The sequence below is a fragment of the Sporofaciens musculi genome, from assembly GCF_009830285.1.
In the GTDB taxonomy this organism is placed as follows: domain Bacteria; phylum Bacillota; class Clostridia; order Lachnospirales; family Lachnospiraceae; genus Sporofaciens; species Sporofaciens musculi.
Map to the genome: position 1 here is coordinate 57,672 of NZ_WUQX01000001.1, position 57,671 is coordinate 115,342.

Genomic DNA, 57,671 nt, shown 5'->3' on the forward strand with positions numbered 1-57,671 from the left:
AGGTAATGGGATTCACGGTGAGCCGTGAGATTATCTCCCAGATGGAATTAGGTCGTCACAACATCCGGGTAAGCGTTCTTTTAGCTCTTAAGGAACTTTATCACGCTACCTTTGATGAAATCTTTGCTGATTTATCTTTCCGATAAATGCTTTTAATATCTCCGACCATCATAAGCTCCGTGAAATCTCCGACGCCGTATATTTGGAACATGGGAAAAGTATCTAGAACGATGCAAAGTTTTACGGTGGGAAGAAAAAGAATACCGGATGAAACAAAACGGAGGGCTGTCACATCGGGAGCTACTGAAAACAGATATTAATACCGCACTTGCACAGTCCGCCAATTTCAAAGTCTTTGAAATCCGCTTAAAAGATATGAGTTATGAAATATACCGTGACAATAATTTCCCCCCATTATTCCGTAAAAGGGACAGACCGGCAGAGGGCAGTCTGCTTAGACAGGCTAGGGAAAGAATACACGCCCGAAGCAATCAGGGCAAAACTTCTTAATAACCAGCGGCATATTGGCTATATCCCGTTCCACAAGTCGAAATATACGCCACTCCTTACGCTTGAAATCGAGTACCGTAAAAATACAGCACATGGACGGCATACAGATAATTTTCGCCTTTGTAATTGAACTGTGCAGGCTAATCACGGGAAACAATATTGCTCCCGAAACTCCCCGCCCCCTATCCCCCGCTATGATGCAGGAAATTGTAAACTTAAATAAAACGCTGAAAGAATACAAGTTCCTATGTGAGAACAACATTGATTCTCCGCAGGATCTTGTTTCTTTAATCGGCGAAAAGCGTGAGCAGATTTCCGATTTGAAGCGACAAATCCGGCTGGCACAGCCATGTGAAGGTGGACATTTACTTCACGGTAGTAGGGATGATAGATATTCCCACCGGAAGATAAATCCTTGCCACGATGGAAGAAATACGGAACACCCCGCAGGACTTCAAATTTGTGGCGTAACAAAGAGATACGGTGTAACCAATTTTAGTTGCACCGCATCCTACATAAAAACATCCTTATCTGGCGACAATAAATAGTATCCTACCTTTTTCGCACACTATTAATCCAGTACCAAATTCGCCGCAAACACTCATATCCCAATAAACAAAAGAACTGCCAACTCGCATAACTTTCCCTAACTCCAATTGCAAAAAATATAATATCTTATTTCTCTTTCATTATTTACCATTAAACCATCCTCAGTTTTATAAATCCTCATTTGTCGCCCCAAAAATCTCTAAAAAATAAGTAATAAAAGGTGGCATAATTGCTGCAACTACAGAAATAAAAATATTCATATCATTACTTCCGATATTCGAGTTATATGTATAAGCTACTATAATAATAGCCATGCCATACACTACCCATATTTTCCAATGTTTTAACAAAAACCCTAACAATCGCCGCATTTTATGATACCCCCATACGTGTGGCACCTGCTGTTGAATTAATAAATGTATTTGATTTATCTTCTCACACAAAAGCTGATAATCGTATTCTCGATATATGGATTCAATTTTATTTTTTATTTCATTTACATCTTTAGAGATATCAGTTGTTTTACAAACAGTATCATCAAGATTCTTCACCTTACATTGTACTTCCTCAAAAGCACCATAGTCGATTCGCTTTAATTCAACTAAATATGCCTGAATATCTTCAATTGACTTGTAAGATGCTATCTCCATTTCAATGTTTGTAAGATGTGCTTTTATATCCGTAAGTCTTTTCATTTTACTATTTTCAATGGTTTCAAAATGCTCTAAATCATAAATTAACTTCTTAAGGTTTTGATATTGTCTATCTGCCCAAAAACGTTTGGGTTCAGACACAAGCTTTTTAAGTACATCCAAACGCATAGCTGGATTATCTAAACTGGGATCCACACCTTTTGTTTCTTCATCTTCTATTCTAACAGGTGTCAAAACCATAGTCGCAATTCCTTTAAAAACCACACCTCTATCTGTTGACCTACTGATATTCAATCTCAATTTTCTTTTTGTTGGGTTATTAATCGAAAAAAGTAACATCCCTCTCCACCCAGGATCAAGAGTGGTTGAAATATGCCCAAACCCGCTAGATACCATCTGTACTCGTGAATAAAATGCACCTGCCATATTTCCACTTAGTTTAATATATTCACGAGTCAATATTAAAACCGTATCATTAGGATATATTTTAACATAGGTATCACCTTGCTTTGATTTATGTATAGTGAGCAACCTTCGTTTTGTAATCGAATAAATAAATTCTGTGGCAGTCAAATTGTAGCCGCATCCTGTCGCATTTTCTTTCTGATAAGGAGCAATCATAAAATTAGAATCCAGCTCAGTACGCATGTTGCGAATATTAGTTCCTGTTAATTGAAAAACTCCTTCTTTTTTTTTCCATTTTAATCTATGACTCCTCTCTTGTTTACTCACTTTTGTCTTATTGACTTCTTTTTTTTTTTTTAGGTTCATTATTTTTCTGAATATCTTTTTTTAATTTCATGGTGTTTGATGCATATTTATTCTCTTTTGCATCTTTCTTTTCGACACTTTTAGATATCTTTCCATTTAGTTTATAGCCAAGCCATAATTCTAATTCATCTTTTTGAGATATAATCGGTGTATAGAGATAAGTATATGCACGTCCCAAAGCACCTGTAAAAAGTTCCTGTATCGGTCTTCGTCCTTCTATTCCATCACACATAATATGTTTAGAAGAAATACCTGAATACGGTTCCACATAGTAAACTTTAGATACACCCATAAAACACAACTTTTTTGTACATAACTCACAAGGACTAGATGTGGTAAAAAGATATCCACCTTCAATACTAACTCCGCCTTGGTCAGCTAAGCTTAAAAATGCTCTTTCTTCGGCATGTAGTGCTCTGGGATGAACCTGATTTTTACTACCAGTTTTCGCATTATATACATCTTTAAAACAGAACGGAATCCTTTTCCCTTTTCTTCGCATAACTTCTCCAGCTTGCTCTATCCTACTATCTTGACTAATATACTTTTGAAATTCATCTGTATCATCATTTTCAAAATCGCTGTATGCTTCAAGATTCCAATGCTGTTTAACCTCTTGCATATCACGGTATATACATGGAACTCGACCAAACGGCACATCATTCCATCCAATAGATCGAATTCGATATTGACTATCCGTAAGTACTGCCCCAACCTGTCGTGAAATACAACCAGAACAAACTTTAGCAGCTTGCGCAATTTGCATACATCTTTCTATAGGTGTCGGCAGAACTAATCCCGGATTCATAATCAGGGAAATATACCTAACTAGTTTTTTCTTCAAGCTCAAATTCTGTTGATTATCATTATGATTGTTGATAAAAATATCTGCCGACTCTATACACTGTTCTACATTTTGTGTAATAAAAGGTAAAATTTTTACTAAATCATCACGTTTAAGTTTGTCTGTAAGTTGTTCTAACACCGCTTTAGACAGCATACTGTTTTCATCATCTAATTCTTTATCTCTTTTATATTTATTAAATAATTTTTTAAACTCTTTTAATTGTTCAATTGTATCAATCGTTTGAATTTCTTGCAATGTAAGGCTTTTATCCGACTTTTCTAACCGATTATACCGTTCTGTTTCATCAGTATAGATAGCCGTTAAATAGTAACTTGAATATCGCGCTTTTAAATATGTTGACTCAAAAGGATTTTTAATGGAATCAATAACTACAACCACCTGTTTCGTCCCTTGATCTAAAAGCCTAAGACATTCCTCATACTTAGAAGAACCGGAAATACTGTCCCTATATTCCTTTTGGTTTTGTAAATAATCTCGCAAAATTTTCAGATATAAATTAACACGTCTTATAATTGTTAAAAACCCTTCGTCTTTAAAAAAGAGATTTTGTTGTTCTATATCATAAACAAATGGTTTTCCCCATATACGCAAATTAATTCCTATATCTTGTAGAATCATAATAGGCAAACCATGCTGAATTCTTCCAATTTTTTTTAACAGCTCATTTGCAGCTTGAGGCAAAGCATTATATGCATATTCATAAAGCATCCAATATAATAAATTATTCCATTGTTTCCTTTTGCTTTTACGAAAAATTGAATATTCCTTCATTATACTCTGCATATCGTGAAGTTTGATATGAAAAATACATCTTTGGCTTTCTTTTTCATATTCGTATTTAAACTCATATTTTCCGAGATGATATATCTCAAAAGGAGGTTCCTTACCAATTTGTGCACTAATCTTATTAACATTAGGCCAATTCATATCTTTTGTCTGTGGAAACAAGAGGTTCCATGAATCCGCTTCCGTCATAAATCCTCCTAAATTCTCCAATATTTGTTCCCAATTTAGAGAAGAATTTTTATCTTTAAGAGGGAAATCCATCATTATTTTTTTAGTAAAATACTCAGGCAAAACAAAGCTCATTTCTGAATCATAAAAAGTCTCTAATGCATTTTTATTCTTTCTCTATTTTCTACCGATAGTCTATCAAACATTTTTTCTAAGTATTCTGTAAATATATTTTTTTGACATTCCTCCAATAAAAAACCTATCATAAGTCTACTAACCTTAATCTGATAGAACGGCATCCAATTCTCTTTGGCATAATTGTAAAGAATCAGTTCCTCTGTAGCTTGGACAGAACCTTTAAGTTCTTCAGATGGCATTGGGATATTTAACTGTGTAAAATCCTGCGTTAAAATCTCTGAAACAGTGGAACATCCAGATCCAGTTCTCCCACATAACCCTAAAACAATAAAGCCTTTCAGTGAAGTAAAAAGGCTATCTGCTATTTTATAATTAAATTTGTCTTTCATAATCTCTATCTCCCTGCCTTCTTTTAGGAATATATAATATTAAATTAGACAAAAAAAGTAAGATAACAAAGCAGACCTCACCTACTTTATCACCTTACTATTGATTAACCTTTTTAATAATAACATAATTCGACATTTTCAGTCAACTACCCAGCAGCTTCTAATCCCTCATAGCCCCCGACAATATTCTTCACTTCCAAACATCTCATATTATCTCCACATTCTGTATCATAATTGGTTTCCCTGCCTTCTGACACAACTGCACCAGACTGCTTCCATCTCCGTAATACGCATCGCATAGCGCAATCGCCCGATTCAGCTCGGCAGAATCGTCATAAATCCCCCATCCTTCAGCCTTATACTGTTCCTCAAGCTGCACATATTGAAGCCATAACTGGGGCCGCATAGATTCTATGGTTGCCTTTATCAACGGATGCGGCCTCCATAATAACGCCACATCCTCAATATTCTCTTTAAATATATCAAATACGGACTGCATCTTCTGAAGCATCTTCTCCCCTTCCTGCAGTAACGCCGTAACGCTGGTATTATATAAGATTACTTTTTTTCTGCTCCCATCTGGTTTCTCAAGGATCTGCCTCCATCTTTCCGGAAGCGTATACTCCTCCTCCGATGTTTTCGCCACCTTATCCAACTTCGGGGAGCCAAGCCCCAGAATCTTCTTCTCCCAGTGGGATCTTGTATTCTCTCCCGCGGCATCCGTCAGCGCCTCTATATATGCCTTCCGCATATTCTCCGACTGCACAATTACTACATCCGCATTGAATACCCCCGGCACCGTACAAAAATGCGCAATTCCCTTCACTGCCTCCTCATTTTCTGGATCAATCTCACCTAGAACAAAGTAGGGAATATAGACCAGTTTGTCCGTATACTGCTTCAAGTTCTTAGAATAAAACTCCGGCAAAACGCTGGTCACATAATTGCAGTCATCATAAGGATTGTGAATGTAAATCATGTCCGGTCTGCGCTTTTCAAAATCATACTCCTTATAACTCATGACGGGAACATACTCAGGATACAGGTCCCCTTCATAATGTACCTCTCTGAAGCTTCCGTCAATATTTTTGTCATAGTATGGAATAGGCACAACATAAGCGTCACAATTCGGATCCTCATCCGCCGCCTTCCACACACTTTCCAGCGAATCCCACATGGAAGCTTTGTACGGCAGGAACACAGCCTCCATACGCTCAGGTATATCATGCTTCACGCTGTTCTCCATCTTAATCAGCGAGCGGCGCAACGCCTTACACACTTGACTCACATTAACTGGATTATTCTGAGAAACATCTTCATATATCTGATATGCCAGTTCACAGTAATCCTCAATCATAGGAATCGTGACAAAGTCCTCACCTTCTACCTTCTCGATAATTTCTCCCAACTGGATGGCACATTCCTGACACTGTGACAGCAGATCCAGCGCCGCCTCAGTATTCCTCGTCTCTATCGTCTTCTTAATCCCGCCATGCGCCCGGTCAAGCAATTTTATAAAATTCTCAGCCTGCTTTTTCTGCGCTTTCGTCATATATTCTTCCTCTTCCCGCTTTTGATTTCGTATCTACTCTTAATATATCGGCCATTTCTGTTATTTCTTTACCTCTCCGGCTGTATCACGCCGTCCTCCAAGGCAATACCGCCATATATTCTGAGCTAAAAAAAGAAAACCAATACCACTTCACAGATATCGGCTTCCCCTTCCACTCCTATTATTCTTCCCTTTCTCCGCTATCTTCTTCATCCTCCGTCGCCGCCTTGGCTCTCTCCTTTGCCTCTGCGGCCTCTCTTGCTTTCTCCGGATTATATTTCAGAAAATACGCGTAAATATCCACAATCGCCTGATACAACTCCTCCGGAATCGCCGTCCCAAGGTCCAACTGCGTCAGCACCGTTGCCAATGAATTGTCCTCATACACAGGCACACCGTTCTCGTTCGCCATCTCCACAATACGCTCAGCCATATATCCAAGCCCCGAAGCAACAATCACCGGCGCCACATCTTTATTCTCATCATATCTCAGTGCAACTGCTTTTTTGTTCATCACGTCCTCATATTGTGACATTGATTGAATTTCTCCTTTCAAATATCTTCGGGAATGCGGTATGTACCGGAATTGGCACCTTCCCCTGTTCAACGCCGAGATACTCCAGCTCCAGATTATTCTTGCGCATGATCTTACGAATATTCTCGCGGATATCGCTCTCATGTCCCAACAATTCCTCCGGATAATGGATCAGCATATCAATCTTCCCCTTCTCATAATACAACATCATATCGAAAAAGCCAACATCTTTCATGTCGAACTTGATCAGGAGCTTCACTCCTCGCTCCTTTGAGCCGGGATTGCCAGATTCCTCGTCCGGATCAACCCACATCTCTGAAAACATCGGCACACCGTCCAGAATCACCGGCAGCATCACATGCATAACCGGCATATAGACGCTCTCGTTCACCAAGACGCTTCGCATAATATTAACAAACTGTTCTTTATTCTCAATTCCGGCTTCTCCCTTCACGCCGGCCTCCATAATATTCAGAAGCTTATCCGTCAGCTCATTCTTCCCCGCCGCCCGGTCATAATCCACATTCAACAGCATATTCCGCATATCCTTGCCTGTCATACCAGGAAAATGCTTATTGAAGGTAGGGAATTCCATCAATCTCTGGAATGCCTCCACCACTTTGTCAAGGCTGCCGCTCTCATACCGCGCCGTATTGAAGGCAACCAATGTAACCAGGTCACGCAGCTTACCCAGCTCTCGGTTGTCTGCAACATATTTGCCCATATAAGGAATAATCTGTTCCTTTAACATCCGCACATTCGCGGCATTACTGTCTGTAGAATGAGGCTTTAACCGCATAGCAAGCCTTTCAAGCCCTTCACGGTCGTTGCGGAACATACGAGCCTCAATATCCTCCAGCGTACCCTTAATATTCTCAAGAATATGTTTCCCAGAGGACATATCATTATATTTTTTCCAAAAATCCAGCACGCCGGCTTTCAACTCCACTGTCGTCGCCTCGCCCATAATCTGGCGCATTACGTCAAACAATGGTCCCTGCAGACGGTTTGCCCCTGCCATCTGGCTTTTCATAAATTCATTCAGCTTCTCCGGCGACATCTCAAGCATCTGAAAAAACGCCTGAATCTCCTCCGCCGTCCCCTTGCCGATGCCGGATTCTACCAAATTCGCCATTCCGCCGAAAATCATCTTGGTCATAATCTCGCCAAGCCTGGGCACATCCCTTAGCGACGCTACAAAGCTTCCGAAATTCGACTCATAGGAAATACCTTTTTGTCCCCCGTCGTCTCCGCCCGCTTCAGTACGGCCGTCCGCCCTTCCTACACGGTTCGCCTCGACAGGGTTTTTAATACTTAGATCCTCCGCCTGTTGGGAAGGCGTCTGCTTATTCACCGTATTATTATTCTCATATGCCACGGTTGGATTCGTTACTTTTAAAATATTTGACATTTTTTCACCTACTCTATAATTTACTCTTATCCTTTTCCGCCATCATGACGATATACATAAAAATAATACTTTTTAACATATTATAATTAACATTATTAGATAAGGCGGTACTAAGATTATGGATAACATGCTTGAAATGTATCTTTATGAGACAAACACTCTTATGGAACAGCTTGATGAACTCTTAATAGAAGCGGAAAAGAATGCAACGTTCACAACGAATGATGTTAATGAGATTTTCCGTATCATGCATACGATTAAAGGATCGTCTGCAATGATGGAATTCTCTACGTTGATGGAGATTGCACATCATATAGAAGACTTATTCTTCTATATCCGTGAAAACGGTATGGATGCTCTTGACGAATCACACAAAAATGATCTGTTCAATCTGATGTTCCAATCAACGGATGCTCTTCGTATAGAGGTTGAAAAAATCGAAAACGATGAGCCCCTTAGCACTAATATCGACCACATCATTGCAAATATTAATAGTTTTTTGGAAAAAATCAGTTCTTCCGGAGACAAGTCATCCACTGATTCTTCCAAGGATGAGAAGGTCGAAACAGAGATGCCGGTTGCAGATGGGGAAGCAATCGCTCTTATCAATCAAGAGCTTGCCGGATGTCCGGAGAGCAGCTTACGTTACTTCATACGAATCCATTTTGAAGAAGGCTCTGGTATGGAGAATCTTCGTGCGTTTATGGTAATTACTTCCCTTAGAGAGATTGATCTGCACTTTGAACACTATCCGAATGATGTGGAGACGAATTCTGACACAAGCGAAACCATCGTGGAGAAGGGCTTCTTCATCGCAGTAGCGAACGAGGAAGACTTAGAACGTGCACTCCAGGCGATTAAGCTGCAGAACAGCATTCATTCTTATGAAGTAATTGAGAACGCAGCAGCAAAGCCAGCGGAAAAGGCATCATCTTCACAATCCGGCCCGATGACAGCGGCAGAGTCAACCAACAGCGCACCGGCAGTAAGCAGCGCTCCAACGGCCAACAATGCTCCGGCAGCCAACAGCGCTCCGGCAGCCAACAATGCTCCGGCAGCATCGGCGTCTGCCCACAACGGCGCACCTGTAAAGCAGAGCTTGATCAGCGTGAACCTGTCCAAACTGGACAGTCTGGTGGCAATCGTCGGGGAGATCGTTATTACGGAGTCCATGGTAACATCATCTCCGGATCTGCAGAACTTAAAGCTCGATAACTTTACGAAGTCAGCGCGTCAGTTACGCAAATTAACAGACGACCTTCAGGATATTGCCATGTCGCTGCGAATGGTTCCACTGTCTGGAACATTCCAGAAGATGAACCGTATTGTCCGTGACATGAAGAAAAAGCTCAATAAGGATGTTCGCCTTACCCTGGTAGGCGAGAATACAGAAGTAGATAAGACAGTTGTAGACAGCATCGGCGACCCGATTATGCATATTGTCCGTAACTCCATGGACCATGGTGTAGAGGCGACAGCCGAGGAACGTATTGCAGCCGGCAAGAACCCTCAGGCAGAGATTGTACTTTCCGCGGCTCATACAGGAAGCGAAGTTATTATTTCCATTTCCGATGACGGCCAGGGAATGAATCCCGATAAGATTCTTGCCAAAGCAGAGCGCAACGGAATCCTGACCAAGCCAGCAAGCGATTATTCCAAGAAAGAGATTCTTTCTCTCCTCCTGCTTCCAGGCTTCTCTACCAACGAAGAAGTTACCGAATTCTCCGGACGTGGTGTAGGTATGGATGTAGTAAAAAAGAACGTAGAAGCCGTAGGCGGAACGATTTCTATTACCAGTGAGACAGGAAAGGGAAGCTGTACGACCCTCAAGATTCCGCTAACTATGGCAATCACAGACGGTATGGAGGTTTCTGTAGGCAAGTCCTTGTTTACAATACCGATTGCCAATATCCGCCAGTCATTTAAGCCACAGAAGGAAGAAGTCATCCTGGATGCTAATGGCAATGAGATTATTAAGTGCCTGGATGCTTTCTACCCGATCATAAGAATACATGAGTTATATAATATTGAGACAGAAGTTACCAACATTGAAGATGGTATCTTAATATGGGTTGAGACTGCCGACAAATCCTACTGTCTGTTCGTAGATGAGCTGCTCGGAGAACAGCAGGTAGTGGTAAAGCCACTCTCACCATTCCTTGGCAACTTCAACATCAAGAGTTCCGGAATCGGCGGCTGTACCATTCTGGGAGACGGCAATATCAGTCTGATCCTGGATATCAGCAACTTATACGCGGCGACTCAGCAATATTAAAGTGTACAGAAAACTGGAGGAATAATTATGTCAGCAGATACAGCAGTAAATACAGCAGCGAACGAAGTTATGGAGGATGGTACACCAATCTCTACAGAACGTTTCTTAACATTCAGTTCTGACGGGTTAAACATTGGCGTCAGCACGAACTACGTTATTGAGATCATTACGAATCATGCAATTACCATGGTTCCCCTTGTTCCGGATTATGTCAAAGGGATCATTAACTTACGTGGGCAGATTATCCCGATTATTGATATCCGCCTGCGTATGGGAAAACCTGCAATCGAATATACATCTTCAACATGCATTATCGTGTTGAACATTAATTCCGTTTACATTGGTATTATCGTAGATGCAGTTCAGCAGGTAATGGATATTGATCAGGACAGAATTGCACCTGTCCCTGTCGAGAACCAACAGGAATTAATTAGCGGAATGATTTCTTCATCCGAGCGTTCAGTCATTCTCTTCCTGGATTGCGAACAGCTTGTTCAGTCATACTAACTAATACAAAGGAGCCAGAACTATGTTAACTCTTAATGACCGTGATTTTCAGACATTGATAACGTTTATTCATCAAAACTATGGAATAGACTTGTCAAAAAAACGCCAGTTGATCGTCGGCCGTCTATCAAATACGATTGTCTCCCTGGGATTTTCTTCCTTTGGAGAATATATTGATAATCTGGTTACGAATAAGAGACCGGAAGACCTTGAACTGATGCTGAATAAACTAACAACTAACTACACCTTTTTTATGCGCGAGGGCGCTCATTTTGAATTATTCAAGGATACCATTCTTCCCTATCTTGTAGAGACTAAAAGGGATAAGGTACTTAGTATATGGAGCGCCGCCTGTTCTTCTGGAGAAGAACCTTACACAATCTCTATGATCCTGAAAGAGTTCTTCGGCTCCAAGGCGGCTGCATGGGATACCAGGGTTCTGGCAACCGACATTTCCCAGAATGCCCTTAAGGCTGCGAAGAATGCGGTCTATGATGAAGAATCGTTAAAAGAGCTCTCTCCCGACTGGAAGTCCAAATACTTCCGACCTACCGGCGAGCCGGGTACCTTTACCGTGGCGCCAGAGATTAAGTCCAACGTAATCTTCCGGACCTTTAATCTGATGGATCCGATTCGCTTCAAACTGAAGTTCGATGTAATATTTTGCAGGAATGTAATGATTTATTTTGATCAGCCAACCAAAGATGCGTTGGTACAGCGTTTTTTCAACGCAACTAACCCTGGCGGTTACCTTCTGATCGGCCATTCAGAGAGCCTGAATAAAACCACAACGCCCTACAAATATCTGAAACCTGCTACTTATCGGAAAATTTGATAATTTTGAAAACTATAGAGGAATGGGCTGCTTTTGATGTTTCAGAAGCGGCTTTTCCATGGTTATACTACAACAAAAATGGATACGCAGTATTGGCGTAAGAAAGGAACCTTTTATGAATAACAAAGTTAAAGTATTAGTCGTTGACGATTCTTCTCTATTTCGGCAGGCGCTTATTCAACATTTGTCTTCACAACCCGGCATAGAAGTAATCGGCTATGCTATCAATGCCTATGATGCCAAACAGAAGATTCCTCAGCTAAAACCAGATGTGCTTACCCTGGATGTGGAGATGCCAGGTTTGAATGGAATAGAATTTTTGAAGCAGTTACTTCCTACGAATCCTCTTCCGGTGGTTCTTGTATCATCTCTGAACTTAAGTGTATTTGACGCGCTTTCAGCCGGTGCAGTTGATTTCGTGCGCAAGCCGGATATGACTGTCCGTAATTCAAAGGAAACCTTCTTTGAATCGCTCACAGTGAAGGTTATGACAGCCGCCAAGGCAAAAGTCCGCATCAGCCAGCCTGGAGCAGCAACGCCCAATTCTCCGGCACCTGCTCCCGCTCCTGTCCCAACTCCGGCAATGGCTGGAGGCGCAGTTCGTCCACTTGCACCACAGGGTACGGCAAGACCTATGCCATTTCCAGCGCTGTCACGCAACGTTCTTGATTCTACTATTATCGGACTGGGTGCGTCTACAGGGGGAACAGAGGCAACCCTGGAAGTATTAAAAAGGCTTCCTGGAAATATTCCTGGTATCGTTATCACTCAGCATATGCCGGAAGGCTTTACAGAGATGTATGCACAACGTCTGAACCGCATCTGTAATATGGAGGTACGTGAGGCGAAGAACGGTGATGTCATTCATCCGGGGCTTGCCCTAATCGCCCCAGGCGCAAAGCAAATGGAGGTTGTTCGTTCCGGACGTAATTACATCGTTCAGTGTCGTCCTGGCGCTAAGGTAAGCGGCCACTGTCCTTCTGTAGACGTCCTGTTTAACTCCATTGCTGCAAATGTAGCCATTAACAAGGTCGGTATCATTATGACTGGTATGGGACGCGATGGAGCAGACGGACTTCTAAAGATGCGTCAAAACGGTGCATTTACCATCGGACAAGACAAGGATTCCTGCGTCGTATATGGTATGCCTATGGTGGCTTATAATATCGGAGCAGTATGCACACAGGCTTCCTGTGAAAATATTTCCAATGTCCTCATGAATCATCTTAAGGGTGTTAAGTAACTTTGTTTTTAGTGTTATGAATCCCGAAGTTGTGCCGATATTCATAATATAACAAGATAATAACGTCACAAAATTTTATAAAAAGGAGTCCAGTATGAAAATTTCAACTAACAATAATGTGATCAACAATTTCACAGACATGCGTATTCATACCAAGGAAAATTCTGCTCCTTCTGTAGTTTCTAACGACGAACACAACTTCGATGCTATTATTATAAAGTCTGACCCCAGACAGATAGAAGAGCATACGTTTGCCAAGTCACTTGCCCGGCAGTTGTCTTCTGAGATTAAGAATATGGCATCTGCAGATAAGGTTCACAATCTGCAGAATCAGGTTACCTCGAACACGTATCATGTCGATGCCCATGCCATAGCAGCCCGAATGCTGTTGCTGTAGGAGGATAGACAAGGGATGAATGATTTTACAGATTTTAAGAAGATTATAGAAGAGTTGATTGCTCTTTTTGATCATTTAATTCCAATAGAACAGGAGAAGCTTGATGCAGCAATTAAGAACCGAGTTACGTTTGTTGAGGATTGTATGCATAAGGAGCAGGCTGCTGTTCTTCAATTACGCGGATTGGAGCAGAAGCGGGAGGCGGAACAGATACGTCTCGGTATGAAAGGATATACATTCCGGCAGATTTTGGAGCAGGCGCCGGAAGAAGCGACTGCTGTTTTGGATCCTTTATTCAAACAGCTAGGAGAGCGGGTTCGTACTTTTCAGTCCATAAGTGAAAGTGCACGGAACATTATTGAGGTGAATCTCCATGTAATCCAGTCAGCTCTTGCCGCGGAAGGTCCTGGAAAGACTACTTATTCTGCTACAGGTCAAAAAAAAGATGATAATAACAAGCGGAACCACTTTACTAGTCGTTCCATTTAATACTCTCGCAAAACTTATACCGTATATCTCTGAATTTATACTTTGCTGGACGTAGTCCACCCACCCGAAGGGTATGCTTTACGGTGTGCCCTTGGGTATACATTAATGGACGAAGTCCACGTATAATTATTGGGATAGAGTAAACGTTATAAGGCTTGCGGATATAGATCAGAAGGAGGAATTGTTATGATACGCTCTACATTTGCCGGATTCACCACCGCACAGCTCGGTATGGCTGCCAGCCAGCGTGCTCTGGATGTTGTCGGTCAGAATATTACCAATATTAATACCCCTGGATATACCAAGCAGCGTCTTGACCTTGCCAGTCTGAATACCCAGAAGGGTGACTTTTACAACGCCAAATCCAACATCAAGGTTGGTTTTGGTGTCGAAATAACAGGGATTTCCCAGTTACGCGATCCCTTTCTGGACGCACAGTACCGTTCACAGATCAGTAAGCTTGGGACTACGGATGCACATGCAGCCGGTTTTGAGCAACTGACTCCTATCTTTGATGAAGCTACAATGGATGGCGTTCGTGCCGCTTTCATCTCCCTCACCAGTTCACTGAGTACACTTTCTACTCAGGTAGGTAATCAGGAGCATGATACAATGGTACGTTCCAATATGCAGATTCTTTTGAATCTGTTCCGTGAGAATTCGGTCAAACTTCAGGATGTTCGGGAAGATATGCAGATGGGTTTTGAAGTTACTGATATTGCAGATCTGAACAGTATGCTTAAGAATATTTCCGAATTGAATACTAGCATCAAGAACAGTCAGGTGCTTGGCAATCCGGCTCTTGAGTTACAGGATCAGCGGAACCAGTTGTTGGATGAACTTGGAAGTTATCTTCCGATTTCCGTTAAATATAAGAATCAGGAGGTAGGTCCAGGACAATATGTAGAAATCCTGAACGTAGACTTTACAGATACGGAAGGCGTAAAACACTCCCTGATTTCAGATGGCTTGTACGGTCAGTTTGACGCGGATGTATTGAACCAGCCTGTACAGTTGACTCTTTTTGAGGCAAAGGGCGCAACCTCAGACGTTACTGAAGTCCTTGGTTCCGGTACTTTGAAGGGAACTCTTGATTTTCTGAATAAGTCAGGAGATTTTGACGGAACGGATTTTAAGGGACTTGGTTACTATGAGAAGGTTCTGGATTCTCTGGTTAATACCCTTGCCACAAAATTTAACGAGGCAAACGTCGTGTTGGATGAAAACGGGAAGCCAACGAATCTTCTTAACGAAGATGGTTCTGTTGTAGAATCTTTTGATAAAGACGGTAAGCCAATTTATGCCATAGACCCAAAGACAGGCGATCTCCTTGATGGAACTAATGGTAATGCCAAAGTCTATGCTTATCCATTATTTGAAACCAGCGACGGTTCTACGGAATTTACCGCAGCTAATATTAAGATTGCGACTGGATGGTCGAATGGTTCTTACGGTATCCGACCGTCTAACAATTACGTCACAGTTGACAAAGACACGGGTTCCACAGCCAATGAGAATATCCTTAACATGGTCAAATTGCTGGAAAAAGATATCTCATTTTCCGCTAAGAACTCTGCCGGAAAAGATATTACTTTCTATAAGGGAAGTTTCCATGATTGTTTTGCTAATATTGAGGCAACCCTTGGTATTGATTATAAATCAGCTAACACTATGCTGGCCAATCAGATTTCCGTTCTCAATGAGACGGCGAATTCCAGAGATGCCGTATCCGGTGTGCAGTTGGATGAAGAAGGTATGGATTTGCTCCACTATAACCAGTCTTACAGCGCAGCAGCCAGATTTTTAACGACGTTGGATGAAGCTCTTGACAAATTGATTAACGGTACCGGCGTAGTCGGAAGGTAACAGGAGGTATAATATGAGAATTACTACGAATCAGATATTAAGAAATTACAAATCGAATCTTGCAACTTCCCTTACAAATCTGGACAGCGCAAGAGTGAAGGTAATGACAAGACGTAAATTTACCGCTACTGCTGAAGATCCAGCCAGTGCGTTGCGTGCCTCTGTTCTGGAAAGAAAATATGCGAGAAATGAAGACTATCTGAGCCTGGTAAAAGACGTACAGTCTTTCCAAGATTCACAGGAAGATGCCGCAATGCAGATTAATACGATTGCGAAGCAGTTAAGCAAGCAGTACGGACTTGAGGCGTTAAACGGAACCAACGGTTCTCTTGACACCAGAGAGACTTATGCTGACGCTTGGCGCGGTTCACAGGAAAGTATATTGCTGAGCCTGAATGCAAGTTATGAAGGAAAATACGTTTTCGCAGGAAGCGATGGACAGAAAGCTCCGTTTAAGCTTGGCAAAGATACTGCCGGAAATCAGGCTTTGTTTTATAGAAACGTTGATGTTACAACCGGTTTTCTCTATAATGACGACGGCACGCTTAAGGATAACGATCCGGCTGCATCAAAGGAACGTTTGGAAAATCTGTCTAAGGACTCTGTTTTCGTAGACTTGGGTTTTGGCTTAAATATTAACGACGATTCTACTATAGATTCATCCAGCGCTTTTAATACCAGCCTTCCAGGTATTAATATGGTAGGGTACGGTGAGTTTGACAATGGAGACCCTAAGAATATGATTCTTCTGATGGGGAAGATTGCAGACGAGTTAGAAAAGCCGGATTTTAACTACGAAAGATACCGTGAACTTGTGAATGAATTTGACGAAGGACGCGACGATGTTCTTGAGGTTGTAACGACCCTTGGTACACAGACTGAATTCCTGACTACTACCAGAGATAGATTGGAGACCAACGAGATTAGTCTTGCCACACAGATTGATAATGTTGTCAATGTTGATATGGCAGAAGCAATTATGAATTTCTCATGGGCTCAATACGCTTACAATGCATCACTAAAGGTAGGAAACAATATATTGACACCGTCATTTATCGATTTCATGAGATAATAAAAAAAATATAGGAATGAGAAAGGAGGAAGTCTTATATGAATCAACTCATCAGAATTACAACAGTTCCCATTCAATATGAGCTGAAGGTCAACAATGCCCGTCTGGAATATTCCAGAGCAAAGGCTGAGTTGGAAATCAGTCGTAACGATGGGGGGCTATCGATCAAGAGTCGCCCTGTGAAGCTGAATCTGGATGCTACTGAGGCAAGAAATTCTGTTGTACCTACTACAGCCAGAAGCGTTGCACAGACAGCCCAGGCAGGAAAAGAAGCCGCTTACAGCGCAACGGCACAGCTTGTACAGGAAGGAAAGCTTCTGTTAAAAGCAGATATCGGTCAAGATGTAATCGGACAGATCATGCAGCAGAGAACAGCTCCTGCTACCGGAGAATTCCAGCTTGGATTCACCCCTTCTGCCCCTGTAGATATCAACTATGAAGCTGCTGATTTGACGATCAATTATGAGATGGATAAATTGAATTTTGACCTTAAAGTGGCAAACGGCAATTTTGAATTTATCCCAGGCAATATTGAGATGTCTATTACGCAACATCCTGATGTTGTCATCGAATATGTTGGCGGACCACTCTATGTACCGCCGAGCGCTGATCCTAATTATGAACCAATAGACGTAAGGGCTTAACAAAGCCCTTACTTTTTCACATATAAGTATATCCCGTAATGTAAACCCAAAGGGTACACTGTAATTCATACCCTTCGTGCTGGTGGATTTCGTCCATTAAGGTCCACCCTCTGGATATACTTAATCCTTAGGAGGTATCGCACGTTGAATATAAACGCAAAATATTTTGGTTCTGTCTCTTATGAAGATTCAGACTCTATCCACATTATCAATGGACTGATTGGCTTTGAATCCCATACGGATTATCTTCCTATTCCATTCCAGGATGAGGATGATTCCCTGATTTCCCTGCAATGCCTGGATGACGAGAAACTTTCTTTTATACTGATGAATCCTTTCGGAATCTTCCCAGACTATGCCCCAACCCTGTCGATACAGGATCTTCGCGAATTGGGCGCAGACTCTGCCGAAGATATTTCCTATTACGTAATCAGCGTAATTCGTGATTCTGTTGCGGAATCCACAGTGAATTTAAAAGCTCCCCTCGTTGTCAACGCATTGAATCGTAAGGCAAAGCAGGTCATTTTAGACCAGCCGGAATACACCTTCCGACATACGCTCGGTGATATGACCCAAAAGGAGGATTAATGTTATGCTTATACTGCAACGCCGGAAAGGACAAGCCCTCTCCATTAATCACAATATCACACTGACTGTTGTTGACGCCGGAACTGATTGGGTGAAGCTTGCCATTGATGCGCCTAAGGAAATTCCCATTCTCCGAACGGAATTAAAGGAAGCCGCCGCAGAAAACCAGAAAGCTTCTGCAACTGCCTCCCGTCAAGTTTTGGAGGAGATTCTAAAGAAAAGGTAAAAAACAGGACTTGGAAGAAAAATAAAGTATTTTCCTCCAAGTCCTGTCTTTAATTCCATACCATGTATCTTCTAATGATTCTATCCCAGAAGATCACTTATACAATCCTGTGTCTATGCCGAACAATCAATAAATTCCACTGACGTTACGGGCGCCGACATCACTTCTACACTCACTCCGCCTGCAGCCCCACTTCCCAGCAATGACGCTACCTCGGAAGACAAAGCTGTTGATGAAAGTGAATCTACATACTGTTCTGCCATCTGCCTAAATTGCTCATCACTCATGGCAGAATTCGGCATTACATCATCCATATGCGCTGTCGATGTCTGGCATTGTTCTAACCCCATCCTTGCCCTCTGCTTGCGCTTCAATTCCTGTGCCAACTGGAGTGCCAACTTCTCCTTCATCTTCCTCTCTGCTGATTTCTGCCGGAGCTGAAGATTCTCCTCCTTGTGAAGTCTTGCAATCTTGATATTGCCGCTCTGGATTACAGACTTAATCTTCCGCACAATTCTCGCCGCCTCCGCCGAATCTGATACTTGTGTCTTCACTCGCTGTATCTCCCCATACTTCGCGGCAATCAACCCCTTCACAGACGTTACATTCCTTGCACTTGCAAGCCGCATCATACTCGATGTATGGGAATAACTGTAAGAGCTGACCTTCGGACTCTTCTTATTGGCATAGAAGGAAGTAGACTTCTGCTCTCGCCACCAGGTAGGCTGAGTGCTTTCATCCTTCTTCTTCATTGCCGTCCACTTCGACACCTGCCCATCCTCACCGATTACGAGCCCCATGCCCACCAATTCCTTGTTCTTAAGCAGGGCTTCCACATTGGCAGACTTCTGGTATTGATCCAGATGATTCAAAATATTCTCTACATGCTGACGCAGGTTCTCGTCAGTGCTCATCTTCTCAAGCAGCTTTTCAGAGATGGCTACATTGTTCATTCCTGTCTGTCCCGCCCCATACTGCGAAATCTGCTGATGGTTCTCAAATGATATCACGCTAAAATAAATATTCTTATATGTCTGCTTCAAATACTTCATCATAGATGCTGCATCTGACTGGCTAGCTGACGTATTATTTTCAACATCCTTCTGGGAATCCATCTTAAGAAGTGCAATCTGGGAATCTGAATAAACGCTTCTGTTCCTTACTTTCATTGATATCCCTCTTTTCTTTTTCCAAATACTCTCATGCTATATTTATAATATCGGATGAAAACCTTGCTTTCATAATAGGCTAAAAACTCTGTTTTTATGTTGACAAACCGTCTCAAATCCGCTATGTTTGAGAAAGCATATAAGTAAGGAGTTTTCAAGAAAATGAAATCATTAATATTAGCCGAAAAGCCTTCTGTTGCCCGTGATATTGCCCGCGTTCTGAACTGCCGCAAGAATCTCTCCGGCGCAATCGAAGGAAATCAATACGTTGTCACATGGGCATTAGGCCATCTCGTCACATTGGCAGACCCAGAAGAATACGATAAAAAATTCAAAGAATGGAATATGTCCTACCTGCCCATGATTCCAAAGAAATGGGAGCTTATTGTAATCAAACAGACGTCAAAGCAATACTACAACGTCAAGTCCCAACTGTTCCGCAAGGATATCAGCGACATCATCATTGCCACAGACGCCGGAAGGGAAGGAGAACTGGTTGCCCGCTGGATTTTAGAAAAGTCCAACTGCCAGAAGCCTGTTAAAAGACTCTGGATTTCTTCTGTCACTGACAAGGCAATCCGAGAAGGCTTCTCCCATCTAAAGGACGGGCGGGAATACCTTGACCTATACCACGCAGCAAGAAGCCGCGCCGAGGCAGACTGGCTGGTGGGAATCAACGCTACCCGCGCCCTGACCTGCAAATATAATGCACAGCTCTCCTGTGGACGTGTTCAGACCCCTACCCTTGCCATAATCGCAAGGCGTGAGGAGGAAATCCGAGCCTTTCAGCCACAGGAATATTACGGGCTTACCTGCACCGCCGGAAACGTAAAATGGTCATGGCAACAGGCGAAAAACGGAAGTACCCGTTCCTTCCAGAAGTCCTTTATTGCAGATTTGCAAACAGCCCTCAAGGGGCAAACCCTTACCGTTACAGAGGTTCAGAAAACTGCGAAAAAAACCTTTTCTCCCGCACTATATGACCTGACAGAATTACAGAGAGACGCAAACCGGCGTTTCGGCTTCTCTGCCAAAGAAACCTTGAACATTATGCAGCGCTTATATGAAAACCACAAGGTACTCACCTACCCACGTACAGATTCCCGCTATATCGGAACAGACATCGTCCCAACAATAAAGGAGCGTCTGAAAGCCTGCAACACCGGACCCTATAAGAAATTCATTCCACAGCTTTTGAAAATGCCAATCAAAGCAAGCAAATCATTCGTAGATGATAAGAAGGTCAGCGACCATCACGCCATTATTCCAACCGAGGAGTCTGCCCTTCTTGAGCATCTCAGCAACGAAGAACGCAAAATCTACGACCTGGTGGTGCGCCGTTTCATCAGCGTCCTCTATCCTGCATTTGAATATGAGCAGACCACACTGAAGGGAGCTGCCTCCGGTCAATGCTTTATTGCAAGAGGAAAACGAGTTCTCATCCCTGGATGGAAGACGGTTTACGAGGCAGACAATTTTGAGGACAACGAGGACGAGGAGGAAACCACATTTCAGACGGCAGACCAATCCCTCCCGTCTCTGAAAAAAGGCGAAATCTTGCCGATTTCCACCAGTTCCATTCAGACCGGCAAGACGAAGCCTCCGGCAAGATTTACCGAGGCAACCCTGCTGACAGCTATGGAGAATCCTGTACGCTATATGGAATCTGATGACGCGAAGGCAAGAAAGACACTTGGAGAAACCGGCGGCTTGGGGACGGTTGCTACACGGGCCGATATCATTGAGAAGCTATTTCATTCATTTCTCATTGAGAAGAAGGGCAATGAGATTCTCATTACCTCTAAAGGGAAACAGCTTCTTACGTTAGTTCCCGAAGATTTGAAAAAGCCAGAGCTTACTGCAAAATGGGAGATGCAGCTTGCCGATATCGCAAAAGGCAAACATAAAGAGGCTGAATTTCTTAAAGAGCTTCAAGGATACACCAATGCATTAATAGATGAGATTCGTTCAGCAGAAGGCTCATTCCGGCACGATAACCTGACCAACACTAAATGTCCCCGCTGCGGCAAGCGGATGCTATCTGTCAATGGGAAGAACGCGCGCCTTCTGGTATGTCAGGATCGGGAATGTGGATACCGAGAAACCGTGGCTCGTCTGAGCAATGCCCGCTGCCCGAATTGCCATAAAAAGATGGAGTTAATCAAGAAGGGGGACTCTGAAACCTTTGTCTGTGCCTGCGGTTACAAGGAAAAGCTGTCGGCCTTCAAGGCACGAAGGGAAAAAGAAGGGGCGGGAGTCACCAAGAAGGATGTACAGAAATATATGAAAAATCAGAAGCAAGAAGCCGTTAATACAGCGTTTGCCGACGCGTTGTCGGGAATCAAGTTACAATAGCAAGACTTTTGGGCCTGTGGGGGAAATGAGGTCATTACATCTCCCCGCAGACCTGTTATTGTGTATCCAGGGGCACATCTCTATATGCCACCACAACCTCATATATCTCACAGCCTTTATAATTCAGCCGACGACTCTCGCGGGGTGATTTTTTATTATCACAAAAGCTCAAAAGATATCCTTTCTTTATACCTCGCGCTCTCAGATATCCTGCTAATTGTTCATATCCATCCTTTTCGTATTTCTCTCCCCGCCAGATTTTTAACTCAATTATAAATTCCTGCGTCCCATAAAACACAACAATATCCATTCTTGTATTGCATCGAGTTTCAGCTTCAACAACGTAATGTCCCGTCCCATTAATAATTGAGCGGAGAAAACTTAGGAATAGCAATCTTCCATGCTGTTCGATAAATCCGCCGTCCTCATCTCTGTATTCTGCCTTCATAAACGCAGAAAATCTCTGCAGAACAGTTTCCATACACAGCCGTCCATCCACAATATACAATGATTTATCCGAATATTGGGAAATCATAAGGTTCTTTATACTATGGATAGATACAAAATATTCATAGATATATGACTCGAATATCTGATTAGCCACTTTCGCATGTCCGTGTTCATTTTTTAGAATTCCATACATCTCGCCTCTGGCAACGTCTGGATTAGAAGCGACAAAAGATACATCCGCGCCCTTAAGAAGGATACCTTCCACTACATCTTTAAAGCCCTGATATCTTTCCAAATTTTTGATAATATCATCAAACAGAGTATTTTGTCTCCCAAGCAAAATCTTTACTGCCATCCCAAGTCCGTCTTCTGTCCATGGCAGGGGAGTCTCATCAATATACTTACACAGACAGCTAACCAAAAATGGATACCCCTTCGTATATGCATATAATAATTCCGACATACTGGAAATGTCCATTCCAGTATGACAGTCTTTCTCATATTGCAAAAGCATAGTTTCTATTTCCTCTGGTGAAAAGCTCATATCCACCGAGAAATTTGCCGAAATATTCCATGGGCTGTTATAACTTGTATCCTCCTCTGGACGTATTTTTATTTTAAGATTTTTGATATCATGCACTCCCGCCAGAATAACACTACTGAAAGCTTCTTCTCTCCCCTTTTGGTACATCATATATTTATCCCTGAGTAATCCAAGAAACGACAGAAACATCTGATAATCAGCCGCCTTATCCACTTCATCTACCATTAAAATTACTTTCTTTTCTGCCCGTTCACAAAGTAGGGAAATACGTTCTCCGAGATTACGCAGCGGAAGAATATCTTTACCGGATTCTTCAAAAATCTGCGCCAAATCGGGATGCGCCGCCCTTTTCAAAGATTTTTGAAATTCAAAGAAAAGCCCTTGCGTTAAAGTGTCTAATGTTCTGAAATAATCCTCCTTACCTTCAAAGCTTATATCTATTACAATGTAATCCTCTTTCAGACGTTGATACAGAAGTTCAAGGAGTGTCGTTTTTCCATATTGTCTTGCTCTGTTTATTGTAAAATATTCCTCATTTTTAATGTATTGTTCAATAATCTGATCAAGCTTCGTACTGATATCAACCATATAATGCTTACGCGGAACACAAAGCCCTGTTATATTAAATTTCCTTCTCCCTCCCATATTGTTATCACCGCCTGTCGAAAAATTCTTACTCCATAAGCTTCTTATAATATGAATCCGCCGTATACAATGCTGCTGCCGGATTATGCCCAAGTACCCGATCCTTCGTCACAGCCGTCGTGGTCAAAGCCTCTGAATACTTATAGAACAAACTGTCATGTCCTACACACAGACCGACTACCACGTTAAGGTCTGTTTTCGCATGGTTCAGCATCTTTGCCTGCAGGATTGGATTGCACATATTAAGCCCGATTCCGTTACATTCTTCCGGAATCCCGACAGAACTCTTAGGCGTAGCGCCTGCCTTACACGCAATCCCAAACACCTCGAACCCATGGGCCCTCATTATAGCTGCCAGTGTGCGGCTCTCCTTTAAAAGTCCGACACAGGTTGCGATTCCAATCTTCTTCGCCCCAATCTCACGGGCAAATGCCATAATCTCCTCCACTCTCGTATACTGGCAATAATGCTCATACTCCACCTTTGCCGCGGCAACCATCGTCTTATGGTTTTCCTCCTCGTCATAACACGCCATTGCCTCACGGTACACCTCTTGATTCAGATTCGTAGTCAGGCAAAACTCCGGATAAGACTTATCCATCTTATCGCAGTTCTTCACAGCGCAGTCAATACATGACCTCTCTTTTACTAATGCTTCATTACTCATTTTTTCCTCCTTCTGCCTGTTTGGCCGTCACTTTAACATCTCACTATTATAATAAGAGACAATCAAATCCACCATACGATTATAGCTCTTGACCCCCTCCTTCTGTCCATTCGCCTTCAAATATGTATCATTGACCTTATTGGAAACTTCCGCGATCGTGCCGTCGTATTTGGCCCAAAACTCTCGGTTAAGCTTAAGGTCAGCCTCCGCCTCCTCCGGCAAAAGGCTTCGCACCTCACTCCATACGTCGTAGTCCGTCTTATACAGCACATTCATGCACTGTATCCACCCAGACAGATAGCCGCTGTACGCAAACGCATCCTCCCCCGACCTGCTGCACGCCAGAAATGCGATAAAATTTGCCTCCTGCTCTTGCATAAATCCCCGCAGATGGGACAATTCATGGCAGGCTGTGAAGGGAATCACATAGTCCTGAACATCACCGTTAAAATTTGCCTCAATCGTAAACGGAGAATAGACTCCTGTTAAATTCTGAACCGAAAGAATACATGAATTCACCAGTTCTTTCGGCCTGGGGAAATATCCCGTAAGCTCTGGATACTCCAAGGCCAGCTTCTTCATCGCCTTCACCGCATACTCCTCTGCCGGAAATTCCAGAGCCATTCCTCCCTTCTCATCCCGTTCGACTCTGCCGCTTAATTCGGATAGCTCACTGGTAAGCCAGATACACACATCCTCCAATTCTTCTGAGGAATATTCTGCTATCTGGATTCCTGAGCTGTCCGAAAACGACTGCCGATGATAATTAATGCCGCAATTTACCACATAGAGAAAACACAAGCCTCCCGCCAGCAGAAACAGATTCATAAATCTGCTGTACAGGCCGCCTCCTGCGATTTTTCCTATAACCCTTCCCACAATCCATACGACAGTGCCTATAAGCAGGAGATACAATAGCATTTCCGACATGGAAAATGGAATATACCCCATCATACGCCCCACGCTTCCCACCCACAGAGGGTAGATATGCGTGCTGTACCATTGGGCAAATCCATTTAAAAATCTGGCCGCAATACTTAAAACCAAGGCAATACTCCAGAGAACTACGCTTATAAACAATTTTATATGATTTTTTTTAGAAACTCTACCTTCTTCCGCCATATCACATTCTGCTATCCTTCTTGATTCTTCCTACTGCGATTACGTCTGCCGAATCATGTTCTATGATATTAGTCTAACAATCCCCCTCCTTCTTGTCAAGAAAGAGGGGGATTCCAATCACTGCCTTTTATTTCCTACTTATTATTCAAATATTAAGCCCGACCCGACAAAACCATCCTTCTGCTCACCAGATACCCGCCAGGCGCCTTTGTCATCTGTGCAATCTGATTCATAAAAAAGTCAAGCTGAAGATTCCTGTTGGCCTCAAGCTTCTCCTTGATTGACGTCAGAAACTTCTCTTTACTGCTGGTATCTGAACCGGAAAATGTACGGTCCAGCTTTACCTGATACAATTTCTCATACTGCTCATCTTTATACTTCTGATACCCTGGTCTGCCTGCGGCAACCAGTTCAAAATTCTTAAGCCCCCACCGAATTGAAAACATGGCCGACTCCATCGTGTCCTCACCGGAGGAATTAAGCAGCTTCTTGTACTCGGCATAAGTCTCAGGAGAATACTTTTCCATAGCATAATTAATCTCACCCCTGCTGTCCTCATGCACGTAACCATTCCCATCCAGACCGATTACATGCTTTACCTGGTATTCCATCTTACAGGAGCCCACCCTCTTGCCTTCCATACCAATTCTGGCGATAGATTTCATTGCCTCCATGAAGGAGTCTCTCGAAGCTTCATCTATGAATTGGTTTGCAAGATACTCTGCTTTCTCAACTCCTAAACTAATTCGCGCCAAGCGGTCTGTCTCCTCAACACCATGGACATTATTCGGCAGGAAATCACTCCTGATAATATCATAGACACTGTCTTTCAATTCCTGGCTCTTACCTCTTAAAGCATCTGTAATCGCATTATCTATTCTGGCATACCCTGTGCGAAATGGTGCCACATTTCCTAATTCTATCACCACAGGAGACGGCTTTACGGGCGCCGCAGGGATACCTTCTGGGAGTGCGAAAGGTTTATCATTCATCGGCTTCATAGATGAAAAATTCTTTCTAATCTGTTCCATCTGTGCGGAAGTAATCTTATCCATCCAGGGAGTTATCGGCTGACACCCCGTAGAGTATGAACAGGTACATTGACTCATAGTTACGACCTCCTTTTTGTATCGCCCCCTATCCTTCGTTCGGCGGCATATAGTCGGAAGGATTCTTTAAATGCTTCGCATTTGCCTTCTTCCTCTAAATCAAACATAGTATATCATGCATATATAATATATCGACGGGCAGACACAGCATGATAACGCAATTTAAAATTTTTAACGAATTATAGCTGCCTTAAAGGATAAAAGAAATACAGCCGGCTAACCAAACCAACTGCATTTCTCAAGAACCTATTTTTTCCCCTCCTTCCACACCTTCGCCAAAATATCCTTTAATACCAGAAACGCATCCATTTCCGAATACCCGTACTCTGCTCTTAATTCGTCTATCATTGCGCCCAAACGTACCGCATAGTTAGGGGTATTGACCTCCTTCTGGTAGGTGAGCAGGATTGGATACTTCTTCCCCCATGCGCTGGTCCAGTCGATTTTTTCCTCCACCTCCTCGCTCGTCCGTTCGATTGCCTGCTGTATCTCCCTTACGTCAAGATCAAAATCAATCAGTTCGTCCAGAGACAGGTTATACAATACCGCCATCTTTTTGGACTGGCGTATGTCAGGAAGCGTCTCGTCTGTCTCCCATTTAGAAACGGTCTGACGGCTCACGCCTAACCTCTCTGCCACTTCCTCCTGTGAAAGTCCGCATTTTTTCCGCGCATGAAATAAACTGTTTCCTAAGCTCATGTGGTTCTCCCTCCTTTTTGTTGTAAGACAAGTATAAAATGTAGTTGGGGAAAATACCACCGCTTTTATTTTGCAGTTTTGCGCGTTTTCTTAACTTTTATCTGATTCTACAAACTAAACAGCCACAGAATTAAATAGATTAGCATAGATGTAATCCGAAAATATTGACTTTTTCCTCTCTTTCTCTATAATATACTTGTCGAACACACATAAAAGGAGAAAACCAGAACAATGGACACACAAACGCATTTTAACAAAAATATCTTATACTTACATATCGCCGTCATGCTTTTCGGGTTGGCAGGCGTTGTCGCACAGTTTGTAGAAGTATCCGCCGTCATGGTCGCTCTGGGTCGGGTCATCTGTTCTTCCGCGCTTCTGCTCATAATCGCGCTCGTAAAAAAGGACAGGCTGAGGCTTGACTCAAAAAGAGATGTATTACTGATTATCCTCACAGGCGCAGTCATGGCTGCCCACTGGACCACATTTTTCCAGTCAATTCAGGTGTCAACGGTAGCAATCGGGACGATTACCTTCTCCACGTTTCCCCTGTTCCTGACATTTTTAGAGCCAATTATATTTCATGAAAAGATACGCCGGCAGAGTATTTTCAGCGCAATCATCCTGTTTATCGGAGTGTTGATTACCATACCGGAATTCTCTATGGCAAACGACACTACAATCGGTATTATCTGGGGTATGATTTGCAGCCTTACTTATGCGATTCTGACACTGGCAAACCGTTATTTTTCAGCCCGATACGCCGCCCGAACCATCTGCCTTTACGAACAGGGGTCTGCTGCCGTGGTACTTCTTCCGGCCCTGTTTCTGGTGGAAACCACATGGAGAGCGCAGGACATTGCCGGAGTTGCCTTTGTTGGCTTCATATGTACGGCATTTGCACATTCCCTGTATGTGTCCGCCCAGAAAAGCGTGAAAGCTCAGACCGCAGGAATCGTATCAGGAATGGAAACCGTCTATGGAATTGTCTATGCGCTGCTGTTCCTTGGGGAGATTCCGACCATACGTGAGCTGGTAGGAGGGGCTGTTATCTTGGGTGTTGCGATGTATTCATCGCTGAAAGCGAAATAATTCCAATAGGCATATACAAAAAAGTTGTAGAATATCAAGCCGTCGTCCCAATCATCCTTCCCAACTGCTCCACAATGCCCCTATTTCCGTTCACAGATATCTCCCCCACCTTCTCGCAGATTCTCTCCAGATACTCAAGCTCTTTCAGCTTATACAGAGTCTTGTTCTCATCCATCAGCTTCGCTGTGTTAAGCAGCGAACGGGTAGAGGCAACCTCCTCCCTACGAGAGATTACATTTGCCTGGGCAGACTTCTCCGCCACAAGGACAGAATTCATAATCTGCCGTATCTCCCCTGGCAGTATAATATCCTTGATTCCCGAAGTCAGGAAATTCACACAGAACATCGTCTCCCGCGCCTTTAACGCAGTATAGATTTCCTTAGAAATCTGCTCTTTTGCCTCCAATATCTCATCCAGTTTATACTTCCCCACAATCTCACGAATCACCAACTGTACCGCCGAGTAAAGTGGTCTTTTAAGCTCTGAAATCGTTGCGGCAAACTCTACGGCGTCCCGAAGCTTGTACATACAGGACACATTCATCCGAATGCCAATCTTATCTCTGGTAAGTATCTCCTGCCCCACAATATCCAACTCCTGCTGTCTCATGTCGAATACGCGGTATGTCACGCTTCGGGAATAATTCCAGAAACGGTACACTCCCCTCCCAACCGACTTTTGGAGTACGTTATTGTAATACACAAGCCCTGTCTCCCCTTCTCCTACTGACATCTCTGTATAAAGCTTCTTCGGAATCAGGGAAAGCATCTGCTTTGTGACGTCTCCTCCAATCTCCGTCTCCTCCATGGACACAATCTTTATCTCATACTTGTCAAATACATTCCAGAACGTATACTCTTTCCGGTTGGCAAATGACGTTAATTTCCCATTTATGTAAATAAAGCCCACAGAGTCGTCGGGAATCTCCCCATGCAGGGTCGCGTTTAAAAACGCAGTATCCCCCGACAATACCTGGTACGGAACTTCCATATAATCAACCTCACCGGACATTTCTTCTATCTCAACACTGTAACCCATCATTTTAGAAAAATGATATGTACCGGATGTAATCATTTTCTGAAACACTCCATCCTTTAACACAAATCCTGCCTGATTATCCTTAAGCATATACTTCATATCACATTCCTCCTTCATGCTAAATTGTAATACGCCGTAATTCATATAATGTATACATTAATGGACGAAGTCCACCCACCCGAAGGGTATGCTTTACGGTGTGCCCTTGGGTATACTTCTATCCCTCGTTCATCAGTCTGCCGCGGAAGCCTGGGTCAGCCAGGCGGTCCGAGAGAAGGACAAGCCGGCGAGTAAATATCCTTTTTCCTGCAAGGTGGTAACAGGCTTTTTGCCCGTCTCCTTACTGGAGGAAAATATCCTTCGCAGGCTGTTGTTCTCTCTTTCCGGCTGCATATTCCGATCCCTGGGGCATGCGCCTTACCAAGTGCCCCTGGAGCACTTCAGCGATGCCGCAGTTATCCCATTTACAATATATGGCAGGCTTACAGGCTGCAGGCCGATTTGCTCATAAGCATGAACTTGGGATAAAAGTATTTTTGTTGAGCGCGGAGTCGAACCGCAGACTTAAAAAGTCTTTACCATTTTCAATGTGTGCTCTACCTCTGAGCTACCGTTTATCACGGGAGGGGTTTGAACCCTCGACAGCACATTCTCCTTAACCTTAAGTTAAGTTTATATGAAATATTTATAGTATACCTGACAGCACGCTGCAGGCACCGTCGGGCAGAGAGTGACTCCCAATACCCTGACATCATAAATTATTTCCCTATCCCTTCACGACGCCCACCGTCTTTAATTTTCTAACCGGTGTAACCAAATCTATTTGCTGCGCCATGACCTGGTCAATATCCTTATAGGCAAACCTACATTCTTCTGCCACATCATTTTTCTTGCGCTTCCCAAGGACAACCCCCTTCTCCTTTAAGTCCACCATGACATTTTCCACACTGAACTCTTTTCTTGCCCCTGACCTTGAGTAGTTTCTTCCTGCCCCATGTGAGGAGGTACAAAAAGATAAGGGATTGCCTTTTCCTTCCACTACATAACTGTATGAGCCCATTGCCCCAGGAATCACCGCCAGCTCTCCCTTACGTGCTCTGGTAGCGCCTTTTCTGTGCACCCAGACATTTTCGCCGTAATGCTTCTCCAGAGCCGCATAATTGTGATGACAGTTGATTTCTTCTCCGAATTCTACCGTCTGCCCTGTATGCTTTTCAATCGTTTCTTTCACAATAGCGCAGGTCTTATGAAGCATACGCGCCCGATTCTCAAACGCATAGTCCATTGCCAGTTTCATCCAGTTGATATACTGCTGCCCCTCCTCTGACTGAACCGGCAGAAAAGACAGATGGTATTCCTCTTTTACTTCACTGTACCACCTCTGGTTCAGTTCCCTTGCCTTCTTGTGGAAATAATCGCAGATTTCCTTTCCAAGATGGCGGCTGCCGGAATGAAGCATAATGCTAAGCGTCCCTTCTTCATCCTCCTGCAGTTCTATGAAATGATTCCCGCCTCCTAAGCTTCCCACCTGGAAATATCCGTCCTCAAGCAACGGCAGAAGTTCTGCGTTTTTCTCATACTTCTCCATCTCCTGTTTTGTACGGTCAAGCACCTGTGACTCCTGAGGTTCTCTGTAACGTTCTGTATTCAGCGGAATCGAACGCATAATATTTCCAATCATTGCCTGTATTATCGTACCGTTTCCGGTCTGAACCTCACGAATATCCTCCACACGAATATTGGTCGGGATATAAGCCATCCCGCAGCCAATGTCTACGCCTACTGCATTCGGAATAATCACATCCTTCGCCGCGATTACCCCGCCTATTGGCATCCCTTTTCCTGTATGGGTATCCGGCATCAGGCAGACCCACTTATGTAAAAACGGAAGCATTGCAAGGTGATATGCCTGCTTAAGACAGGATTCCTCCAACTGACTCTCCTGCTCCAACCATATTTTTATAGGAAATCTTGTATTTTCATTACAGATTACAAACATATCGTTCCCTCCCTTTCTGATGACTGTATTATATCCAACATTTACCAAAATATCATTTAAAAAAAGTTGCGAACTGTGAAAAGCATTTGCCAACGTATTCCACAATCTAAATATATATGGTATACTTGCCACTAAGGTAAACCCAAGGAGGATTAAAGTCATGTCCGAGTTTCAGGAATTGGTAAAAAGCTTCCCCAAGACAAGAGAATATGTCCGTGACTTTTTTGTCTATGGATTCAAGACCCGCAATGAATTCAAGAATAAAAGTCCCCGCACCTATGACAATGAGCGAAGACGTCTTGAGAGCTGGCTTAGTCCCTATGTCCGTAAAGACCATGTGTCAGGCGGTTCAAACATTTCCCTGGCCATCGACAGCAGCCTTCTGGATACGAATCCCCTGTTTCGGGTATGGAAGACAAAGAGCTTTACCGACAATGATATTGTACTGCATTTTCTGATTCTGGACCTTTTGCAAGAAGGACTCCCACTGACAGCGGAGGCAATCACAGACCTCCTTCTCACAAAATACGAGGCTCTGTTTGATATCCAGACCGTTCGCCGAAAATGTAATGCTTATGCAAAAGAGGGCTTACTGGAAAAGCGAAAGGATGGAAAGGCGGTAGTATTCTCTCTCTCGCTTACACTGGTTCAGTGGCTTAAATCCAACGAAAATATGCTGGACGCCCTTTCCTTCTACCAGATGTCGGAGGTTTTTGGAATCATCGGGAATGAACTGACAGAGCAACTGGATTGCGAGAATCAGACCTTTCGTGTAAAACATAGCTTCTGCGTACATACACTGGAGGATGAAATCCTTTTAAAGCTTCTTGACGCCATGAACCAAAGGCTGCGGATACGGCTTGAATTAAAGAGCTCTAAAAATGGGAATAGCGCTGCTTCTGCCTGTGTGCCTTTGCAGATCTTGATAAGCGCCAGAACCGGCCGCCGTTATCTGTGCGGTTATATGCACAGAAGGCAAAGATTTTCCTGTTTCCGCCTGGATTCCATCAAAAGTATTACGCCTTTGGATTCCTCTTTAGAATATGACGATTTACTTAACAAACTGAAGCAGAACCGGTCAAAGCTATGGGGCGTCTCTTTTCAGGGGGAAAATGGACGCCGTCTGGACAAGCTGACCATGACCGTTCAGGTTTTTGAGCCAACTGAAAATTATATTGTTGAACGCCTGAAGCGGGAAGGCAGAGGCGGCTCTGTGATTAGAATTGCGCGGAATGTCTATCAGTATGAGATTGAAGTCTTTGACTGCAACGAGATGCTTCCCTGGGTTCGCACATTTATCGGAAGAATCCTAAGTCTTACCTGTACCTCGAAATCCGTAGAACAACGATTTTATCGGGACTTGCAGGCTATGTATGAAATGTATGAGATACCCCAGGACATAAGTAAGCTTTGATATATCAGAGAAGGAGTTCGTATATGGAATTATTTTCGGAAATATACAGTTGCTATTATCAAGTATTACGGCATCTCCTGTGCTGCCAAAATACCATGACCATACAGGAAATCTGTAACCGGATTGGCAGCGAAGGCTTCGCAGAAAGCATGATTTCTATCATTCCTAAGCTGGAAAGCGGCGCATGGAATCTGTTTGACAGGGAGGGCGAGCTCTATCTCTCCAAGCTTTCCTCCTCCTTTGACGTCCCGCTTTCTGCCCTAGAAAAATCTTACCTTAAGGCATTGTTATCCGACCCTCGTATTGGGCTGTTTCTTGAGCAGGAGCAGCTTGATACACTTGATGAAATGCTTTCTGACGTGAAACCACTCTGGCGTCAGGAGCAATTCTGGTACTACGATCGTTTTACAGACGGCGACCCTTATCCTGCATTATCACCGCGGGATGCGGCGGCTGATACATCAATGCATCTAAGCCAAACAATATCGGCAAATACAGCAATGCCTCCAGACCAGGCTGCGGCGGCTGAGAAATACCGCCGTAATTTCCGCACTCTGCTTAAGGCGCAAAAGCAACGTCAGTATGTTGACCTAGATTATACCTCCCCTGCAGGTACGCGGGTTCACCATCACTATGTTCCTGCCAGGCTTGAGTATTCTGTAAAAAACGATAAGTTCCGCCTTCTTGCCCTCAAAAATACTGGAAACGGCCGCATGAGGCTGGATATACTGAATATTGCCCGCATCCAGAGTGTACAACTTACGGATAAAACCCTCTCCTCCAATATTGATTTGAATTCACTGATTCGGAATTCTTATTACAAGGAGCCTCTCATACTGCATATTGTCAACAAGAGAAATGCCCTTGAACGGGCCATGCTGCATTTCGCTAATTACGAGAAAAACACTACAAAAATAGATGAGAACACTTATGAATGTCTCATCTATTATAACCAGAGTATGGAAACGGAACTGCTGATTGAAGTCATATCCTTTGGGCCTATGCTTACGGTGATTGGGAGTGAGAAGTTCCTGGAGAGCCTTAGATCACGGCTAAAAAAACAGCGGCTTCTGAATTGCCGCAGCCTATTGTAAAACCATCTCCCAAAGGCTATAATAAACAATAATCATATTGAAAAAATTTCTAAAGGTAGTGTAAAGTAGCCTATGAAAAACTGGAGTCAAAAAAATAGGCTCCATTAGAACTTTGATAATTGTAGATACGATAGATTTTGGCAGTGTCCGCCACCCTTGACGGCACACCAAAACAATGCTCTGAACGTCTTACCGACGGCGAAGAACTCAAGAACAGATACCAGTTTCTCCGTCTGATTCACAGCATTGTAGCATTGTTTTGGCGTGCCATCAAGGGCAGGTCCCTTCGGGATGGCTAGGTAATTACCTCTGGCTCGGAATCTAAGAACAGATGTGGGCTTAGCCCTGTTGCTGCTTTAAGAGTTCCTGTTGGCCCAGATAGATCAGGAGTTGCCATTTGCCGGGCATATTCCCAGCGCCTTCCAGCAGTTCCACTTTATTCAGCGGTTCCCTGCCGCCGGATTTCTCATGAGGACGCAGGAAGTTATAGTAAGCGACCCAGAGAGAAACGCTGTGTATTGCACCGCCATCCGTACCGTAACCGCAGGTGACACGATAAGATTCCCTGAATGTACGGTTCAAGCGTTCGATCACCTGTTTGAATGGCCGGAATTTTTTGGATACTTCGTCGTCATTGGTAAGGCCGATCACCTGCGTGATGAATACGTCCCAGCCTTTTTCAATCTTGAACTGCTGGGCGGCAAGCGGATACGCGCTGTATCCGTCAGCAATGAATTTCAGGGTTCTGTCAGGGAATTCCTTAAATTTATCAAATGCCATGCGCATGGTAAGAATACAGGGGCCGACATCTCTTGAAGTTGAGACCTGATAGCCGAGGATGGAGCGAGTTACTTTGTCCATGATGAGCCAGACATATGCTTTTATACCTTTGATTTTGATGTAGGTTTCATCAGCAGCAAGTTCGTTGGAAGGATTGTAGTCATAGGAATCTACAAAGGGACGGATGATGACAGCGGCTGTTTTGGCATAATTGTTGACCATGGTATGTGAAATGTCAATACCATGGATTTCTTTAAGGGCCTGTACGGTCTGCCGGAGAGAGAGTTTTAAGTTTACCCGGTAGGTAAGGCACAGCCCCATGATATAGGCGTTGTTTTTCTTATATCTGAAGGAGGTTGCCCACTTTGGGAGCTGGTTTAGTTCCATATCAAAAAAGTTTACAGAAAACTCGCGGTAAAGATAACGTAGTTTATATTTCCAGTATTCGGATTGCGGAAGCCCTTTAGGAAGCTTTGTGAGATTCCGCCGGTAGTAAGGACAGCTGTCGTTGACACACTTATGGATACGGAAATGTTTCCGGTCTTTGACAGGCTTTAGGGCATGCCCGCAATAAGGGCACTGTAGTTTGAACGGGGATGTTACTTTTTCACCGTTGACAAAGGTTTGCCCGCAGATCTTGCACTTAAACTGTCCGCGGCCGCCAGAGTTGTCATAGATATAGTCATGAGGGGCGCCGCAGAGAGGGCAGGCGGTATCAGTCGGAACGTTACGGGGTTTGCCTTTCTGGGGTTTGACAGGTTTTACGGCTTTGCCATAGCGGAGGAGGTAGTATCCGTTCCAGAGTTGCCAGTCCTGTTTGATGAATGGTTTGATGACAGGAAGTTTATCCGTGAGGAACTTTTGGTATTTAGGGCTGTGGAGTTCATCGTGAGCCCACTGCTTAAGAGGAATGTATCTGCAAATAAAAAGAATGAGCCAGCAAATTTGCTGATATTGTTCTTGAATGATTTTAAGTAAATATAGTATAATGTTATCCATAAAGCAATGATTTACCTTTCGTATTTTGTTGAGTGTGGTGCTTACATTATACACGAAAATAGGGGATCATTGCTTTTTTAGTTGTAAAAAGCTAAAAATTCCCTGAAAACATGAGGTTTTTAAGAAAAATAGGATTGTAATACTTTACAATACCTTTCTAAACAAGAGGTGTACAAAATGAAAAAGTATCTCAATATTTCTCTCATCTACGCAATCGCAGCCATGGCAGGCGGCGTGTTTTACAGAGAATTCACGAAGTTCAACAATTACACAGAGGCTACTGCTCTTGGCAAGGTACATACTCATCTGTTCCTGCTAGGGATGGTCATCTTTCTTCTAACCGCCCTGTTTGCGGCCCGTTATCACCTTGAGGAAATCAAAACCTTCCGGACATTCATGTGGGTCTACAATATGGGAGTGCCTCTTACCGCCCTTATGCTGGCCGTACGAGGAGTCACACAAGTACTCGGCCTTTCACTGTCTGCCGGTGCTTCTGCTTCCATCTCCGGAATTGCAGGTATTGGACATATTCTGACCGGCGTTGGTATGATACTGTTGATTCTCTCTCTTAAAAAAGTGGAACCGGAGGCAAAATCATGAACAAAGCATCTATTTTCCATGTTAAAAAGCGCACCCTCCTTGCTACTGCAGGGTGCGTTTGGCTAATTGCGGGGTTCAATGTGGCCCGATTGGGCATCCTGTCTTATCTGGGGCTTCATCAGATTACAGCCATAAATATTCTGCTATCTGCTGTGGTTTTCTGTGCCTTTGGATTCATGTTTTTCAAGATGGCCCTCAAGCATACCCGACGAATCCGCAATTATTCAGAAATCTACCGCCCAATATGGTATTTTTTTGATCTAAAATCTTATATAATCATGGCGGTTATGATGAGTGGCGGTATCTGGCTTCGCTACTCTGGTCTGGTTCCGGATATATTCATTGCTGTGTTTTACACTGGCCTTGGCTGTGCGCTGACGCTTGCAGGTATATTGTTCTGGATTATGTTTATCCGCACCCCTTCATAATATTGCCCTGAAAACCTGTTCTACAGATAAGGCCATATTCTCCCTTGCATTTTCCGGCTCCATCGCTTCTGCCAGCGTAGTGACGCCTCTCACAATGGGGAAAAATGCATCAATACCTGCCTCATTACATTCTCCGGCATCCTTCGTTACACCTCCGGCAAATGCAAGCACCTTTGCCCCGTACTTCTTTGCAAGACGGGCCACACCCACAGGAGCCTTTCCCATAGCTGTCTGGGAATCCAGCCTCCCCTCGCCGGTAATGACAATATCCGCATCCCTTATCTCCTGCTCAAGTCCGACTGCCTCAAGGACAATATCAATTCCTGACTTCAATTCCACATTCGGAAGGTAGCTTAAGAAGGCAAAACCCAGACCGCCCGCCGCGCCTGCTCCTTCTGCCATCCGATAATCCACGCCCTTGTATTCCTGGGTCTTATCCGCATAATGCGCCATCATCCCATCAAAGATTGGCTTTTCCTCCTCTTTGACGCCCTTCTGGGGACCATACACATAGACAGCCCCATTCTCACCGCATAAAGGATTTGTCACGTCACAAGCTACCCTAAAGTGACACTCCTTTAACACTTTTGGTACATTTTCTTTGGAAATAGCCATAATGCAGTCCAAATCCTGAAGCCCCCTTCTAATAGGATTGCCGTCCTGCGTCTTGAACTCATACCCCAATGCCTGAAGCATCCCCACTCCGCCCTCGCTTGTGGCGCTTCCGCCAATGCCGATAATGAACTCACGGCATCCACGTTTAACGGCATCCATAATCATCTCACCGACACCATAAGTCGTTGCCCTTGATGGGTTCAATTCTTCTGGTTTCAGTAAAATAATTCCCGCCGCCTCCGCCATCTCCATCACAGCCGTCCTTCCATCTCCGAGAATTCCATATCTTGCCCTTCTCTTCGTTCCCAGAGGCCCCGTAACCTCCACGAAAACGTACTCGCCGCCCATTCCCTCCACCAAAGCCTCCGTGGTCCCTTCTCCGCCGTCTGCCAAAGGCTTTACACTTATCTGCGCATCACAGACTTTAAGAATTCCGGCTTTCGCCGCATTTCCGGCCTCCATGGAATTCATGCATCCTTTAAATGAATCTATTGCAATAACCACCTTCATATGCTGCTGCCTCCATGTAATTAAATACTATATTTTTAATCATACATTCATGTACTTTCGTTTTTCTGTCATAATGAATCCCAACTAACAGAATATCCCCTGTATACCCTTCAATCCATGACGCATATTCCTTATCCTTAATCTGCCTGCTCAAGAAGTCTGGCAGAACCATTCAGCGATTGGATGATTCCCTCCCATCCCCCAACTTTCATTGCGCGCATGAACTCCTGCTCTATCTCCTGATTCGGGATAAAGACCTCACTTGTTTTCCTGTCATAAGTAAGATAACCCAGGTGTACCAGAAGGGTAAGTACATCATCCCTTGTTTTAAATGTTGTCATATCATTCTGGAATGTTGTAGAATCAATAAGACATCTTCCATTTCCAATCATGATAGCAATCGCTTCCTTTAGCCCATCAAAATTCAAATCAATATAGATTTTCAGCGCTTCATAAGTCTCTGTCCCTGTCCAGTAACTCTACAATTCCTTCCATGTCAGCGCATCAACCACAGACTTAGGATTGTAAATATGAAGATTGCCGATAAGATAACCGTCATACCATCTCTTTACCTCTGCATACTCCATATCCTGCTGCTCACATTGCAGACATACCTCTTCTTCTGTAAATCCAAAATATTCACCCAGATTCTTTGGCGAAATCAAGGAATACTCATCAAAAATATTCACCGCCGAGTGCTCCCCATACTTCTTGATTGGCAAAATACCAGTCATGTACGCTAACTCTACGTATTCAGAATCTTTAAAAAGCCCTCTTAAAAAATCCAGATACGCCTTCTGCGCTTCTTTCCCAATCTTTAATCCTGCAAACACTTCTGCCGAATCACATCCACGGCTATAATAAGCCGCCAGCATATTTGCCGCCATAGACTTCCCGAACCGCCGCGGACGGCTTACACAGATAAACCTTCTCTCTTTCCTATACAATGCATTCGTCCTTGCAATCAGCATACTTTTATCAACATATATATCCGAAAAACGAGCTATCTCAAACAAAACATTACCTGGATTCACATAGATTCCCATACTGCCTTCCTCCTCGTATTTGTCCTCCTTCTTTTGGTATCGTCCTCTCCTTTAATTATACTGAATCTCGTTTTCTATCTCAAGGTACAATAGGCAATCTCTCCAAAAACAAAAAATTATCTATTAGGAAATGCAATGGAAAAATCTGCCCGAAGCTTATCCTTCATCTCTACTCCCTGAGTTCAACAACCGGCTGCTTTCTTTATATATGTACCTGCAAACTCCGTAAATTTATCCGTAAGAAGCGGCTGCTTCTGGTTTTTGCGCACTGATATCCCCACCACTCTCACATAACGCTCCTGAAACCGCCGGCACACAACACCGTCAGATATCGGAAGCCCGCCGATCCCCAGGCCGGAGAGCACCCCGATCCCCAATCCATTCTCAATCATCTTAAGCATACTAATCTCATCCCTCCCCCTCAGATAAATATTAGGCGTAAAATGATTCCGGATGAAAATATCTTCAAGGCTGGAATCAAGTCTCGAATCTGGCAAAATCAACGGCTCTCCTGCTATCTCACTAAGTCCAATCTCCTCTCTGTCCGCCAGAAAATGCCCTGCTGGAAGCAGGACAATGAATTCATCTTCATAAAGAGGCGTAAACTTAAGCTCATGGCTCACAGGGAAGGCCGTCGTCAGCCCACAGTCAATCCTTCCCCCACATAGTTCCTTCTGTATCTCCTCCGCCACACCATGCACCAAATCATAAGATACTTTCGGATAATTTACAGAAAACCCTTTAATAATATCAGGAAGCCACTGTCTGCCGACTCCTGGAATCGCTCCGATACTAATCCTCCCCTCACATATACCGGTAATTGACAGCGCCATCTGCCGGATGTTGCTTTTAATAGTCCCCTGGAATCTCTTGAAGTCCAGATATAAACAGTACCATATTGTAACCAATGATAGACCAGACACCAATCACACCGATAGCATACACTGCAATCTTTGGGTCAGAAATCCAGTTAATCTTTGTCCCGAAAATATGGTTCAGCAGACCGAACTCTGAGTTAAACAGCCACCTCCATACCATGGCAATGGCCGCCGGGGCCGCCACCATAGTGGGAAGGATAAACAGCCATCCCCATATAAACTCATTTCTCTCTTGAGTCGTCCCTTTCTTCGGCATTGCCATGGGTCTCACTCCTTCCTGCTTTCACTATTCTTCTGCAATCGTCTCATTCATCATGTCGGCAATTTTCTCGCAAGTTTCTGCCATGTCAGCCTCTCCGTTCCAGGGCGCTTTTAGTTCTTCCACCATCGGATTCCACCATGCCAGCGTAGAATTTGTGTGGGGTCGGAACACAAGGTCGCCTTCCAAAGCGTCTAGGTATGGCTGAAGGTTAAATGCATCTGTACAGTTCACCCAATTATCGGATACCCCCTCATACGCAGACATTGTTACTCCCAAATCTGCCTGCTTCTGCTGCATATCCTTTGAACCAAACCATTCGATTAACTGATACGCCTCATCCGGCATACTAGTGTTGGCAGACGCAGCCCATCCAAGGCCGTTGTACATGGAAACACTCTTGCCTGTCCCCTCATCCTTCGGAAGCCTTGCAACATCACCGTGGGCTACAATGTCCTCGTTATCCTTGAATGCAGACACCATCCAGGAGCCTTGAGAAATCATCGCCACTTTCTGGGAACTGAATAACACATCTGTACCGGTCTCTGACATGGTAGCCGCAGGCGGCATCACGTTCTTTATACATTTGTCAACAAACTCCATGGCTTTAATCGTATTCGGGTCGTCGAATCCAGACTTCCAGTCATCCGTCAGCACACATCCACCCATGGAATAGATGATATTCATCCATGTATCCTGTTCGTTTACGGTACTTGCCGCAAACCCAAATTGGCTTCCATCATCCTTGGTGAGCTTCTCGGCAATCTCATAGAACTCGTCCCAGCTCCAGTTTCCGTCTGGATAAGGAATCTGGGCTTCGTCAAACATATCCTTGTTGTACCAGATTGCAACTGTATCCATATCCTTCGGTACGGCATATGTCTTGTCCTCAAACTGATACATTTCCCTTAAATCCTCCGGAAACTTATCCATCTCAAGAACCTCACTCTTTTCGATTTTATCCGTCAAATCGAGCAGAATGTCGTTAGACATGTACCGGTAAGCCTCATTGGAATGCATCCAGAATACGTCTGGCATCTCTCCACCTGACGCTCCCGCCTCCAAAAGCGTCCAATAGCTGTCCCACTCGATAACCTGGAGGCTCGTCTTAATTCCAGTTTTTTCCGTAAAATCAGCCATAATCTCCTCTAATCCTGGCTGCTGCCCTACATCCCAGATCGCAACCGTAAGAGTTCCGTCGCCTTTTGACTCTCCCTTTGACTCTCCTTCTGCGCTGCCGCCGCAGGCAGACAGAGCCATTGTCATTGCAGATACAAGAAGTACCGCAATGAGCCTGTTCCTTTTTCTCATAGCTTAACTTCCTCCTTTTCGTCATAATGACCTTTTATTTTCTGTATCATTATACTTTTTAAGATTTTCATAAGGAATGAAATAATGGGAACAGTTTATGGTATTTTGAACATAGAAAAATGAATATTATTATGGAAAAATGAGAACCGTTTACACCAAACTGGTATGGTTATATTTACAATTATTGGCTCTTTCTTTCAATCCAGATATGGTATAAAGTATCTACATAATATTTATAAGAAAATAAGAAAAGAGGTAATGAACGTGAACATGAATACGAATCTAAAGAAAATTGTCATGACAGCATTATTCGCCGCAATGGCATGTGCAGCGACCATGTCCATCCGGATTCCCACGCCGGGAACCGGCGGATATATACATCCCGGAGACGCCCTCGTCATTCTCTCCGGCGTCATCCTTGGCCCAATCTGGGGGCTTCTGGCGGCAGGAATCGGCTCAGCTATGGCAGATTTGCTGGGCGGATACTTTATCTACGTGCCGATTACATTTGCGGTCAAGGGAATCATTGCATGGATTGCCGGTATGCTCTACATGAAGGTTGGAAAGACGTCTAAGAGTCAATGTACGGCTGTCATCCTTGGAGGAATCGCAGATATCGTCCTTGTAGCCGGAGGGTATTTTCTCTGCGAGATACCTCTCTATGGAGTGACCACGGCAATGGCAAGTATTCCCGCCAATCTGATTCAGGGGCTTAGCGGACTTATCATTGCATTTGTACTGTACCCGATTCTAATGGCAGTACCGGATATCAGGCAGATTACCCATAGCTCTCACGCATAGTATTGCTTCTGATTATAAAATGAGGCTGTCAGGAAATGTTGTGTTTTCTTCAACATTTCCTGACAGCTCCTTTCTTACATTATAAATGTCTTAAAGATACAGATTCTTATATACCTTTCGGTCTTTCACCACCAGCACAACACACAGCAACACAAACACTCCTCCAAAGGCCAGAACCGTCATCCATGCCGCAAACGACGCCCCGATTCCGTATATATAACCAATCAACAACTGATAAACACTGGTAAGCCCTGTCCTAAGCACCTCTGACAGACCGTTAATCCTTCCCCTGTGGCTTGCCGGCATTCGTTTCGTCAGATACGGGCTTTCCGCCAGCATACTGAACACCTCGCCCCAGGTCAGCACAATCATGGCAATATAATATACAGGTATCCACCCCATAAACAGCAGAAATATCCCGAACCCCGCAACCAGAAGCACCTGGCCTAAAAGCGTCTTGACCGTTTCCGAAATCCATGGAAACATTCTGGTAAACAAGGGAGTAAATACCACAACCACCACACAATTCACACTGGTAATGGAACCGAAAATCACAGCCCCATTATCACCGTGCAGCCTGGCCAAATCCAGAGGCAGCAAATAATTATACATCTGGTAAGTAGCATAGTAACCGCTGACTGCCAGGATATAGAGAACTATCATTTTATTCTCTTTTAAGACCGTCCACAGTCCCTCTCCTTCCCTGTCAGCCTGATATACAGCCTTCTGGCTGGTATCCATTACCGGAGTGATATCCTTCACCATGAAGAAAATCAGTACCACAGAACAGCCGATGGCTGCCCCGCTGATTAGAAAAGCCAGCCATAGATAATCCCGAAGCAGAAACCCTGCAATCGTCGGAGACATGACAAATCCCAGGTTCGTACAGAGATATTGTAGAGAATATGCCCGTTCGCGGTCGTCCGTCACCGTAATATCCGCCGTCAGCGCATTATAGGACGGATGCTCCATACTCTGGCATGTGGCCGCAATAAACATCAGAACAATAGACTTGCCCGATAACGGAATCACGGCACAGACCACATAACAGATCACGGAAACAATATCCAGATAAACAATATTCATTTTTTTATTTAGATGGTCTGCCATCTTCCCGCCAATCAGATTAGCAGGCAGGGACAAAATCCCTACTAATGCCATAACCCATGCGATATGCTTTGCACTCATCCCCATTTTCTGGCTCAGAATCATCGTCAGCATAGGCCAAATCATGGCGCCCATGGCAGTAACCAGCCTTCCAAAGCACAGGATATAAATCTCCCTGCGCAATCCCTTATATTGTGATATTAATTTCATCTTTTTCATCCAATCTTATTGTATTCCCCATATCTGCCTGCTTTTACATCAAAGTTACACCCCCGCCTGTGATTTGTCTTGATAATGATTGTATTCCACAACCTTATAAATGTCAATCAGGATTATCCATAAGTAAAAATAAGCCGACATATAGATTCGCCTTATTTCTAAACGAACCTATATACCGGCTTCATCCATCTATTACTTTCTCAGTTTAAACTGTCTCACCAGATTCCTAAGCATCTGAGACTGACTGGACAATTCTTCACTTGTCGCCGCACTTTCTTCTGCCGTTGCCGAATTCGTCTGAACAACACTGGAAATCTGATTCATACCATTCGTAGCCTGCTCAAGAGACATAGACTGCTCTACCGCTGCCTCCGCAATCTTGTCCACCAGACCCGAAATCGCACGACTGCTCTCTACCACCTTCTCCAACGACTGAGCCGTTTCATTGGCAATCTCCATACCTTTATCCACAGCGCTGACAGCTCCCTGAATCAATTCAGACGTGCTCTTAGAAGCGCTGGCAGACTTCCCTGCAAGATTCCGCACTTCGTCAGCCACAACCGCAAAGCCCTTTCCGGCTTCGCCCGCCCTGGCAGCCTCTACAGCCGCATTCAGCGCCAAAATATTCGTCTGGAAAGCAATATCCTCAATAGTCTTGATAATCTTTCCAATCTCTGCCGACCGCTTTCCAATCTCATCCATGGCAGCAACCATTTCCTGCATCTGCTGATTACATACTGCTGTCTCCTCTCCGGATTGAGCTGAAATATTCCTGGCGTCCGCCGCATTTTGGGCTGTCCCCTGGACATGCTCAGCAATTCCTGAAATCGTTGCCGTAAGTTCTTCAACCGAAGCCGCCTGTTCTACAGAGCCCTGAGAAAGAGCCTGGGCGCCTGACGCCATCTGGTCACTGCCCATAGACACCTGGTCCGCCGAAACATCAATCTGCCCCAACGCGCTGCTAAGTCTTCGGTTCATCTTACGCACAGAGAGCAGAACCCCTTCAAATGCACCGATATAGCTCTCCTCTGCCTTTGTCCTGACCGTAAAATTACCTTCTGCCATCTCCTCCAGGACGTACTTCAAATCCGTGACAATCCGGTTCAATGTGTCTACCATCCGGGCAAATGTATTCGACAACATTCCAATCTCATCCTCATTTGCCGCCTCAAGAGTCACATCCAGATTACCCTCTGCAATACTGTTGGCCGCCTTAACAATACCCTGAACAGGTCTTAACACTCTTCTCAAAACCAAAATAATCGTAGCGATAATAACAATCAAAACCACCACAGAAAGGGCAACCATCCAATAAATCGTATTCTTGATCAAAGCGTCAATATCTCTTGTCCGAACGGCTGTCAACGCCCACCAAGTCTCCCCTGCTGCATTGATTGGCGTAAAGAACCTCGTAACCTTACTACCGTCCTCCCGTGTCGTTTCAATCTGGAATTCCGTATCTCCACCCATCTTTTCCTGAATTGCCTTCAGCTCTTTGGCATTCGGAGTAAAGTCTGAAAGAGACTTCCCGATATCTTCTTTGGCCTCACTGTCATAGATAATCATCTCACTGGCATTGTAAATCGTACAGTACATGCTGGGATAATCCTCATTGGTAGTCTCAACCTTATCAAAATTGGTGACATTAATATCCGCCACCACGATCCCCTTGAGCTCACTGTTATGGATTACCGGACTTGCATAGGAAACCATAGAAACTCCGTTATAATCATAAGGGTCTGTAACCACGCTGTCCATCTTCTCAGCCGCCTGCTTATAATAATTCTCCTGAGAATAGACCTCATACGCACCGAAAGGCTCCACCTTTCCTGTTGCATGATCCGCCCCTATGTAGAACGCATAATCCTTCATATCCTCCTGAAACTTATACGCCTCAAACATTACGCCCACGCCCTCAAGATCTTCGTTATTGACCGCTGCATTCCGCGCCGTCTCACTCAGGTACACTTCAATATCATAGTTAATCGGCGTCATCACTCTTCCATAGATACTGCTCTGACAAAGAGCTACTGCCTCCGGATCCGTAGGCACTATATTCAGCGACGGGTCAGCCTCGGCCTTCTGATAAGACTTCTCCAGAAATGCCTGCATATCCTTTGAAGCAGTCTCCGATTCATCAAATATCGTCTGAATATCCTTGGCATTTGAACTACAGATTGCCTCCAGTTCACCGTAAGTAGCCTCTGTAATTGCCGACTCGGACATAAAGACCGTAATCCCTACAAGGATTACCAGGCTGACAGCCAGAATCGAACCAATCACCAAGGCCAGTTTTTGAGCCAGCTTCAATTTTTTTAACATATCTTTTCCTCCTTCACAAAGCCTAAAAATACCAGGCTCATTCTCTCATGTGTTTCCTTTGCTTTTCTCCACCTTTACGTTATACTTTTTGAACCCCCAACCAGAACCTTCTGTAAAAAACAAAATAGTATGGTAAGAACCACACTATTTTACAGTCGCCTTGGAAAAGTGAACATAAATACTCACTTCTGCCCATTGCCCATATTCATACCTGTCAAAATCATCCTCTTAGCGTGAAATATCGGAAATATTCTCGAACCTCTCATAACAACTCTCTTTTCGACCTCATATGCGCAATCTCAGCAGCCTCATCGTTTGCAAAAAGTGTACCTTTGCAAATTCCGCATATTTTTTTAACTGTTAAAGAGTATAACATAAAAATAACCCATTTACAATGAATTTTGACATATAAAAATTTATTATTAAGAATTAATTATTGAACCTGAATTTATATCTTTCATGTACATAAATGTACAGATTATCGCATTGAACAGGCTGCTTTTCATCTTCATTGCAGCGCAAGGCAGCTTCAAAGGATTCTGAATCAGTGTGAAAACGCAGCATTAGTCAAAAAACTGGGGAAGGGGACATACAGGCTCATCTCGCAGCCTCACAGTCCCGATACGCCCGAAGGGCCTTATTAAACTTTAGCGTCTTTTCCCCCACCAGCTTAGCCGCCCCCAGGGGATAATGGTCCGGCAGTATCTCCGAAGCCGCCTCCGGCTCCCAGTAGAAAACTCCACATTCCTCCTGCCCGTCCTGCTCCATCATAGCGGCTACACAGTCGCTCACAATCTTATAACTGCCCTCGTCGTCATATTCCAGTCCGCCCACCTCTGCAATCATGACAGGCTTATGGAAGGCCCTGGAATAGCCCTTTAATTTCTCAGAAAGCATATCCTTATCACTCTTAAACTGCTGCCAGTAGGGATAATAGGAGAAGCCTAATATATCCGTCTTTCCATTTTCAGCAAAGAAATTATCCAAAAAAGCGCCGCAAAAATCATTGTTGCATACCTCTGCCAGATGGGTAATTACCTGACACTTTGGACACAGCTCCTTCACCGCATCATAACCCATATTCAGGAAGCGAACCAACTGCTTCGGCTCATCCTTTAGGCTCCCTCTGGGCCACATCAGCCCATTGTTAATCTCATTACCCACCTGCACCCATTCCGGACAAACACCATTGTCCGCAAACAGCCTCATAACCTCCCTCGTGTGGTCTGCGATTCGTTTCTCTAACTGATTATCTGTATCATTCCTCCACTTCAGTGGGATATCTTGGTGCTCTGGATCGGCAAAATGATCGCTGTAATGGAAGCCTACCATCAGCTTCATTCCCTTCTCCTTCACGCGCTTTGCCATCTTAAGCACATTTTTTCCATCACAGAAGCCAAGCATACAAAGTTCATCCTCTGTTTTCTGCCAGAAAGCCTCCTCTGGCGGATTGACGAAAACACGAAGTCGAACCCCATTTACCCCCAATTCCTTTAACGCTTCTAATAAATCCGTCTCCTCATCTGCTTCATTCAGCCAGCGATATCCCATTGTCTCCAACTGGGTCGCCCATCCTAAGTCTACGCCATAAATTATTTGTTTCATCATTCTTCTACTCCTTTCACACATCACATCGACACTATGATTCTTTATGCAGTATATTTCCATGCAGACGCAGCGCCGATGCCCAATGTCGGACTGCATCATACAAGGTTATGATAACCGGTATGGAAACAATCAGGATACAGAGAAACAGCATACTCTTTACTCCAAACCGGTCAATCACGAAGCCAGAGTACAACAGACTGACAATTCCCGCCACACTGTTATATACCGCGTCTGCAATATTGTGCCCCAGGTTACGATACGCAGGCGCAACATTTCTTTCTGTTACACTTCGCATTGTAGGCAGCATAATCCCCACGCCCATATTGAGGAGACATGAACCGGCGAAAATCATGACCGGCGATACAGCGCCAAATGCCAGCGCCATTGTCAGAAAGGGCAGCAATGCAATCAATATATACCGTAGACGGAGGGAATATTTCTCCAGCTTATCTGCCAAAGCAATAAACGGCACCTGTGTAATGGCACAGATGAACGCATCTATTCCAATGTCCGCGACAGTACCTCTAACACTTTGAAGAACCGCTGTCTTCAGATTATTTATCGGCGCAACCGCCAGCCCAACCAACAACAGTATGATAATCAGATAACTATATCCTGGCCCATCGTTGGAGCATGTGGAAAACATTTGTTTCAGGGAACGGACGCTAAAACCGCCAGCCGGTTTCTCCTGCGCCGCATCCTTACTGTCCGGAAGCATAACCGCTGCTGCAATGCCCGTCAGCAGGAAAAATGTACCGAATATCAGCATAAAATGATAGCCAAAAGCTGAGACAAGCTGTCCAAGTATCACAGACGTAATCGCAAACATAAGAGACGGCAGGCAGCGGATTTTCCCATAAATCGAAAGATTATTTTCGCAGGTCAGCAAAAGCCATGAATCTATATTTGTCGCATGGGGCAGAGACACGAACCCCAGCAATGGATACAAAACGGCAAGTACGAGAATACTGTCGTAAGAAAAGTAAATCAAATACATCAACACCCCTGCCGCCAAAAAGCATAGGATTGAAACCTTCCGGTTCGTATGAAAACGGTCACACACCATCCCCCAGATAAATGAACCCAGAAACGCCGCCAGGAGATAGGAGGCCAGAAATATACTTACAACCGTATTGGTAATTCCCTTTGTCAAAAGATATGACATTAAAAAGCCAATAAATGAAGCATGAAAACTCCAGTATGAAACTTCAAGCACAGAAAATCCAATCCAATATGATTTCTTCATTGTACTCATAATTATTTCCTCTCAATTCTATTAATCAAATATTAACCAAATTATAGAAAATCATTGACGTAATGGGAATATCATTTATAATCTGATATATAGACAAAATTGAACCCGTAATGCGCGGCAAAAATATTGTCCCCATAGATTGAAAGGAGTCTTCCATATGCTACAATTTTCAGCATATCTCTATGATGAAGATCTTGATAATTATAATGTAAACCTTCCTTTTCTGGTTCATAGCTGCGGCAGGGTTTCTTTTAACGGCAATAAAAACATGAGTATAAACCGACTGTACGGCAGAAAAGACTTCCAGATTATCTATATCCATCAGGGAAAGGGTCATTTTTTCTTAAATAACCAGGAGGTTATATTAAACGAAGGCTGTACTATAGTTTACCAGCCTTTTGAAATACAGCAGTATTCTTTTCGTTATTTAGAAAATGCACAATTTTACTGGCTGCATTTTTCCGGAAATGATATCCCCAATCTATTAGAGGAAGCAGGGTTAGACCAGCAGGTAATAAATACCGGAATGGCATCCTACATTCCAGCTTTGTTTGAAGGAATCATACGCGAGCTTAGCATGAAACAGGCGGGCTATCTTCAGATTACCAATCTGAAAGGACAAGAGCTGATCTGGATGCTTGCACGGGAGGCGCAGAAGCAGAAGCACAGAAACAGGAATGGCTATAATGAGGAAATGGAAGAAATCCTGGAAACCATCCATCTGAAATACAATCAGGATTTAACAACAGAACAACTGGCAAGGACATATGGAACAAGCACCGGCTGGTTTATAAAAGAATTTTCAAAATATACCGGTTGCACTCCGAAAAAATATATTAATGAAGTCCGGCTGAACCATGCAAAAGAGCTGCTCAGCTCTACCAACTATAATATAAGCAAGATTTCAACTGTGTGCGGATTCGAGAATCCATTATATTTCAGCAGGTATTTTCAGAAAAACTACCATATGGCGCCGACCAAATATCGGAATACACTGAAAATTATATAAAACTAACTTAACGGGGGAAAAGAATTATGCTCTGCTGATGGAGCATTTTGCAGATATTGTACTAGACAATGCATTTCGCTCGTTTGAAGAAGATGAACTTACACTTGTATCAAAGGATATCCGTGCCTGTGACGTATAGCATCATGTCGTTCATTTTCATGAAGTAGAAACCTATGTGGCGGGAGAGGAATTTGAATACGAGTATTTGTATAAGGCCCTTGCCAAATATGCAAATGAACACCAGTATCCTCTGGCTCAGCAGGCTTATGAGGGCGCTGGGGCAGCCGAGAAAATCCATGCCGCCATTCTAAAGGAGGCCGCCAATGTAAAGACATATGAAGGAACGACCGTCTATGTCTGCCCAATCTGCGGATATGTAATGGCAGGCGACTCTATCCCTGAACGCTGTCCGGTCTGTGGCGGGCCAGAACGACAGTATGAAAAATTCTAAAGAACGATAGAAAATCTAAACTGGACTTAAGTTCAAAGACAAAAGGGGCTGTCTATTTCCTGACTGCCCCTTCTATATACTCTTCCCCTGGTTCTACATCCCAAGCAAAAATCAATCCATTATACTCAAATATATTTTCATCTTCTGAAAATTCAGAGCTGATCAACATCTTGCATTAATATTTTGCGTCGTCTGTGTACTCTCCAAAAGTATCCTTATCTGCACTAGATGAAGATGTACTATTACTGTTGTGTTTCACACCAGACTCTCTATACGTGGGTGCGCCTGCAAGGCCGCTGTTATCCAGACGAAACCGACTGATCAGCCCCTTGAGCACATTAGCCTGTCCTGAGAGCTCCTCACTTGCAGCGGCAGACTCTTCAGCGGTAGCAGAGTTCGTCTGCACTACACTGGAAATCTGATCCACAGCCGCGGAAATTTGAGAGAGAGAATTAGCCTCATCTTCGGTGGCGCTGGAGATCAAGTTGACAGCCTCCAACACCTTCTGGGAGCTTTCCACCACGGTCTGCAACGCCTGACTCGTCTCTTGGGACAGGTCAAGCCCCTCCTTAACCGCTGAAACGGTGTCTTCAATCAGCACAGCAGTACTCTTGGCCGCCTTGGCAGACTTGCTGGCCAAGTTACGGACCTCGTCCGCAACCACAGCAAATCCCTTACCTGCAGCACCGGCGCGCGCAGCCTCAACAGCGGCATTCAGAGCCAAAATGTTAGTCTGGAACGCAATATCTTCAATGGTATTGATGACCTTGCTGATCTCATTAGAATGGGACTCAATCTTACCCATGGCATCCATCAGAGCATCCATGTCTCCGGAACAAACGCCAATCTGCCGGTGGGTATGATCATTCTCAGATTTGGCAGTTCTAGCATGAGAAGCGGTGGACTCCACCTGCCCGCTCACATCCTGAATAGTAGCGGCCAGTTCCTGCACGGAGGAAGCCTGCTCCGTAGCGCCCTGGGCCAACGCCTGCGAACCGCTTGATACCTGGTCTCCGCCCGCATTAACCTGATCTGCAGCAATCTCGATCTGACTCAGCGTGTCGCTCATAGACACTTTCAGAATGCGCATAGCTTTCAGAATACCTGCGTAATCTCCAACATATGCTTCCCGCTGTTTACTGACCACCGTAAAGTTGCCCTGCGCCAGCTCATTCATGCAATAATCGACATCTCCGACAATATCTTTCACAATTCCAGTTAATTCCCGCATATGTTCCGCCATTTCGCCAAGCTCATCAGCGGATTGATAGGTAATATCCATATCCATCTGACCCTTGGCCATATTTGCGGCCACCTGGCGAATTTCTTCCACCGGTTTACGAATACTATTACTCATAGCCAAGGCCAATATCACACTGACTGCCACCGCAAGACAAATTATCACAATCACAATGATATTGGAAATTCTAGCCAGTCTGGCGCCATCTTCTACTTTATTCAAAGCGTTCTTCTGAGCAATCTCGCCTACACTGACCAAAATATCCCGCGTCTCGTCCATGTACGGCTTGTAATTACTCTTATAAAGTGCCAGCGCTTCATCATCCAGCTGCTGTTCTGCTAAATCTGTCACCTGGGACAAGCCGGGCTCTGCACTGTTCAAATTCTGCTCTATCTGGGTGAGCTGAGACATATCTCCCTGATATGTCCCTTTAAGTTCATCCAGCAGGGTGTAGAGACTCTGAAAATCGCTTTTAGCAGAGTCAACGGTATCGTCGCTATATTCTACAATACAAGATAGGATATTGCCCCGAACAGAAAAAACTGTACGCCGCATATCCAATGCATTTTCTACCGTTTGAAACTGTTGATCATAGAATTCCTGCAATCTGCTACTCTCCTCTCGAAGCATGAAAATCGAAACTACACCGACAATCACCAACAGGACCGTAATGAGCATATAGGATATCAACAACCTGCCCCGAATCTTCACATTTTTTAACATTTGACATTTCTCCTTTTTGTTCCATCAAAATTTTTTTATCTTTTTTCAATAATCGTATGATAATTCTCTTTCTACGACCCTCCTTTCTCATAACGCTCAATAGTTATTTTTTATTCCTTCAAGCAATATCTTTCGTAATACTTCTCCCCCTCCTCTATTGTAACGTCCCTGCCACTTTGAAATCCAAATGGCATTTTCCAACTGTGGTTTGTAAAACAAAAAAGCCTCTATTCCCACAGATTACTGTGAGCATAGAAACCCTGTGCCGCCATATAAAATTGAGTAGAAAGTACGGTGCCTACTTAACCAATAGCACAGGAAATTCCATTTATCAAGCTTTCCATACCAAATATATATAGATTATAACAAAAAACTATCTCCAAAACAAGATGTAAAGCAACAGAATAACTTTTGTATAAAAAAGTTCCGCAAACACTAATGCTTACGGAACTTTTTTAACTCCCCGAGTTGGGCTCGAACCAACAACCCCACGGTTAACAGCCGTGTGCTCTACCATTGAGCTATCGAGGATTATTCTTTTAATCTAAAGAAACACTAACTATATTATACTTCTTCGTATCTTATATAGCAAGTGTTTTTTCATGTACCCTCAAAACTGCACACAAGAAACTCTATTCTAAGCTCTATCTGATCTTCCATCTTCTTCCTTTACCTATCCACCTTTGGTCATGCCCTCGACCGATTAGTTGCGGTCAGCTCCATACATTACTGCACTTCCACCTCCGCCCTATCTACCTTGTCGTCTTCAAGGGGTCTTACTACACTTGGTAGGGATATCTCATCTTGAGGGGGGCTTCACGCTTAGATGCCTTCAGCGTTTATCCCCTCCCGGCTTGGCTACTCTGCCATGGCCTTGATTAGCCAACAGATCCACCAGCGGCCAGTCCATCCCGGTCCTCTCGTACTAAGGACAGCTCCTCTCAAATATCCTACGCCCGCGCCGGATAGGGACCGAACTGTCTCACGACGTTCTGAACCCAGCTCGCGTACCGCTTTAATGGGCGAACAGCCCAACCCTTGGGACCTACTTCAGCCCCAGGATGCGATGAGCCGACATCGAGGTGCCAAACCACTCCGTCGATGTGAACTCTTGGGAGTGATAAGCCTGTTATCCCCAGGGTAGCTTTTATCCGTTGAGCGATGGCAATCCCACTTTATACCACCGGATCACTAAGTCCTACTTTCGTACCTGCTCCACCCGTCGGTGTCACAGTCAAGCTCCCTTCTGCCTTTGCGCTCTACGAATGGTTTCCAACCATTCTGAGGGAACCTTTGAGCGCCTCCGATACCCTTTCGGAGGCGACCGCCCCAGTCAAACTCCCCACCTGACATTGTCCCCAGACCGGCTTACGGCCTCTGGTTAGAAATCCAATACTGCAAGGGTGGTATCCCAACAGCGGCTCCATGGCAACTGGCGTCACCACTTCCCAGCCTCCCGCCTATCCTGTACATGCAATACCGAATCCCAGTATCAAGCTGGAGTAAAGCTCCATGGGGTCTTTCCGTCCTGGCGCGGGTAACCAGCATCTTCACTGGTACTTCAATTTCACCGGGTGCATTGTCGAGACAGTGCCCAAATCATTACGCCTTTCGTGCGGGTCGGAACTTACCCGACAAGGAATTTCGCTACCTTAGGACCGTTATAGTTACGGCCGCCGTTTACTGGGGCTTCAATTCTAGGCTTCGCTTTCGCTAACCTCTCCTCTTAACCTTCCAGCACCGGGCAGGCGTCAGCCCGTATACTTCACCTTTCGGTTTTGCACAGACCTGTGTTTTTGCTAAACAGTTGCTTGGGCCAATTCTCTGCGGCCAGTCTTACCTGGCACTCCTTCTCCCGAAGTTACGGAGTCATTTTGCCGAGTTCCTTGACAATGCTTCTCCCGTCGGCCTTAGGATTCTCTCCTCATCCACCTGTGTCGGTTTACGGTACGGGCACAATTCAAACTATAGCGGCTTTTCTTGACGCATGGCTCACATACTTCCCTACTCTTAATTCGGTCCGCATCACGTCTTCAGATTGATACACGGATTTGCCAATGTACCTCCTACCTCGCTTGCGCCGGTTTCTTCATTCCCGGCTTATGCTTTCCACACGTGTCCCCACAGTTCTGTTAAATTGTGGTACAGGAATCTCAACCTGTTGTCCATCGGCTACGCCTCTCGGCCTCGCCTTAGGTCCCGACTTCCCCAGGGCAGATCAGCTTTACCCTGGAAACCTTGGATATTCGGCCGGAAGGATTCTCACCTTCCTCTCGCTACTCATTCCGGCATCTCTCTTCGATACCGTCCACAGCTCTTTTCAGTACTGCTTCCTCCAGTATCCAATGCTCCTCTACCAATCATTTCTGATTCCTAAGCTTCGGCAGTATGTTTCAGCCCCGGACATTTTCGGCGCAGGACCTCTCGACTAGTGAGCTATTACGCACTCTTTGAATGTATGGCTGCTTCTAAGCCAACATCCTAGTTGTCTTTGAAATCCCACATCCTTTTCCACTTAACATACATTTTGGGGCCTTAGCTGTAGGTCTGGGCTCTTTCCCTTTCGACTACCCAACTTATCTCGTGCAGTCTGACTCCCATACATCATCTACGCGGCATTCGGAGTTTGATATTCTTCGGTAAGCTTTGACGCCCCCTAGGAAATTCAGTGCTCTACCTCCGCAAGACTTGTATGAGGCTAGCCCTAAAGCTATTTCGAGGAGAACCAGCTATCTCCGGGTTCGATTGGAATTTCTCCCCTATCCACACCTCATCCCCACCCTTTTCAACGGATGTGGGTTCGGACCTCCATTGCCTTTTACGGCAGCTTCATCCTGGACATGGATAGATCACCCGGTTTCGGGTCTACTCCGACTGACTCTTGCGCTACCCTATGGGTATCGCTTGCCCTATTAAGACTTGGTTTCCCTTCGGCTCCATCCCTTAAGGACTTAACCTCGCCAGTCGGCGTAACTCGCCGGACCGTTCTACAAAAAGTACGCGGTTCATCTCATATGGATGTTCCACAGCTTGTAAACATATGGTTTCAGGTTCTTTTTCACTCCCCTCACGGGGTTCTTTTCACCGTTCCTTCACAGTACTATGCGCTATCGGTCACTAAGGAGTATTTAGCCTTACGGGGTGGTCCCCGCATATTCCCACAAGGTTCCACGTGTCTCGTGGTACTCTGGATCCCGCCATGTCATTTGTCTTTTCGCTTACGGGGCTTTCACCCTCTTTGGCCGGCTTTCCCAAAACCGTTCTGCTAAGACTCACGAATCAATTACGCGGTCCGAACCCCAGCGTGCACGCACACTGGTTTAGGCTCATTCCATTTCGCTCGCCGCTACTTTGGAAATCGAAGTTTCTTTCTTTTCCTCCGGCTACTTAGATGTTTCAGTTCACCGGGTTCCCTTCCTTAACTTATGAATTGGGTTAAGGATACTTGAGGTTTGCTCAAGTGGGTTTCCCCATTCAGAGATCTCCGGATCGTAGGATATTTGCTCCTCCCCGAAGCTTTTCGCAGCTTATCACGTCTTTCATCGGCTCTTAGTGCCAAGGCATCCACCATACGCTCTTTCTAGCATGACCAACTGAACTTGCGAAAACGGGATGTTTTGCTTGTTCTCACCGGTATAGCGTTACCGGCGTTGGCTTATAGGTTGTTTTTTGAATTCGTTTTCTCGAATTGGATATAATCTAAATGTATTTGGCATAACTGCCAAACATAATTCACACTAACACCTCTGCTTTCGCATTTGTGAAGTGTTCATTTAAATTACCTCGGATGTCTTGATTAAGATATTTATCTTATCATTTATTTCTTGTATGCGGTTTTCAAGGTACATGTTGACTGCTTTTTATCAGTCATTAGAAACCTGAATACTTAGCGAGGTCCCCACGAGCTTAGTATGAAGATTGTTCTAAAGCCTCTGCTTTAGAACTTCCTCTATTCAAATCTCTAATCACTGGTAAAACCAGTTATCAGAACAGCACTGCCCTGCTGATTGGGTTGGCGTTGATAAGTTGTTGCTCATCCTTGCCTGTATCTATACCTAAAGACTCGGCGTAATCTTATCTTACGCACTCTGTCGTTTCAGGATGTTCACCTTACCTTTGCTTGGTGAACCACTTAAAAATCCAAACTCGACCTGCGCTTCGCCTGTTCTCATTAAGATTTTTAAAGTCTGGCGGCCACCTGCTCTCCCACACCGTCTCCAGTGCAGTACCATCGGCCGCTTAAGGCTTAACCTTCGTGTTCGGGATGGGTACGGGTGTTTCCCTCAAACGCGTCGCCACCAGACATTGCCATCATGGCTTTTAACAGCCTTGACAACTAAACAATAGACAACAATCCCTTACTTCTTCTCTTTTTCCTTAGAAAGGAGGTGATCCAGCCGCACCTTCCGATACGGCTACCTTGTTACGACTTCACCCCAGTTATCGGTCCCACCTTCGACGGCTCCCTCCTTTCGGTTGGGTCACCGGCTTCGGGCGTTACTGACTCCCATGGTGTGACGGGCGGTGTGTACAAGACCCGGGAACGTATTCACCGCGACATTCTGATTCGCGATTACTAGCGATTCCAGCTTCATGTAGTCGAGTTGCAGACTACAATCCGAACTGAGACGTTATTTTTGGGATTCGCTTGCACTCACGTGTTCGCTTCCCTTTGTTTACGCCATTGTAGCACGTGTGTAGCCCTGGTCATAAGGGGCATGATGATTTGACGTCATCCCCACCTTCCTCCAGGTTGTCCCTGGCAGTCTCTCCAGAGTGCCCATCCTTAATGCTGGCTACTGAAGATAAGGGTTGCGCTCGTTGCGGGACTTAACCCAACATCTCACGACACGAGCTGACGACAACCATGCACCACCTGTCTCCCCTGTCCCGAAGGAAAACTCCCATTACGAAGCTGTCAGGGGGATGTCAAGATCAGGTAAGGTTCTTCGCGTTGCTTCGAATTAAACCACATGCTCCACCGCTTGTGCGGGTCCCCGTCAATTCCTTTGAGTTTCATTCTTGCGAACGTACTCCCCAGGTGGACTACTTATTGCGTTGGCTGCGGCACCGAATGGCTTTGCCACCCGACACCTAGTAGTCATCGTTTACGGCGTGGACTACCAGGGTATCTAATCCTGTTTGCTCCCCACGCTTTCGAGCCTCAACGTCAGTCATCGTCCAGCAGGCCGCCTTCGCCACTGGTGTTCCTCCTAATATCTACGCATTTCACCGCTACACTAGGAATTCCGCCTGCCTCTCCGACACTCTAGCATGACAGTTCCAAATGCAGTCCTGGGGTTGAGCCCCAGCCTTTCACATCTGGCTTGCCAAGCCGTCTACGCTCCCTTTACACCCAGTAAATCCGGATAACGCTTGCCCCCTACGTATTACCGCGGCTGCTGGCACGTAGTTAGCCGGGGCTTCTTAGTCAGGTACCGTCATTTTCTTCCCTGCTGATAGAGCTTTACATACCGAAATACTTCATCGCTCACGCGGCGTCGCTGCATCAGGGTTTCCCCCATTGTGCAATATTCCCCACTGCTGCCTCCCGTAGGAGTCTGGGCCGTGTCTCAGTCCCAATGTGGCCGGTCACCCTCTCAGGTCGGCTACTGATCGTCGGCTTGGTAGGCCGTTACC

51 protein-coding genes, 1 tRNA gene, 3 rRNA genes and 1 pseudogene (2 of these 56 cut by a window edge) are annotated in these 57,671 nt (G+C 44.5%); 24 read left to right on the plus strand and 32 right to left on the minus strand.

Features of this window, described 5'->3' with window-relative positions; translation table 11 throughout:
• The 3 genes from GN277_RS00295 to GN277_RS00305 all read left to right on the plus strand — a co-directional run.
• Window positions 1–146 carry the 3' portion of a helix-turn-helix transcriptional regulator gene (locus GN277_RS00295; protein ID WP_159748886.1) on the plus strand. The gene continues 100 nt to the left of window position 1, outside the view, so 146 of the gene's 246 nt are visible here — the last part of the coding sequence; its start codon lies beyond the left edge, outside the window; the stop codon is at window positions 144–146.
• A 121-nt stretch (window positions 147–267) separates the two neighbouring features.
• Complete coding sequence (locus GN277_RS00300) at window positions 268–510, plus strand: hypothetical protein (protein WP_159748888.1); 243 nt, start codon at window positions 268–270, stop codon at window positions 508–510.
• A gap of 92 nt (window positions 511–602) precedes the next feature.
• Window positions 603–1,058, plus strand: a complete 456-nt coding sequence (locus tag GN277_RS00305; protein WP_159748890.1) for a hypothetical protein — start codon at window positions 603–605, stop codon at window positions 1,056–1,058.
• Between the two features lie 168 nt (window positions 1,059–1,226).
• Here the strand turns inward: GN277_RS00305 and GN277_RS00310 are convergent, their stop codons facing one another.
• From GN277_RS00310 to GN277_RS00335, 6 genes are all read right to left on the minus strand, one after another.
• Entirely contained in the window at window positions 1,227–2,483 is a 1,257-nt protein-coding gene (locus GN277_RS00310) for a dCTP deaminase domain-containing protein (RefSeq protein WP_159748892.1), read from the minus strand.
• Entirely contained in the window at window positions 2,452–4,440 is a 1,989-nt protein-coding gene (locus GN277_RS00315; RefSeq protein ID WP_159748894.1) for a hypothetical protein, read from the minus strand. The genes GN277_RS00310 and GN277_RS00315 overlap by 32 nt, the downstream gene beginning before the upstream one ends.
• Window positions 4,441–4,460: 20 nt before the next feature.
• Complete coding sequence (locus GN277_RS00320; RefSeq protein ID WP_159748896.1) at window positions 4,461–4,832, minus strand: hypothetical protein; 372 nt, start codon at window positions 4,830–4,832, stop codon at window positions 4,461–4,463.
• 205 nt (window positions 4,833–5,037) lie between these two features.
• Window positions 5,038–6,384 (minus strand): hypothetical protein, encoded by a 1,347-nt coding sequence (locus GN277_RS00325; RefSeq protein ID WP_159748898.1) that lies wholly within the window; start codon window positions 6,382–6,384, stop codon window positions 5,038–5,040.
• A 181-nt stretch (window positions 6,385–6,565) separates the two neighbouring features.
• On the minus strand, window positions 6,566–6,919 hold the full coding sequence (locus GN277_RS00330; RefSeq protein ID WP_159748900.1) for an EscU/YscU/HrcU family type III secretion system export apparatus switch protein: 354 nt from the start codon (window positions 6,917–6,919) through the stop codon (window positions 6,566–6,568).
• Window positions 6,906–8,330, minus strand: coding sequence for a hypothetical protein (locus GN277_RS00335; protein ID WP_159748902.1), 1,425 nt, complete (start codon window positions 8,328–8,330; stop codon window positions 6,906–6,908). The genes GN277_RS00330 and GN277_RS00335 overlap by 14 nt, the downstream gene beginning before the upstream one ends.
• A gap of 118 nt (window positions 8,331–8,448) precedes the next feature.
• Between GN277_RS00335 and GN277_RS00340 the strand changes: the two genes are divergently transcribed.
• The 11 genes from GN277_RS00340 (at window position 8,449) to GN277_RS00390 (ending at window position 18,472) form a co-directional block, all read left to right on the plus strand.
• Window positions 8,449–10,605, plus strand: coding sequence for a chemotaxis protein CheA (locus GN277_RS00340; RefSeq protein ID WP_159748904.1), 2,157 nt, complete (start codon window positions 8,449–8,451; stop codon window positions 10,603–10,605).
• A 27-nt stretch (window positions 10,606–10,632) separates the two neighbouring features.
• Window positions 10,633–11,112 (plus strand): chemotaxis protein CheW, encoded by a 480-nt coding sequence (locus GN277_RS00345; protein ID WP_159748906.1) that lies wholly within the window; start codon window positions 10,633–10,635, stop codon window positions 11,110–11,112.
• 22 nt (window positions 11,113–11,134) lie between these two features.
• Window positions 11,135–11,947 carry a CheR family methyltransferase gene (locus tag GN277_RS00350; protein WP_159748908.1) on the plus strand — a complete coding sequence of 271 codons (813 nt, stop codon included), beginning with the start codon at window positions 11,135–11,137 and terminating at the stop codon, window positions 11,945–11,947.
• Between the two features lie 115 nt (window positions 11,948–12,062).
• Window positions 12,063–13,190 (plus strand): protein-glutamate methylesterase/protein-glutamine glutaminase, encoded by a 1,128-nt coding sequence (locus GN277_RS00355; protein ID WP_159748910.1) that lies wholly within the window; start codon window positions 12,063–12,065, stop codon window positions 13,188–13,190.
• Between the two features lie 94 nt (window positions 13,191–13,284).
• Window positions 13,285–13,587 carry a flagellar biosynthesis anti-sigma factor FlgM gene (locus tag GN277_RS00360; protein ID WP_159748911.1) on the plus strand — a complete coding sequence of 101 codons (303 nt, stop codon included), beginning with the start codon at window positions 13,285–13,287 and terminating at the stop codon, window positions 13,585–13,587.
• A 15-nt stretch (window positions 13,588–13,602) separates the two neighbouring features.
• The gene (gene flgN, locus GN277_RS00365) at window positions 13,603–14,076 is read left to right on the plus strand and encodes a flagellar export chaperone FlgN (RefSeq protein ID WP_159748913.1); all 474 of its coding nucleotides are present in this window, start codon (window positions 13,603–13,605) and stop codon (window positions 14,074–14,076) included.
• A gap of 186 nt (window positions 14,077–14,262) precedes the next feature.
• Window positions 14,263–15,942, plus strand: coding sequence for a flagellar hook-associated protein FlgK (gene flgK, locus GN277_RS00370; protein WP_159748915.1), 1,680 nt, complete (start codon window positions 14,263–14,265; stop codon window positions 15,940–15,942).
• 13 nt (window positions 15,943–15,955) lie between these two features.
• Window positions 15,956–17,014, plus strand: a complete 1,059-nt coding sequence (locus tag GN277_RS00375; RefSeq protein WP_159748917.1) for a flagellin N-terminal helical domain-containing protein — start codon at window positions 15,956–15,958, stop codon at window positions 17,012–17,014.
• Between the two features lie 38 nt (window positions 17,015–17,052).
• Window positions 17,053–17,658 (plus strand): DUF6470 family protein, encoded by a 606-nt coding sequence (locus GN277_RS00380; protein ID WP_159748919.1) that lies wholly within the window; start codon window positions 17,053–17,055, stop codon window positions 17,656–17,658.
• Window positions 17,659–17,802: 144 nt separating this feature from the next.
• Window positions 17,803–18,246 (plus strand): flagellar assembly protein FliW, encoded by a 444-nt coding sequence (fliW, locus tag GN277_RS00385; RefSeq protein WP_159748921.1) that lies wholly within the window; start codon window positions 17,803–17,805, stop codon window positions 18,244–18,246.
• Between the two features lie 4 nt (window positions 18,247–18,250).
• Complete coding sequence (locus GN277_RS00390; RefSeq protein ID WP_159748923.1) at window positions 18,251–18,472, plus strand: carbon storage regulator; 222 nt, start codon at window positions 18,251–18,253, stop codon at window positions 18,470–18,472.
• A gap of 113 nt (window positions 18,473–18,585) precedes the next feature.
• Here GN277_RS00390 and GN277_RS00395 read toward each other — a convergent pair whose 3' ends face one another.
• Window positions 18,586–19,641: a DUF6033 family protein gene (locus GN277_RS00395; RefSeq protein WP_159748925.1), complete on the minus strand. Its 1,056-nt coding sequence runs from the start codon at window positions 19,639–19,641 to the stop codon at window positions 18,586–18,588.
• Window positions 19,642–19,803: 162 nt separating this feature from the next.
• Here GN277_RS00395 and GN277_RS00400 point away from each other — a divergent pair, with 162 nt between their 5' ends.
• Entirely contained in the window at window positions 19,804–21,996 is a 2,193-nt protein-coding gene (locus GN277_RS00400) for a DNA topoisomerase III (RefSeq protein ID WP_159748927.1), read from the plus strand.
• 55 nt (window positions 21,997–22,051) lie between these two features.
• Here GN277_RS00400 and GN277_RS00405 read toward each other — a convergent pair whose 3' ends face one another.
• The 5 genes from GN277_RS00405 to GN277_RS00425 all read right to left on the minus strand — a co-directional run bounded on the left by GN277_RS00405 (window position 22,052) and on the right by GN277_RS00425 (window position 27,232).
• Window positions 22,052–23,635 (minus strand): ATP-binding protein, encoded by a 1,584-nt coding sequence (locus GN277_RS00405; protein ID WP_159748929.1) that lies wholly within the window; start codon window positions 23,633–23,635, stop codon window positions 22,052–22,054.
• 28 nt (window positions 23,636–23,663) lie between these two features.
• A complete protein-coding gene (locus tag GN277_RS00410; protein WP_159748931.1) occupies window positions 23,664–24,302 on the minus strand; it encodes a DUF1847 domain-containing protein in 639 nt (212 codons plus the stop codon).
• A gap of 27 nt (window positions 24,303–24,329) precedes the next feature.
• Complete coding sequence (locus GN277_RS00415; RefSeq protein ID WP_159748933.1) at window positions 24,330–25,424, minus strand: DUF3810 domain-containing protein; 1,095 nt, start codon at window positions 25,422–25,424, stop codon at window positions 24,330–24,332.
• Window positions 25,425–25,576: 152 nt separating this feature from the next.
• Complete coding sequence (locus GN277_RS00420; protein ID WP_159748935.1) at window positions 25,577–26,533, minus strand: hypothetical protein; 957 nt, start codon at window positions 26,531–26,533, stop codon at window positions 25,577–25,579.
• Between the two features lie 246 nt (window positions 26,534–26,779).
• Window positions 26,780–27,232 carry a helix-turn-helix transcriptional regulator gene (locus GN277_RS00425; protein ID WP_159748937.1) on the minus strand — a complete coding sequence of 151 codons (453 nt, stop codon included), beginning with the start codon at window positions 27,230–27,232 and terminating at the stop codon, window positions 26,780–26,782.
• Between the two features lie 231 nt (window positions 27,233–27,463).
• On the opposite strand from GN277_RS00425, the gene GN277_RS00430 reads away from it, so the two are divergent.
• On the plus strand, window positions 27,464–28,324 hold the full coding sequence (locus tag GN277_RS00430; RefSeq protein ID WP_159748939.1) for a DMT family transporter: 861 nt from the start codon (window positions 27,464–27,466) through the stop codon (window positions 28,322–28,324).
• 34 nt (window positions 28,325–28,358) lie between these two features.
• Here GN277_RS00430 and GN277_RS00435 read toward each other — a convergent pair whose 3' ends face one another.
• The 3 genes from GN277_RS00435 to GN277_RS00445 all read right to left on the minus strand — a co-directional run bounded on the left by GN277_RS00435 (window position 28,359) and on the right by GN277_RS00445 (window position 31,362).
• Window positions 28,359–29,462 (minus strand): slipin family protein, encoded by a 1,104-nt coding sequence (locus tag GN277_RS00435; protein WP_159748940.1) that lies wholly within the window; start codon window positions 29,460–29,462, stop codon window positions 28,359–28,361.
• 132 nt (window positions 29,463–29,594) lie between these two features.
• Window positions 29,595–29,756, minus strand: coding sequence for a hypothetical protein (locus tag GN277_RS00440; RefSeq protein WP_159748942.1), 162 nt, complete (start codon window positions 29,754–29,756; stop codon window positions 29,595–29,597).
• A 373-nt stretch (window positions 29,757–30,129) separates the two neighbouring features.
• The gene (locus GN277_RS00445; protein ID WP_159748944.1) at window positions 30,130–31,362 is read right to left on the minus strand and encodes an RtcB family protein; all 1,233 of its coding nucleotides are present in this window, start codon (window positions 31,360–31,362) and stop codon (window positions 30,130–30,132) included.
• 160 nt (window positions 31,363–31,522) lie between these two features.
• On the opposite strand from GN277_RS00445, the gene GN277_RS00450 reads away from it, so the two are divergent.
• From GN277_RS00450 to GN277_RS00460, 3 genes are all read left to right on the plus strand, one after another.
• Window positions 31,523–32,776, plus strand: a complete 1,254-nt coding sequence (locus GN277_RS00450; protein ID WP_159748946.1) for a WYL domain-containing protein — start codon at window positions 31,523–31,525, stop codon at window positions 32,774–32,776.
• 23 nt (window positions 32,777–32,799) lie between these two features.
• Window positions 32,800–33,870, plus strand: coding sequence for a WYL domain-containing protein (locus tag GN277_RS00455; protein WP_244324531.1), 1,071 nt, complete (start codon window positions 32,800–32,802; stop codon window positions 33,868–33,870).
• Between the two features lie 137 nt (window positions 33,871–34,007).
• Entirely contained in the window at window positions 34,008–34,169 is a 162-nt protein-coding gene (locus GN277_RS00460; RefSeq protein WP_159748948.1) for a hypothetical protein, read from the plus strand.
• Window positions 34,170–34,209: 40 nt separating this feature from the next.
• Here GN277_RS00460 and GN277_RS31950 read toward each other — a convergent pair whose 3' ends face one another.
• A complete protein-coding gene (locus tag GN277_RS31950; RefSeq protein WP_159748950.1) occupies window positions 34,210–35,649 on the minus strand; it encodes a DDE-type integrase/transposase/recombinase in 1,440 nt (479 codons plus the stop codon).
• 177 nt (window positions 35,650–35,826) lie between these two features.
• Between GN277_RS31950 and GN277_RS00470 the strand changes: the two genes are divergently transcribed.
• Together GN277_RS00470 and GN277_RS00475 are read left to right on the plus strand one after the other, a co-directional pair.
• Window positions 35,827–36,249, plus strand: coding sequence for a DUF2871 domain-containing protein (locus tag GN277_RS00470; RefSeq protein ID WP_159748952.1), 423 nt, complete (start codon window positions 35,827–35,829; stop codon window positions 36,247–36,249).
• On the plus strand, window positions 36,246–36,677 hold the full coding sequence (locus GN277_RS00475; RefSeq protein ID WP_204162682.1) for a hypothetical protein: 432 nt from the start codon (window positions 36,246–36,248) through the stop codon (window positions 36,675–36,677). The genes GN277_RS00470 and GN277_RS00475 overlap by 4 nt, the downstream gene beginning before the upstream one ends.
• Here the strand turns inward: GN277_RS00475 and GN277_RS00480 are convergent.
• The 7 genes and pseudogenes from GN277_RS00480 to GN277_RS00500 form a co-directional block, all read right to left on the minus strand.
• Entirely contained in the window at window positions 36,672–37,802 is a 1,131-nt protein-coding gene (locus tag GN277_RS00480; protein WP_159748954.1) for a glycerate kinase family protein, read from the minus strand. The genes GN277_RS00475 and GN277_RS00480 overlap by 6 nt on opposite strands.
• A complete protein-coding gene (locus GN277_RS32285; RefSeq protein WP_330587004.1) occupies window positions 37,771–37,956 on the minus strand; it encodes a hypothetical protein in 186 nt (61 codons plus the stop codon). The genes GN277_RS00480 and GN277_RS32285 overlap by 32 nt, the downstream gene beginning before the upstream one ends.
• Complete coding sequence (locus GN277_RS32290; RefSeq protein ID WP_330587005.1) at window positions 37,940–38,230, minus strand: hypothetical protein; 291 nt, start codon at window positions 38,228–38,230, stop codon at window positions 37,940–37,942. The genes GN277_RS32285 and GN277_RS32290 overlap by 17 nt, the downstream gene beginning before the upstream one ends.
• Window positions 38,231–38,281: 51 nt before the next feature.
• On the minus strand, window positions 38,282–38,848 hold the full coding sequence (locus tag GN277_RS32295; RefSeq protein ID WP_330587006.1) for an AAA family ATPase: 567 nt from the start codon (window positions 38,846–38,848) through the stop codon (window positions 38,282–38,284).
• Between the two features lie 182 nt (window positions 38,849–39,030).
• Complete coding sequence (locus tag GN277_RS00490; protein WP_159748956.1) at window positions 39,031–39,681, minus strand: LysR family transcriptional regulator substrate-binding protein; 651 nt, start codon at window positions 39,679–39,681, stop codon at window positions 39,031–39,033.
• A 19-nt stretch (window positions 39,682–39,700) separates the two neighbouring features.
• Window positions 39,701–39,928: pseudogene (locus tag GN277_RS00495) on the minus strand (sugar ABC transporter permease); the annotation flags it as partial.
• 84 nt (window positions 39,929–40,012) lie between these two features.
• Entirely contained in the window at window positions 40,013–41,296 is a 1,284-nt protein-coding gene (locus tag GN277_RS00500; protein WP_159748958.1) for an ABC transporter substrate-binding protein, read from the minus strand.
• A gap of 270 nt (window positions 41,297–41,566) precedes the next feature.
• Here GN277_RS00500 and GN277_RS00505 point away from each other — a divergent pair, with 270 nt between their 5' ends.
• Entirely contained in the window at window positions 41,567–42,097 is a 531-nt protein-coding gene (locus tag GN277_RS00505) for an ECF transporter S component (protein ID WP_159756227.1), read from the plus strand.
• Window positions 42,098–42,187: 90 nt separating this feature from the next.
• On the opposite strand, the gene GN277_RS00510 is transcribed toward GN277_RS00505, so the two are convergent.
• From GN277_RS00510 to GN277_RS00525, 4 genes are all read right to left on the minus strand, one after another.
• A complete protein-coding gene (locus GN277_RS00510; protein WP_159748960.1) occupies window positions 42,188–43,414 on the minus strand; it encodes an MFS transporter in 1,227 nt (408 codons plus the stop codon).
• Between the two features lie 201 nt (window positions 43,415–43,615).
• On the minus strand, window positions 43,616–45,745 hold the full coding sequence (locus GN277_RS00515) for a methyl-accepting chemotaxis protein (RefSeq protein WP_159748962.1): 2,130 nt from the start codon (window positions 45,743–45,745) through the stop codon (window positions 43,616–43,618).
• Window positions 45,746–46,342: 597 nt separating this feature from the next.
• Window positions 46,343–47,353, minus strand: a complete 1,011-nt coding sequence (locus tag GN277_RS00520) for a glycosyl hydrolase 53 family protein (protein WP_159748964.1) — start codon at window positions 47,351–47,353, stop codon at window positions 46,343–46,345.
• A gap of 31 nt (window positions 47,354–47,384) precedes the next feature.
• Window positions 47,385–48,608 carry an MFS transporter gene (locus GN277_RS00525; protein WP_159748966.1) on the minus strand — a complete coding sequence of 408 codons (1,224 nt, stop codon included), beginning with the start codon at window positions 48,606–48,608 and terminating at the stop codon, window positions 47,385–47,387.
• 157 nt (window positions 48,609–48,765) lie between these two features.
• On the opposite strand from GN277_RS00525, the gene GN277_RS00530 reads away from it, so the two are divergent.
• Entirely contained in the window at window positions 48,766–49,617 is an 852-nt protein-coding gene (locus tag GN277_RS00530) for a helix-turn-helix transcriptional regulator (protein ID WP_159748968.1), read from the plus strand.
• A gap of 175 nt (window positions 49,618–49,792) precedes the next feature.
• Window positions 49,793–50,068, plus strand: a complete 276-nt coding sequence (locus tag GN277_RS00535) for a rubredoxin-like domain-containing protein (RefSeq protein ID WP_159748970.1) — start codon at window positions 49,793–49,795, stop codon at window positions 50,066–50,068.
• A gap of 175 nt (window positions 50,069–50,243) precedes the next feature.
• On the opposite strand, the gene GN277_RS00540 is transcribed toward GN277_RS00535, so the two are convergent.
• From GN277_RS00540 to GN277_RS00560, 5 genes are all read right to left on the minus strand, one after another.
• Window positions 50,244–52,031 carry a methyl-accepting chemotaxis protein gene (locus GN277_RS00540; RefSeq protein WP_159748973.1) on the minus strand — a complete coding sequence of 596 codons (1,788 nt, stop codon included), beginning with the start codon at window positions 52,029–52,031 and terminating at the stop codon, window positions 50,244–50,246.
• 459 nt (window positions 52,032–52,490) lie between these two features.
• Window positions 52,491–52,562, minus strand: a tRNA-Asn gene (locus GN277_RS00545).
• 152 nt (window positions 52,563–52,714) lie between these two features.
• A 23S ribosomal RNA gene (locus GN277_RS00550) occupies window positions 52,715–55,622 on the minus strand.
• Window positions 55,623–56,216: 594 nt separating this feature from the next.
• Window positions 56,217–56,334, minus strand: a 5S ribosomal RNA gene (gene rrf / locus GN277_RS00555).
• A 78-nt stretch (window positions 56,335–56,412) separates the two neighbouring features.
• Window positions 56,413–57,671, minus strand: a 16S ribosomal RNA gene (locus tag GN277_RS00560) (it continues 272 nt past the right edge of the window).
• Together the 16S, 23S and 5S rRNA genes with 1 tRNA gene alongside form the textbook arrangement of a ribosomal RNA operon.

Bases quoted from the DNA above. Each gene is read 5' to 3' on its own strand.
- GN277_RS00300 (WP_159748888.1), top strand. From the start codon at position 268: ATGAAACAAAACGGAGGGCTGTCACATCGGGAGCTACTGAAAACAGAT.
- GN277_RS00305 (WP_159748890.1), top strand. From the start codon at position 603: ATGGACGGCATACAGATAATTTTCGCCTTTGTAATTGAACTGTGCAGG.
- GN277_RS00310 (WP_159748892.1), bottom strand. From the start codon at position 2,483: ATGAACCTAAAAAAAAAAAAAGAAGTCAATAAGACAAAAGTGAGTAAA.
- GN277_RS00315 (WP_159748894.1), bottom strand. From the start codon at position 4,440: ATGAGCTTTGTTTTGCCTGAGTATTTTACTAAAAAAATAATGATGGAT.
- GN277_RS00320 (WP_159748896.1), bottom strand. From the start codon at position 4,832: ATGAAAGACAAATTTAATTATAAAATAGCAGATAGCCTTTTTACTTCA.
- GN277_RS00325 (WP_159748898.1), bottom strand. From the start codon at position 6,384: ATGACGAAAGCGCAGAAAAAGCAGGCTGAGAATTTTATAAAATTGCTT.
- GN277_RS00330 (WP_159748900.1), bottom strand. From the start codon at position 6,919: ATGTCACAATATGAGGACGTGATGAACAAAAAAGCAGTTGCACTGAGA.
- GN277_RS00335 (WP_159748902.1), bottom strand. From the start codon at position 8,330: ATGTCAAATATTTTAAAAGTAACGAATCCAACCGTGGCATATGAGAAT.
- GN277_RS00340 (WP_159748904.1), top strand. From the start codon at position 8,449: ATGGATAACATGCTTGAAATGTATCTTTATGAGACAAACACTCTTATG.
- GN277_RS00345 (WP_159748906.1), top strand. From the start codon at position 10,633: ATGTCAGCAGATACAGCAGTAAATACAGCAGCGAACGAAGTTATGGAG.
- GN277_RS00350 (WP_159748908.1), top strand. From the start codon at position 11,135: ATGTTAACTCTTAATGACCGTGATTTTCAGACATTGATAACGTTTATT.
- GN277_RS00355 (WP_159748910.1), top strand. From the start codon at position 12,063: ATGAATAACAAAGTTAAAGTATTAGTCGTTGACGATTCTTCTCTATTT.
- GN277_RS00360 (WP_159748911.1), top strand. From the start codon at position 13,285: ATGAAAATTTCAACTAACAATAATGTGATCAACAATTTCACAGACATG.
- flgN (WP_159748913.1), top strand. From the start codon at position 13,603: ATGAATGATTTTACAGATTTTAAGAAGATTATAGAAGAGTTGATTGCT.
- flgK (WP_159748915.1), top strand. From the start codon at position 14,263: ATGATACGCTCTACATTTGCCGGATTCACCACCGCACAGCTCGGTATG.
- GN277_RS00375 (WP_159748917.1), top strand. From the start codon at position 15,956: ATGAGAATTACTACGAATCAGATATTAAGAAATTACAAATCGAATCTT.
- GN277_RS00380 (WP_159748919.1), top strand. From the start codon at position 17,053: ATGAATCAACTCATCAGAATTACAACAGTTCCCATTCAATATGAGCTG.
- GN277_RS00390 (WP_159748923.1), top strand. From the start codon at position 18,251: ATGCTTATACTGCAACGCCGGAAAGGACAAGCCCTCTCCATTAATCAC.
- GN277_RS00395 (WP_159748925.1), bottom strand. From the start codon at position 19,641: ATGAAAGTAAGGAACAGAAGCGTTTATTCAGATTCCCAGATTGCACTT.
- GN277_RS00400 (WP_159748927.1), top strand. From the start codon at position 19,804: ATGAAATCATTAATATTAGCCGAAAAGCCTTCTGTTGCCCGTGATATT.
- GN277_RS00405 (WP_159748929.1), bottom strand. From the start codon at position 23,635: ATGGGAGGGAGAAGGAAATTTAATATAACAGGGCTTTGTGTTCCGCGT.
- GN277_RS00410 (WP_159748931.1), bottom strand. From the start codon at position 24,302: ATGAGTAATGAAGCATTAGTAAAAGAGAGGTCATGTATTGACTGCGCT.
- GN277_RS00415 (WP_159748933.1), bottom strand. From the start codon at position 25,424: ATGGCGGAAGAAGGTAGAGTTTCTAAAAAAAATCATATAAAATTGTTT.
- GN277_RS00420 (WP_159748935.1), bottom strand. From the start codon at position 26,533: ATGAGTCAATGTACCTGTTCATACTCTACGGGGTGTCAGCCGATAACT.
- GN277_RS00425 (WP_159748937.1), bottom strand. From the start codon at position 27,232: ATGAGCTTAGGAAACAGTTTATTTCATGCGCGGAAAAAATGCGGACTT.
- GN277_RS00430 (WP_159748939.1), top strand. From the start codon at position 27,464: ATGGACACACAAACGCATTTTAACAAAAATATCTTATACTTACATATC.
- GN277_RS00435 (WP_159748940.1), bottom strand. From the start codon at position 29,462: ATGAAGTATATGCTTAAGGATAATCAGGCAGGATTTGTGTTAAAGGAT.
- GN277_RS00440 (WP_159748942.1), bottom strand. From the start codon at position 29,756: ATGCAGCCGGAAAGAGAGAACAACAGCCTGCGAAGGATATTTTCCTCC.
- GN277_RS00445 (WP_159748944.1), bottom strand. From the start codon at position 31,362: ATGTTTGTAATCTGTAATGAAAATACAAGATTTCCTATAAAAATATGG.
- GN277_RS00450 (WP_159748946.1), top strand. From the start codon at position 31,523: ATGTCCGAGTTTCAGGAATTGGTAAAAAGCTTCCCCAAGACAAGAGAA.
- GN277_RS00455 (WP_244324531.1), top strand. From the start codon at position 32,800: ATGGAATTATTTTCGGAAATATACAGTTGCTATTATCAAGTATTACGG.
- GN277_RS31950 (WP_159748950.1), bottom strand. From the start codon at position 35,649: ATGGATAACATTATACTATATTTACTTAAAATCATTCAAGAACAATAT.
- GN277_RS00470 (WP_159748952.1), top strand. From the start codon at position 35,827: ATGAAAAAGTATCTCAATATTTCTCTCATCTACGCAATCGCAGCCATG.
- GN277_RS00475 (WP_204162682.1), top strand. From the start codon at position 36,246: ATGAACAAAGCATCTATTTTCCATGTTAAAAAGCGCACCCTCCTTGCT.
- GN277_RS00480 (WP_159748954.1), bottom strand. From the start codon at position 37,802: ATGAAGGTGGTTATTGCAATAGATTCATTTAAAGGATGCATGAATTCC.
- GN277_RS32295 (WP_330587006.1), bottom strand. From the start codon at position 38,848: ATGGGAATCTATGTGAATCCAGGTAATGTTTTGTTTGAGATAGCTCGT.
- GN277_RS00490 (WP_159748956.1), bottom strand. From the start codon at position 39,681: ATGGCGCTGTCAATTACCGGTATATGTGAGGGGAGGATTAGTATCGGA.
- GN277_RS00500 (WP_159748958.1), bottom strand. From the start codon at position 41,296: ATGAGAAAAAGGAACAGGCTCATTGCGGTACTTCTTGTATCTGCAATG.
- GN277_RS00505 (WP_159756227.1), top strand. From the start codon at position 41,567: ATGAATACGAATCTAAAGAAAATTGTCATGACAGCATTATTCGCCGCA.
- GN277_RS00510 (WP_159748960.1), bottom strand. From the start codon at position 43,414: ATGAAATTAATATCACAATATAAGGGATTGCGCAGGGAGATTTATATC.
- GN277_RS00515 (WP_159748962.1), bottom strand. From the start codon at position 45,745: ATGTTAAAAAAATTGAAGCTGGCTCAAAAACTGGCCTTGGTGATTGGT.
- GN277_RS00520 (WP_159748964.1), bottom strand. From the start codon at position 47,353: ATGATGAAACAAATAATTTATGGCGTAGACTTAGGATGGGCGACCCAG.
- GN277_RS00525 (WP_159748966.1), bottom strand. From the start codon at position 48,608: ATGAGTACAATGAAGAAATCATATTGGATTGGATTTTCTGTGCTTGAA.
- GN277_RS00530 (WP_159748968.1), top strand. From the start codon at position 48,766: ATGCTACAATTTTCAGCATATCTCTATGATGAAGATCTTGATAATTAT.
- GN277_RS00540 (WP_159748973.1), bottom strand. From the start codon at position 52,031: ATGTTAAAAAATGTGAAGATTCGGGGCAGGTTGTTGATATCCTATATG.